General features: G+C 49.7%; 44 protein-coding genes and 1 pseudogene (1 of these 45 only partly in view). 25 read left to right on the top strand and 20 right to left on the bottom strand.

Annotated features, from left to right (window positions below; all coding sequences use genetic code 11):
* Positions 1-261 (top strand): hypothetical protein (locus tag P0G09_RS13705; protein ID WP_275252931.1); only part of this gene is annotated, 261 nt, incomplete at its 5' end.
* A gap of 451 nt (positions 262-712) precedes the next feature.
* Here the strand turns inward: P0G09_RS13705 and P0G09_RS13700 are convergent.
* Entirely contained in the window at positions 713-1,117 is a 405-nt protein-coding gene (locus P0G09_RS13700; protein ID WP_275252930.1) for a hypothetical protein, read from the bottom strand.
* Position 1,118: 1 nt separating this feature from the next.
* Here P0G09_RS13700 and P0G09_RS13695 point away from each other — a divergent pair, with 1 nt between their 5' ends.
* The 5 genes from P0G09_RS13695 (at position 1,119) to P0G09_RS13675 (ending at position 9,780) form a co-directional block, all read left to right on the top strand.
* The gene (locus P0G09_RS13695; protein ID WP_117530303.1) at positions 1,119-1,475 is read left to right on the top strand and encodes a TnpV protein; all 357 of its coding nucleotides are present in this window, start codon (positions 1,119-1,121) and stop codon (positions 1,473-1,475) included.
* Positions 1,476-1,843: 368 nt separating this feature from the next.
* Entirely contained in the window at positions 1,844-7,615 is a 5,772-nt protein-coding gene (locus P0G09_RS13690; RefSeq protein WP_275252935.1) for a DEAD/DEAH box helicase family protein, read from the top strand.
* A 1-nt stretch (position 7,616) separates the two neighbouring features.
* Complete coding sequence (mobC, locus tag P0G09_RS13685; RefSeq protein WP_275252928.1) at positions 7,617-7,946, top strand: plasmid mobilization relaxosome protein MobC; 330 nt, start codon at positions 7,617-7,619, stop codon at positions 7,944-7,946.
* A gap of 110 nt (positions 7,947-8,056) precedes the next feature.
* A complete protein-coding gene (locus tag P0G09_RS13680; RefSeq protein ID WP_005924630.1) occupies positions 8,057-8,335 on the top strand; it encodes a hypothetical protein in 279 nt (92 codons plus the stop codon).
* Between the two features lie 62 nt (positions 8,336-8,397).
* Positions 8,398-9,780, top strand: a complete 1,383-nt coding sequence (locus P0G09_RS13675) for a relaxase/mobilization nuclease domain-containing protein (protein ID WP_097839618.1) — start codon at positions 8,398-8,400, stop codon at positions 9,778-9,780.
* Positions 9,781-9,836: 56 nt separating this feature from the next.
* Here the strand turns inward: P0G09_RS13675 and P0G09_RS13670 are convergent, their stop codons facing one another.
* Positions 9,837-10,031 (bottom strand): DUF3873 family protein, encoded by a 195-nt coding sequence (locus tag P0G09_RS13670; RefSeq protein ID WP_005924624.1) that lies wholly within the window; start codon positions 10,029-10,031, stop codon positions 9,837-9,839.
* Positions 10,032-10,349: 318 nt separating this feature from the next.
* Between P0G09_RS13670 and P0G09_RS13665 the strand changes: the two genes are divergently transcribed.
* Together P0G09_RS13665 and P0G09_RS13660 are read left to right on the top strand one after the other, a co-directional pair.
* Positions 10,350-10,514, top strand: a complete 165-nt coding sequence (locus P0G09_RS13665; RefSeq protein WP_170126654.1) for a hypothetical protein — start codon at positions 10,350-10,352, stop codon at positions 10,512-10,514.
* 190 nt (positions 10,515-10,704) lie between these two features.
* On the top strand, positions 10,705-10,962 hold the full coding sequence (locus P0G09_RS13660; RefSeq protein ID WP_097775136.1) for a DUF6061 family protein: 258 nt from the start codon (positions 10,705-10,707) through the stop codon (positions 10,960-10,962).
* Positions 10,963-11,048: 86 nt separating this feature from the next.
* Here P0G09_RS13660 and P0G09_RS13655 read toward each other — a convergent pair whose 3' ends face one another.
* Together P0G09_RS13655 and P0G09_RS13650 are read right to left on the bottom strand one after the other, a co-directional pair.
* On the bottom strand, positions 11,049-11,459 hold the full coding sequence (locus P0G09_RS13655; RefSeq protein ID WP_242700168.1) for a hypothetical protein: 411 nt from the start codon (positions 11,457-11,459) through the stop codon (positions 11,049-11,051).
* A 157-nt stretch (positions 11,460-11,616) separates the two neighbouring features.
* Positions 11,617-12,150 (bottom strand): annotated as a pseudogene (locus P0G09_RS13650) (Bro-N domain-containing protein); the annotation flags it as partial.
* A 220-nt stretch (positions 12,151-12,370) separates the two neighbouring features.
* On the opposite strand from P0G09_RS13650, the gene P0G09_RS13645 reads away from it, so the two are divergent.
* Complete coding sequence (locus P0G09_RS13645) at positions 12,371-13,258, top strand: MATE family efflux transporter (protein ID WP_342760536.1); 888 nt, start codon at positions 12,371-12,373, stop codon at positions 13,256-13,258.
* A 99-nt stretch (positions 13,259-13,357) separates the two neighbouring features.
* On the opposite strand, the gene P0G09_RS13640 is transcribed toward P0G09_RS13645, so the two are convergent.
* From P0G09_RS13640 to P0G09_RS13590, 11 genes are all read right to left on the bottom strand, one after another.
* Positions 13,358-17,185 carry a GLUG motif-containing protein gene (locus P0G09_RS13640; protein WP_227612051.1) on the bottom strand — a complete coding sequence of 1,276 codons (3,828 nt, stop codon included), beginning with the start codon at positions 17,183-17,185 and terminating at the stop codon, positions 13,358-13,360.
* Entirely contained in the window at positions 17,157-19,622 is a 2,466-nt protein-coding gene (locus P0G09_RS13635) for an MMPL family transporter (RefSeq protein WP_055189758.1), read from the bottom strand. Before P0G09_RS13635 ends, P0G09_RS13640 begins: the two co-directional genes overlap by 29 nt.
* Positions 19,623-19,647: 25 nt before the next feature.
* On the bottom strand, positions 19,648-19,983 hold the full coding sequence (locus P0G09_RS13630; RefSeq protein ID WP_055189757.1) for a hypothetical protein: 336 nt from the start codon (positions 19,981-19,983) through the stop codon (positions 19,648-19,650).
* Positions 19,984-20,168: 185 nt separating this feature from the next.
* A complete protein-coding gene (locus P0G09_RS13625; RefSeq protein WP_005921183.1) occupies positions 20,169-20,600 on the bottom strand; it encodes a hypothetical protein in 432 nt (143 codons plus the stop codon).
* Positions 20,590-21,654, bottom strand: coding sequence for an FUSC family protein (locus tag P0G09_RS13620; RefSeq protein WP_275252926.1), 1,065 nt, complete (start codon positions 21,652-21,654; stop codon positions 20,590-20,592). The genes P0G09_RS13625 and P0G09_RS13620 overlap by 11 nt, the downstream gene beginning before the upstream one ends.
* A gap of 33 nt (positions 21,655-21,687) precedes the next feature.
* Positions 21,688-22,731 carry a HAMP domain-containing sensor histidine kinase gene (locus P0G09_RS13615; RefSeq protein WP_005929825.1) on the bottom strand — a complete coding sequence of 348 codons (1,044 nt, stop codon included), beginning with the start codon at positions 22,729-22,731 and terminating at the stop codon, positions 21,688-21,690.
* Complete coding sequence (locus P0G09_RS13610; RefSeq protein WP_129873037.1) at positions 22,731-23,441, bottom strand: response regulator transcription factor; 711 nt, start codon at positions 23,439-23,441, stop codon at positions 22,731-22,733. The genes P0G09_RS13615 and P0G09_RS13610 overlap by 1 nt, the downstream gene beginning before the upstream one ends.
* The gene (locus P0G09_RS13605) at positions 23,420-24,853 is read right to left on the bottom strand and encodes a phospholipase D family protein (protein WP_275252925.1); all 1,434 of its coding nucleotides are present in this window, start codon (positions 24,851-24,853) and stop codon (positions 23,420-23,422) included. The genes P0G09_RS13610 and P0G09_RS13605 overlap by 22 nt, the downstream gene beginning before the upstream one ends.
* Positions 24,854-25,063: 210 nt before the next feature.
* Positions 25,064-26,623 carry a cardiolipin synthase gene (gene cls / locus P0G09_RS13600; RefSeq protein ID WP_005921174.1) on the bottom strand — a complete coding sequence of 520 codons (1,560 nt, stop codon included), beginning with the start codon at positions 26,621-26,623 and terminating at the stop codon, positions 25,064-25,066.
* Positions 26,624-27,004: 381 nt separating this feature from the next.
* A complete protein-coding gene (locus tag P0G09_RS13595) occupies positions 27,005-27,208 on the bottom strand; it encodes a helix-turn-helix transcriptional regulator (RefSeq protein WP_223388097.1) in 204 nt (67 codons plus the stop codon).
* 19 nt (positions 27,209-27,227) lie between these two features.
* Positions 27,228-28,055, bottom strand: coding sequence for a S24 family peptidase (locus tag P0G09_RS13590; protein WP_275252924.1), 828 nt, complete (start codon positions 28,053-28,055; stop codon positions 27,228-27,230).
* A 208-nt stretch (positions 28,056-28,263) separates the two neighbouring features.
* On the opposite strand from P0G09_RS13590, the gene P0G09_RS13585 reads away from it, so the two are divergent.
* From P0G09_RS13585 to P0G09_RS13570, 4 genes are all read left to right on the top strand, one after another.
* Positions 28,264-28,461 (top strand): hypothetical protein, encoded by a 198-nt coding sequence (locus P0G09_RS13585; protein ID WP_081027658.1) that lies wholly within the window; start codon positions 28,264-28,266, stop codon positions 28,459-28,461.
* A 43-nt stretch (positions 28,462-28,504) separates the two neighbouring features.
* Positions 28,505-28,786 (top strand): hypothetical protein, encoded by a 282-nt coding sequence (locus P0G09_RS13580; RefSeq protein WP_055189751.1) that lies wholly within the window; start codon positions 28,505-28,507, stop codon positions 28,784-28,786.
* Positions 28,786-29,493, top strand: a complete 708-nt coding sequence (locus tag P0G09_RS13575) for an ImmA/IrrE family metallo-endopeptidase (RefSeq protein ID WP_275252923.1) — start codon at positions 28,786-28,788, stop codon at positions 29,491-29,493. The genes P0G09_RS13580 and P0G09_RS13575 overlap by 1 nt, the downstream gene beginning before the upstream one ends.
* Positions 29,494-30,019: 526 nt before the next feature.
* Entirely contained in the window at positions 30,020-30,307 is a 288-nt protein-coding gene (locus P0G09_RS13570; RefSeq protein ID WP_005928332.1) for a helix-turn-helix transcriptional regulator, read from the top strand.
* A gap of 56 nt (positions 30,308-30,363) precedes the next feature.
* Here the strand turns inward: P0G09_RS13570 and P0G09_RS13565 are convergent, their stop codons facing one another.
* Positions 30,364-31,761 (bottom strand): ATP-binding protein, encoded by a 1,398-nt coding sequence (locus P0G09_RS13565; protein WP_275252922.1) that lies wholly within the window; start codon positions 31,759-31,761, stop codon positions 30,364-30,366.
* 651 nt (positions 31,762-32,412) lie between these two features.
* Here P0G09_RS13565 and P0G09_RS13560 point away from each other — a divergent pair.
* The 5 genes from P0G09_RS13560 to P0G09_RS13540 all read left to right on the top strand — a co-directional run bounded on the left by P0G09_RS13560 (position 32,413) and on the right by P0G09_RS13540 (position 36,610).
* Complete coding sequence (locus P0G09_RS13560; protein WP_275252921.1) at positions 32,413-33,180, top strand: type II toxin-antitoxin system PemK/MazF family toxin; 768 nt, start codon at positions 32,413-32,415, stop codon at positions 33,178-33,180.
* Positions 33,177-33,962: a DUF6551 family protein gene (locus P0G09_RS13555; RefSeq protein WP_275252920.1), complete on the top strand. Its 786-nt coding sequence runs from the start codon at positions 33,177-33,179 to the stop codon at positions 33,960-33,962. The genes P0G09_RS13560 and P0G09_RS13555 overlap by 4 nt, the downstream gene beginning before the upstream one ends.
* 30 nt (positions 33,963-33,992) lie before the next feature.
* Positions 33,993-34,238 carry a helix-turn-helix domain-containing protein gene (locus P0G09_RS13550; protein WP_005933015.1) on the top strand — a complete coding sequence of 82 codons (246 nt, stop codon included), beginning with the start codon at positions 33,993-33,995 and terminating at the stop codon, positions 34,236-34,238.
* 90 nt (positions 34,239-34,328) lie between these two features.
* A complete protein-coding gene (locus P0G09_RS13545) occupies positions 34,329-35,219 on the top strand; it encodes a helix-turn-helix domain-containing protein (protein WP_005928318.1) in 891 nt (296 codons plus the stop codon).
* Complete coding sequence (locus P0G09_RS13540) at positions 35,219-36,610, top strand: site-specific integrase (protein ID WP_113992753.1); 1,392 nt, start codon at positions 35,219-35,221, stop codon at positions 36,608-36,610. Before P0G09_RS13545 ends, P0G09_RS13540 begins: the two co-directional genes overlap by 1 nt.
* Before the next feature lie 57 nt (positions 36,611-36,667).
* Here the strand turns inward: P0G09_RS13540 and P0G09_RS13535 are convergent, their stop codons facing one another.
* Together P0G09_RS13535 and P0G09_RS13530 are read right to left on the bottom strand one after the other, a co-directional pair.
* Positions 36,668-37,072 carry an AbrB/MazE/SpoVT family DNA-binding domain-containing protein gene (locus P0G09_RS13535; protein WP_015536742.1) on the bottom strand — a complete coding sequence of 135 codons (405 nt, stop codon included), beginning with the start codon at positions 37,070-37,072 and terminating at the stop codon, positions 36,668-36,670.
* A gap of 862 nt (positions 37,073-37,934) precedes the next feature.
* On the bottom strand, positions 37,935-39,320 hold the full coding sequence (locus tag P0G09_RS13530; RefSeq protein WP_275252919.1) for a glycosyl hydrolase family 28 protein: 1,386 nt from the start codon (positions 39,318-39,320) through the stop codon (positions 37,935-37,937).
* Positions 39,321-39,924: 604 nt separating this feature from the next.
* Between P0G09_RS13530 and P0G09_RS13525 the strand changes: the two genes are divergently transcribed.
* The 7 genes from P0G09_RS13525 (at position 39,925) to P0G09_RS13495 (ending at position 46,018) form a co-directional block, all read left to right on the top strand.
* Positions 39,925-40,563, top strand: coding sequence for a YitT family protein (locus P0G09_RS13525; RefSeq protein WP_275252918.1), 639 nt, complete (start codon positions 39,925-39,927; stop codon positions 40,561-40,563).
* Between the two features lie 296 nt (positions 40,564-40,859).
* Positions 40,860-41,066 carry a hypothetical protein gene (locus P0G09_RS13520; RefSeq protein WP_275252917.1) on the top strand — a complete coding sequence of 69 codons (207 nt, stop codon included), beginning with the start codon at positions 40,860-40,862 and terminating at the stop codon, positions 41,064-41,066.
* A gap of 123 nt (positions 41,067-41,189) precedes the next feature.
* Positions 41,190-41,345, top strand: a complete 156-nt coding sequence (locus P0G09_RS13515; RefSeq protein WP_275252916.1) for a hypothetical protein — start codon at positions 41,190-41,192, stop codon at positions 41,343-41,345.
* Between the two features lie 523 nt (positions 41,346-41,868).
* The gene (gene metG / locus P0G09_RS13510) at positions 41,869-43,869 is read left to right on the top strand and encodes a methionine--tRNA ligase (RefSeq protein WP_005933006.1); all 2,001 of its coding nucleotides are present in this window, start codon (positions 41,869-41,871) and stop codon (positions 43,867-43,869) included.
* A 3-nt stretch (positions 43,870-43,872) separates the two neighbouring features.
* Positions 43,873-44,832, top strand: coding sequence for a DMT family transporter (locus P0G09_RS13505; protein WP_154276517.1), 960 nt, complete (start codon positions 43,873-43,875; stop codon positions 44,830-44,832).
* A gap of 1 nt (position 44,833) precedes the next feature.
* Complete coding sequence (locus P0G09_RS13500) at positions 44,834-45,655, top strand: TatD family hydrolase (protein WP_275252915.1); 822 nt, start codon at positions 44,834-44,836, stop codon at positions 45,653-45,655.
* A gap of 129 nt (positions 45,656-45,784) precedes the next feature.
* The gene (locus P0G09_RS13495) at positions 45,785-46,018 is read left to right on the top strand and encodes a hypothetical protein (protein WP_005933001.1); all 234 of its coding nucleotides are present in this window, start codon (positions 45,785-45,787) and stop codon (positions 46,016-46,018) included.
* A gap of 80 nt (positions 46,019-46,098) precedes the next feature.
* On the opposite strand, the gene P0G09_RS13490 is transcribed toward P0G09_RS13495, so the two are convergent.
* Complete coding sequence (locus P0G09_RS13490; protein ID WP_275252914.1) at positions 46,099-46,560, bottom strand: GNAT family N-acetyltransferase; 462 nt, start codon at positions 46,558-46,560, stop codon at positions 46,099-46,101.
* A 78-nt stretch (positions 46,561-46,638) separates the two neighbouring features.
* Positions 46,639-47,110, bottom strand: the 3' portion of a protein-coding gene (locus P0G09_RS13485) for an ATP-binding cassette domain-containing protein (RefSeq protein WP_035394259.1). The gene runs 347 nt beyond the window's last position; the window shows 472 of its 819 coding nt (coding positions 348-819); the start codon falls outside the window, past its right edge; its stop codon occupies positions 46,639-46,641.

Genomic DNA, 47,110 nt, shown 5'->3' with positions numbered 1-47,110 from the left:
CATATGAAAAACAACAGCCCGCAAAAGCACGCTTTCATTTCTTGTCTCATCTTGGTAACAGGAATATTGCTCGTGGTAATAGGCGCAATGACAACAAAGGAGTACAAAATCAACCTGTGCCTGTTAACCGGTGCAATAGTTGTTATTGGCGGCATTGTATATCATCTCATTATGATGAAATGTCCTTATTGTGGCTGCTCGCTTGTTGGTTATAGACCAATCCCTAAAGAGTGCCCAAAGTGTCATAAAAAGTTTGAATAATAATCGATCTTTATTACATCCCTTGCGGGCAACCCTAAAACGGTTGCTCGCTATTTTTATACCCTAAAATCTGAAGAAGGAGGCCAAAATGCCAAGCAAAACCGAAGAATACCTTGCCCTCGCCCAGCGCACGGCCAACGGCTTGACCCGGTACTGGGAAAGCTGGACGGACTACCTGACAACCGCATCCCGGCTGTACAAGTATCCCTTTGCAGACCAGTTGATGATCTACGCTCAGCGACCCGATGCCACAGCCTGCGCCGATTACGACGTCTGGAACAACCGCATGAACCGGTATGTCCGGCGCGGCTCCAAGGGTATCGCTCTGCTAGACGAATCCAGCGGATTTCCCCGCCTGCACTACGTTTTCGATGTGTCGGACACCGGGGTGCGCCGTAATTCCCGTGACCCCGACCTGTGGCAGTACAACGATGACCTGAAACAGCCGGTTTCAGAAATGCTCGCCGCCACCTACGGCATCAGCGGAGAGCGTGTCAGCCAGCAGCTTGCGGACGTTGCGGGGAAACTGGTGGCAGATTACTGGGACAACAACGGCGAGGACATCCGTGCCATCGTTGACGGTTCGCTCCTGATGGATTATGATGAAGCCGGGGTGGAGATGCAGTTCAAGTCCGCCGCCGCCATCAGCGTCACCTATACGCTGCTGGAACGCTGTGGTCTTGAGCCTGCCGGGTGGTTCGACAAGGACGATTTTCAGGCGATCTACAATTTCTCCACCCCGGATAGTGTTTACGCCCTCGGCGCAGCCGTCAGCGACATGAGCCGGGAGGTGCTGCGCAACATCGAGCGCACCGTAAAAACAACCATTCGCCGCCGCAATGCAGAAAGGAGCCAATATGAATACGAACAGCAGGAACGTGACCTACTCGACCGTCGGGGATTACCTTCTCCCGAACCTGACCCTGAACCAGCCCCGGAAGCCGCTGGGCAAGTACGGCAGGCTGCGCCGGACGTATCTGATGAACCATCGCCCGGTGCTGTACCACACGATGCTTCTGAACGGGAGTCTGTACCCGCACCTGATGGAGGTGGAGCAGACGGCAGAGAGCCGGATGCGGCAGAGCATGGAGCAACTTCTGAAGCAGAACCCGGCCCCGGACAAAGCGCAGAACCAACTGATGTGGGTGCAGCACATGAACAGCCTGAAAGCGCAGGCAGAGGAACTGGTGATGACGGAGCTGATTTACAGCTAAGTTTTCTGGATGCGCCCATCCCCACCGAAGCCCAGCAAATTGAAAAAATCGACCGAGCGGAGAGCGAAAAAACGCCCTCCGCTTTTGTTTTGTCGCAGGCTGAAATTGAGAACGAGCTGCGGCGGCATGGTTCAGGGTTTGCCGGCGGCAAACAGCGCATTATGGCGCTGTACCAGACCCAGCCTGACCGCAAACTCCGTGCCAAAGCACTGGCAAAGGAGTACGGCATCGGTGGGCATTCCCACGATTTTCTGGATGGCAGCAGCGGTTTTGTAAATCATGATGGAAAAGGACTTGAATTTGACCACTACCCGGATCATCAAAAAGTTACGTTAAGCTGGACACAGGTCGAGAAATACATCGACCTGATGATTCAGTCTGACCGCTACCTGACCGATAAGGAAAAAGAGCATCGTGCCGCCGTGCAGGAAGCGGAACGACAGCTCCCAATGCTGGATGGTGATGCCGCTGCCGAATACAATGCTCTGAAAGAGCAGTACCCCAATACCCTGATTGGCTTTGAACTGGGCGGATATTTTCTGTTCTATGACAAAGATGCAATCACTGTAAAGGAAGTTTTTCGTTCTAATTTGCTGTCACAGGAAAATGCGCTGGGAAAAGTCAAAGTGACCGGCTTTTTGCGCAGAGAGTGGGTAGCAAAATCGCAGAAGCTGTGGGCCGAGGGCAACAGCATCTATCTAGCCGGACAGGGCGGAGATGGTACCCACCATCAGACAAAATATCTGCGAGAGGAAGATTATCTGCCGATCGGCATCATCATCAAGCTAGATGGCCGGGATTTCCGTGTGGATCACGTCAACTTCATGTTCAAATCCGTCAGCTTGCAGGACATGGACTTGACCAACAGCGGACAGCCCATCTTCCGGGTTGAACGGTTGCCCAATATCCGGGAACTGTATGAACAGCAGCAGGATGAAATTATTGACGTTTCTCCTGAAAAGGCTGTTGATTACAAGGTCGGTGACGAAGTTGTTGTTGACCTTCCCACCCGAACCATCGAAGGCAAAATCGGCTATGTTGGCGAAACCGATGTGCGCATCGACACCAGCGCGCATGGGCAGTCGTGGGATAACGAGGTACTCAACAAGCAGCAATTCGAGGACGGTCTGCGGCGGGATGAACCTACACCTGATGAGGAACTGGACAAGTTGCCTATCTCTGTGGAGGTCAATGGCGAGTGGCAGACCTTTCCGGATGCTGCTGCCGCAGACGAAGCCCTGAACGCTGAACCGATACCGGAAGCCGCAGGAAATTTTCACATCACGGATGATAATTTGGGTGTCGGAGGCCCCAAGCAGAAATTCGCCCGCAATATTGAAGCCATCCAGACCTTGCGCACTTTGGAGCAGGAGCATCGCGGTGCCACCGCCGAGGAGCAGCAGGTGCTTTCGCAGTATGTAGGCTGGGGCGGTCTTGCAGATGTCTTTGACCCCAACAAGGAAAACTGGTCTGCCGAGTACACCCAACTGAAAGGGTTGCTCACCGAAGAGGAGTATGCCGCCGCCCGCGCTTCCACTCTGAATGCACACTATACCTCTCCGGTGGTAATTCGCGCCATCTATGATGCTGTGGAAAAGATGGGCTTCCAGTCTGGAAATATCTTGGAGCCTTCCATGGGTATTGGCAACTTTTTCGGTATGCTGCCCTCTGGCATGGCTGACAGCCGTCTGTATGGTGTGGAACTGGACAGTATCACGGGCCGGATTGCCCAAAAGCTGTACCCGGAGGCCAACATCAAGGTGGCCGGATTTGAAACCACGGATAGGCGGGATTTCTACGATTTAGCGGTCGGCAACGTACCGTTTGGCAATTACAAAGTCAACGATAAAGCGTACAACAAGCTGGGGCTTTCTATCCACAACTACTTTTTCGCCAAGACTATCGACCAAGTGCGACCGGGCGGCATCGTGGCGTTCGTCACCAGCCGCTATACTATGGACAGCAAGGACAGCACCGCCCGTAAGCACATGGCAGAACGGGCCGATTTGCTGGGTGCTATCCGTCTGCCGAATAATGCGTTCCGTGCTAACGCTGGTACGGATGTTGTCAGCGACATTATTTTCCTGCAAAAACGTGACCGCCCTGCGGACATCGAACCTGCATGGGTGCAGTTGGGCAAGACCGAGGATGGCTTTGCCATCAACCAGTATTTCGTAGACCACCCGGAGATGGTGCTGGGCGAGCTGACCACCGAAAGCACCCAATACGGACGGGAGGACCTGACCGTTGCACCCATCGAGGGCACCAGCCTTGCAGACCAGCTTGCCGAGGCGGTACAGCACATCGAGGGCAATTACACTGCGGTGAAGATTGCTGCCCCGGACGTCGCAGATGCGGAAGCACAGCGCAAAACGCTGCCCGCAGACCCGACTGTGAAGAATTTTAGCTATACGGTTGTTGATGGCGAGATCTACTACCGAGAGAACTCTATCATGACGCAGATCGAACTGTCCGACAACGCCAAAGGCCGTGTAGCTGGTATGGTGGAGTTGCGGCAGATCGTCAACGAACTGATTCAGCAGCAGTTGAACGACTACCCGGACGAGGACATTAAGGCATCGCAGGCCAAGTTGAATGCCGCCTATGATGCCTTTACCGCAAAATACGGCCTGATTAACGACAAGAAAAACGCACGTCTGTTCGATGATGACAGTTCCTACTATCTGCTCTGCTCACTGGAGAATCTGGACGAGAATAAAAATCTCAAGTCCAAGGCAGATATGTTCACCAAGCGGACGATTCGGCCAGAGCGTGTTGTCACCAGCGTGGATACCCCCAGCGAAGCGTTGGCGGTGTCCATCGGGGAACACGGCAAAGTAGACCTGCCTTATATGGCAGAACTGCTGGGCACTCCCGGCAACTATGAGCGCATCACCACCGAACTCTCCGGCGTGATTTTCAAAGATCCTGCCGCCGATGCAGACGACCCGGAAGCAGGCTGGCAGACTGCGGACGAATACCTTTCGGGTAATGTACGCGATAAGCTGCGGATGGCACAGCTTGCTGCGGAAAGTCACCCGGAGTTCAAGGTTAATGTGGACGCACTGACCAAGGCACAGCCCAAAGATCTGGAGGCATCTGAAATTGATGTGCGTTTGGGTGCCACTTGGCTTGCCCCTTCCATCGTGCAGCAGTTTATGATGGAAACTTTTCAGCCGCCCTATCGTATCCGCTACAACAATGCCATCACCGTTCGCTACTCCCCTTACACTTCCGAATGGCGAATCAGCAATAAATCTGCTACTGGCTTTGGTGACATTATGGCCACTGAAACCTACGGTACCCGCCGAGCCAACGCTTACAAGATTTTGGAGGATACCTTGAATTTGCGTGACAGCCGCGTCTATGATACCATCGTGGAGGATGGGAAAGAAAAGCGTGTGCTGAATCAAAACGAAACCACCCTCGCCCAGCAGAAACAGCAGGCCATCAAGGATGCTTTCGCTGGCTGGGTCTGGAAAGATCCGCAGCGGCGGACGCTGCTGGTGAAGAGGTACAATGAGCTTTTTAACAGCACCCGACCCCGTGAGTATGACGGAAGTCATATTCATTTTGTGGGCATGAACCCGGAGATCAATTTGCGAGAGCATCAGCGCAATGCGGTTGCCCATGTGCTGTATGGGTACAACACCCTTTTGGCGCACGAAGTCGGTGCCGGCAAGAGTTTTGAGATGGCGGCTTCCGCTATGGAACTGAAACGTCTGGGCTTGTGCCAGAAAAGTCTTTTTGTCGTGCCAAACCATTTGACGGAACAATGGGCCAGCGAGTTTTTACGCCTGTACCCCAATGCGAAGCTGCTGGTTACCAGCAAGAAAGATTTTGAACCCGGTAATCGAAAAAAATTCTGTGCGAGAATTGCGACCGGCGACTACGATGCAGTTATCATCGGGCACAGCCAGTTTGAAAAGATACCCTTGTCCGCAGAACGACAGGAGCGTCTGATTCAGGAACAGATGGATGAAATCGAGGAGGCCATCGAAGAAGCGAAAGCGCAGGTTGGCGAGCATTTCACGGTAAAGCAACTGGAAAAGCTGCGCAAGTCTTTGAAACAGAAATTGGAAAAGCTGCAAGGCACAGACCGTAAAGATGATGTGGTTACGTTTGAACAATTGGGCGTAGACAGGTTGTTTGTGGACGAGAGCCAAGCGTTTAAGAACCTCTACTTGTACACGAAAATGCGTAATGTCGCAGGTTTGAGCACAAGCGAGGCGCAAAAATCCAGCGATATGTTCGGCAAGTGCCGCTATCTGGATGAAATCACCGGAGGCCGTGGCGTGATTTTTGCAACGGGTACACCCCTGAGCAACAGTATGACCGAGATGTACACCCTCATGCGCTACCTCCAGTACAACACCTTGCAGCAGAAAGGGTTGACCCATTTTGATGCGTGGGCTTCTACTTTTGGTGAAACTACTACTGCCATCGAACTTGCCCCAGAAGGCACCGGATACCGTGCGCGCACTCGTTTTGCAAAGTTCTTCAACTTGCCTGAACTGATGGCGATGTTCAAAGAAGCAGCAGATATCAAGACCAGCGACCAGCTTCATCTCCCGGTGCCTGATGCAAAATTTGAGACGGTGGTGGTCAAGCCTTCGGAAATCCAACAGGATATGGTGCAGGCATTGAGCGAACGTGCAGCCGAAGTCCACAGCGGTTCTGTTGACCCTTCTGTGGATAATATGTTGAAAATTACGTCGGATGGCCGCAAAATCGGTCTTGATCAGCGGCTGATGAATTCCGCTCTGCCCGATGACCCCAACAGCAAGCTGAACGCCTGCGTCAACAACGTCCTGCGCATCTGGAACGACACCAAGGAGCAGAAGCTGACCCAGCTGATTTTCTGCGATATGTCTACTCCCAAGGGGGACGGTTCGTTCAACGTCTATGATGATATTCGCACCAAGCTGCTCAACGCCGGTGTGCCCGAACAGGAGATCGAGTTCATCCACAACGCAGATACAGAGAACAAGAAAGCAGAACTTTTCTCCAAGGTACGCAGCGGACAGGTGCGTGTGCTGCTGGGCAGCACTGCAAAGATGGGAGCTGGCACCAACGTCCAGACGCTGCTTGTGGCGGTGCATCATCTGGATGTAGGCTGGCGTCCGTCTGATATGACCCAGCGCAACGGTAGAATTATCAGGCAGGGCAATAAAAACAAGCAGGTTTACGTCTATAATTACGTTACCGAATCGACCTTTGATGCCTACTTGTACCAAACCTTGGAGAATAAGCAGAAGTTCATTTCTCAGATTATGACGAGCAAATCTCCCATGCGCTCCTGCGATGATATTGATGAACAGGCTCTGTCTTACGCAGAAATCAAGGCTCTGTGTGCAGGCGACCCTCGCATCCGGGAAAAGATGGACTTGGACGTGCAGGTAGCAAAATTGAAGGTGCTCCGCGGAGACTTCCAGAATCAGAAATATCGTCTGGAGGATAAGCTGCTCAAAACTTTCCCGGAGGAGATCCAGAAACAGAAAAACCGCATTGCTGCTTTACAACAGGATTCACAGATTGCAGCAGCACACCCACAGGACAAAGAAAACTTCTGCGGCATGACTATCAAGGGCATGGTGTACGATGACAAAAAGGCTGCGGGCGAACGGCTGCTGCTGGCTCGGCAGGAGATGCCCAATGCTGATATGATGCTGCTGGGCACCTACCGTGGCTTTGAACTGAACATTCGATTCGACAGCTTCAAAAATGAGCATCAGGCAGTACTCCGGGCAGAGTTGAGTTACCCGGTGTCGCTGGGCGATGATGCGCGCGGCAATATCACTCGTCTGGACAATGCCATCGACAATTTCGCTGACCGTATTGCAGATGCCGAAAATGCTCTGCAAAACCTTGAACAGCAGAAGCAGGCCGCAGAGGTCGAAGTGGCAAAGCCCTTTGCACAGGAGGAAGAACTGGCCGAAAAGTCTGCCCGCCTTGCTGAATTGAACGCCTTGCTGAACATCGACCGTGACCGCAGTTCCTCGCAGGATGCTCCCGAAGAAACCGAGGAAACCGAAACACCTGCAACTCGTCCGTCTGTGCTGGCTGCACTGGGGGAAAAGACCAATCAGCCGGAGCCTGTCAAACCGTTCAAGAGTTATCTGGATAAGGAGGGGCGATAATGTGAAAAAGCGGGAACACCGTCTATTTATTCGTGTGACCGATGCAGAACGAAACCGCATTTTAGATAAGATGTATGGAATGGGCATCCACAGTCTGAGTGCCTATATCCGCAAAATGGCACTGGATGGCTACTGCCTGAACCTCGACCTTCCACAGCTGCGCCGAATGGCTTATCTGCTTCAGAATTGCAGTAACAATCTGAATCAGGTCGCCAAACGCGCTAACGAAAACGGCAAGATCTACTCTGCCGACCTTGCTGATCTGCGCACCCGGCTGGACGAACTGATTTCCATTGGCAAGCAGATTCTGACTAAACTGGCAAATCTCTAAGAAAATTCCCGCAGTTGGAGGACTGCGGGTGTACATATAATGCTTGACATCCTTGCAGTGCAATAGTCGATACCTTTATAATAAGAGCGAACAGAAAGGAAGTGCCTGATATGATGTCTATCCTGAAGAAAATTGTTCTTTTCCCGGTTTCTCTCTTTGTGGCTTTTCTGGCTCTGATGGCGAAGTGGCTGCTCACGTTGTCCAGCTATGTGGTTGCTCCGCTGATGCTCTACATCTTCGGCTGCGGCATCTACACTGCCTACCGCCAGACTTGGGATCAGTTCTTTATCCTGCTGGTAGCTGAGTTCATCTGCTTCGTTCTCTTTTTCGGTGCAACAGCCATCACCGAGGACATCGGACGTTTCAGTGAGTGGCTTGCCGAACTGTAAGAAATAGTTTTAATCGTTTGCCGCCTTCGGGCGGCATTTTTCTTTTATGGGGGTGATTCAGGATGGCCGCGACACGGCTGATCGCGTTGCACAAAAACAAGGGCAAGTCGGTTGCGGCTTGTCTGAAAAGCCGCACAGACTATGTGCAGAATCCAGATAAGACCGAACAAGGTGAACTGGTAAGCTGCTACGAGTGTAGCCCTCTGACAGTCGATGAAGAATTTATGCTTTCCAAGCGGCAGTATGAACTTGCTACCGGGCGCAGACAGAAAAGCGACATCATCGCCTATCAAATTCGACAGTCTTTCAAACCCGGTGAGATCACCGCCGAGGAAGCCAACAAGGTGGGCTATGAACTTGCCATGCGGTTTACCAAGGGCAAATACGCTTTTATCGTTGCCACCCACACAGACCGTCACCACATCCATAACCATGTGATTTTCAACTCCACCGCATTGGACGGTTCAAAAAAGTTCCGGGATTTTTTCTTTTCGGCACTGGCCGTTCAGCGGTTGAGCGACTTGATTTCTCTGGAGCATCAGCTCTCTGTTATTGAAATAAAGCCCTACCGGGAACGGCAGAAACGTACCCTCTATCCACCCAAAGAAAGCAATCGTGATAGGCTGTGTGGCATCATCGACAGCATCCTTGCAGAAAAGCCCAAGGATTACGAAGATTTTCTGCAAAAACTGGAACAACAGGGTTATGAGGTCAAGCGTGGAAAATACACTTCCGTCAAGGGCGCACGGCAGAAGCGGTTCATCCGCTTCAAAACGCTGGGGGCTGGGTACAGTGAGGATGAACTGCAAGCGGTGATTGCGGGAAAAACCGAACACCGTCCGCGTCAGACACAGCCGTTCCAAGAGCCGCCGTTCCAATTGCTGGTTGACATTCAGGCAAAGCTCTCCGAGGGCAAAAGCGAAGGCTATGCACGATGGGCGAAAAAATATAATCTGAAAGAAATGTCCAAGACGCTGATTTTCTTGCAGGAGCACAAAATTGGCAGCGCAGATGAACTGAATGAACGCACAGCGGCGGCAACAGAAAAATACCACCAGCTGGGAGATTCCATCAAAGCCGCCGAAACACGGATGGCGGAAATTGCTGTGCTGAAAACGCACATCGTCAATTACGCCAAGACCCACCCAGTCTACGATGCCTACCGGAAAGCGGGATATAGCAAAAAGTTTCTGGATACTCACCGGGAAGAAATCACACTGCACAAAGCAGCCAAGGCCGCTTTCGATGAAACTGGCTTAAAAAAGCTGCCGAAGGTCAAAGCACTGAATGCAGAGTATTCCGATCTTCTGACCCAAAAGAAAACAGCCTACCCGGACTATCGCAAGGCACGAGAAGAAATGCAGGAGTTGGTAAAGGCACAGAAAAATATTGAATTGTTCTTCGCAGAAGAAAAAGACGCACAGGAAAAGCAGCAGACACGATAAACGAAAGTCGCCGAGGATTCTAACCCTTTCATGGGGCGGAATCCTCGGCGACTTTTTTAGTTTATGTAGCAGCGGTCCTGCGTTACGAGCCAATCTTCACACAGCCGTTGGGCTTCATCTGTTGAGCGGCACACGCAATTGAACAGCTTGCCGTGCAGGGAACAGTAGGTGTAACGGATTTTGGGCACACCGTTCTCATCCCGAAACTTTGTGTAGCGTTCCTCACCGGGCATCAGATATAGCTGCTCCATTTCTGCATCGTCCTTTCCGTTTTCATGCGTCAGGCACACAACGCACCTATTCTACCACGAACATCGGAGTTATGCCATTGACGCTTGCACCAAAAAGCGACTCGGATTTTTGGAGAGAGTTTGTATTGACACATTCAAAAGCGTTCGGAAGGAACGCGTAGCCTGCACCGGAACGGTGCAGATCAGAAAGGGTTTGGGATTTCCCAACAAGCATTTTGCAACGCAAAATTTGCATTTGTGCGCACGAATGCACTGCTTGCCACAACAATGCGTCCTTTTTGTCCGCAATTTGTAATTTTCAGATTGGAGAAAAAAGCCATGGCAAAGACGAAGGCTGAAGAAAAAGCTCTCAACCTTGATCAGATTTTGTTTAACTGCCGGGATTATCTGCGCGCTGCGCGCAACTCCGGCTCGTTCTTTGAAAAGCGTGATATCCCCCGCAGTACAGCCCCGAAGTTCTCAAAAAGGTCATGGAACAGGTAGAGAACTTTGAGGAGAACAATTAAGCATTTTCTCGTTTTAATGTGGGATTAGATTGCTGTAGACCTTAATACAAAAAGATAGATAATGAAAATCTGGTGTCTGCTGGTACCAAAAAGCAGTTTGGCATCCTGAAAGACCTGATGAACCGCTCCGACGTGGATATCATCGTCAATGCCTGTGATGCAAGGTAGTGCGGTTAGGTGACTTAAGAGAGAAAAAAGAGACCTCATCTCGTAAAAAAGTCAATGCGGTCGTCTGCTTCTGTATTGAAATACAGTGGACGACCGCGTTGATCTTTGATGAGCAAGTACTGCCATGCCCCACACAGCGGGCAAAACTGGACGCGCTGCTGTATAATAATCCTTTGGAGTACGCCCAGCTTGTGCTGATTGGTGAGATTGAGCACTATCTCTCACTTGGTTGTGACCACGGTAGAATGGAAGACTAACCTTTAATTAAAATATCCAAAGCAGACAAAACAGCCATCTACTTGCGACTTGCAAATAGAGGGCTGTCTATTATTAACTACGCATTTTAACAATGATTTTTCTTTTCAACAATCATTCCGATAATAAACGAAAGTAGGAAAACGAGTAGCCAAATCAAAACTCCGTAGTGTGCCTTGAGCTGCCATACTTTTCCTATATACATATCCGGCGTGATTTTTGTGGCGTTTATTTTGATAATAAAATCGCCCAACACTTGTCCGATCAAAATTCCTGTCCAGTTTCCAGCTGTTGTGATAAGAGCTGCTCTATACATTTCCAGAAAACAGAAAGCAACAGATGCAACCCATAAACACAAATAATAATGGGCTGCTGTCCATTCAAACAAGTAGACTTCATGAAACACTGTTTGAGAAAGAAGATAGCACACCACATATGCTAAAAATACGATCAGCAAAAATCCGAGACAAGTTTTCTTTTTTGATGCTGTGTTCTTCATACGGCTTTTGAATCCTATTCCAATGTGTACCAACATCTTTGTGTTTCATTATAAAACAGCTTGGCTGCTTACTTCGATACTATTTCGACAGTTGGCATCTTGCCTTCCAATCCGAGTTCGTCATCTTCTGCAACTCTATAATTGGTAACATTTATTGAATAGCGTACTCCTTACCCTTTTGCACTCCGCGCTTCTTCCATTCATCCGTCAGCTCATTTCGGATGCGGATTGCCAAAAGCCGCTGATGAATCCATTCTTCGGAGTAGCCTTTCTTCAAATAGGTATCAAGCGCGCGGTCGATGGCCTGCTCCGGGTCGATGGTTTCCTCGATGCGTTCCTTGCCTACCATTGCCAGCCATGCCTTGAACGGCTCAGCCTTTTTGGAAGGAATCGACTGAATGATACGTAAAAGCTGCTCCGTATTGGCAACATCCGTAAGACGACGTTTGCCATCTGCTGCCTTCATTTTCAACTGACTACAATTTGTAGTCAGTTCACTGCCTTCGTTTTTCAGTCTAACTTTCAGAACGCTCCAATATTTAGCAGCACTTCGACTATCCTTTTGCTCGGTTAAAACCGCAACCACATCCACAATAGAAAAATACCATTCTTCCTTTTCTGCATCCCATGCAGTACGGATTTTCTGATCTTCAAAAAGCTGGATAGAGCTGTTATCGTTCACTTCTGCCATAGAGGGTTCCTCGCTTTCGTTGTCTAAGTCTATTTTACATGATTTCGGGCGGAAACGCCACCCGGTCTAAGCGTTTGGGATTCAAAAATCCGAACAATATTTTGTGCAGATTTACCGTTCCTGCATCTGCTCCTTTCCCGGTGTTGTCCGTAGGATGCCGTCCACATTCTGCTTGATGATGTCATATTCCTACATCGTGTTTGGCTTTGCCACGGTCAACATGGCCTCCCTGGCTTTTGAGAAGATCTTCCAGTCCGTGGGCCGGATGAAAGTGACCATGGTAGCCCTCATCGTGGGCTGTGTGGGCAACATTATCCTGGACCCGCTGCTCATCTTTGGCATCGGGCCGTTCCCTGCCATGGGCATTGCAGGCGCGGCGCTGGCCACCGGTATCGGCCAGGCACTGAGCACTGGTATCTACCTCGTGGTGTATGCTTCCACGGAGCTGCCCGTCCGGCTGCGCCGCGCCTGCCTGAAGCTGGACAAAGAGCTGGACACCCGGCTCTACTCCATCGGCATCCCGGCCATCCTCAACCTGGCGCTTCCCTCTCTGCTGGACACGTTCCTCAACAGCCTGCTGGCCGCGTTCTCAGGCAGCTATGTGGTGGTGCTGGGCATCTACTACAAACTACAGACATTCCTCTACCTGCCCGCCAACGGCATCGTGCAGGGAATGCGTCCCCTCATCAGCTACAACTACGGTGCCGGGGAGCACAAACGGGTACGCCGGCTCTACCAGATCACCCTCATCCTGAGCGCCGCCATCATGGCAGCGGGCACCCTTGGCTGTCTGGTGGCCTCGGAGCCTCTCATGCGGCTCTTTACCTCTACCCCGGAGACGGTGGAAGCCGGAAAAGTTGCTCTGCGGATCATCTGCCTGGGCTTTGTGGTCTCCGCCATCTCCACCACCTCTTCCGGCGCGCTGGAGGGTCTGGGCAAGGGCACGCAGTCGTTGGTGATCTCCCTGTGCCGCTACATCGTCTTCATCATGCTGCTGGCCTGGGTGCTCTGCCGACAGTTTGGCCCTGTGGGCGTCTGGAACGCGTTCTGGGCCACGGAAGTGCTCTCCGCCATCGTTTCCCTTATCGTCTACAAAAAGAGCGTCTGACACGTTTTCCGTATACGCAAAAAAGGCTCCGGGCCTGCACTCCCCTTTCACAGGGAGGCAAGCCCGGAGCCTTTTCCGTTTCAGCCCAAGGGCTGGTTTTTATTTGGTGTGCTGCTCGGTGCTCTGGTCGTCCGATTCAATCGGCGTATCCAGTTCCTCCACGGGGGCAGCGTTCTTTTTGGCCTTACGGGCCTTACGCTTGTGGATCAGCTTCCGTGCGAGGAATGCTGCCACCAGCAGCGCGGCTACCGTGCCGCCGCAGAGCTCCCAGAGCGGGATGCCCTTGGGCACAAAGGCCATGACGATCTCGGTCCCGGCAGCCGTAAAGGTGATGTAGCTGCCAAAGGTATCGGTAGGCACTTTGATCCATTTGCCATCCTGCTGGACATAGACGCTGCCCTGCTTGCCCTGCGGCAGATAGCGGATAGTGTGGGTCTCCTGCCCGTCGTCCGAGAAGTCCAGCAGCCACTGCTCGGTGGCATTGGCCACGCCGGACGGCGTCTGGGAGGTAACGCTCAGGGCATTGGAGCCGCCAAACAGGCCATCCACATAGAAGATCGGACGGCCGTTGATGCGGACATCAATGCTCTTCAGTGCCGGGGTGTAAGAGGTGTACAGCGCCGTGACCACGGTGTCCAGATGGAGGTCATCCAGCACCGGGGTGTTCCACTCGGCAAGGTAACCGTCTTTCTGGGGCAGTTCGGGGTAATCCGCCTCGGTAAACGATGCACCGTAAGTAAAGGTGCGCTGGTCCACGATGTGGCCGTCGGCCATAAAGGTCAGCGTCAGCTTCTGGAAGCCCTTGGGCGCGCCCTCCAGTGCCCGCATGGTATCGTAATCAATGGGCTCTGCCTGACCGGCACGGCTGATGCGGTCAACGCCGCGCAGGGTATCGGAGACAAACAGGTTCCCCGTGAACGTACCATCCTGGCCGCCGGAAATGGCGCCCCAATACTGACCGTCGGTGTTGCTGCTGCTCGTGGAGAGGGCCACTTCGGAGTCATCCCCGTCATCGTCCGGCTCATGGATCTCCACCATGGCGCGGTTATCCTTGATGATGCAGCTGTTGCCGGTCAGGACACTGTCCGCGCCCTGGCCCACGATGCCGCCAATGTACTTGCTGCCAGTCAGCTCACACTTGGCCCAGTTGGAGATCAGCTTTGCGGAGGAATGGCCTGCAATGCCGCCCACCTTGTTGTTGCCATCCACTTTGCCGTAAGCTTCGCAGCCCGTGATGTAGCCCAGATCCATCTCGCCGCAGATGCCGCCTGCCGCCTTTTTCTTGGAGGTAACGGTGCCCTCGTTGACACAGTTCATCACCACCGCGCTGATGGTGTACTCGGTGCGCAGGAGCGAACGGTTCTCATCCTTATCGTCGTCTTCGGGGTCAAGGGTGTTTTCCACCGCCATGGTACCCGCGATGCCGCCCACATTCATGTCGGCTTCCACGGTGCCGCGGTTGGTGCAGCCCTCGATCTTGCCCTCGTTCTGAGCCGTCAGGTTCTCGGACTCATCTTCAAAGATGTTCTTGCTGCCGGGGTCGCTGATCTCTTCCACAGCATCCAGCAGCAGGTTGGAGACCACATTGATCTGGTCGTTGATGGAGCGGAGGTTGCTGGTGAGGGTGTTGCTGGCCGAGAGCATATCCCGGTTGAGGGTGCTCATCTGGTCGGTCATGTTCGTCACAGCGTCAAACAGTTCATCCTTGGTCGCGGTCATCTCGGAAGAGGGGCGCGGCACATGGATGGGATCCTGCTCCGCCAGCCAGTGGACGATATCCGCCGCCTGGCTGGTCATGCTGGTCAGGCCGCTCATGCCCTCCGCCATGATGCCGAGGCTGGCGGACATGTGGCCCAGCGTTGCGCTGGTGAGGGCGGAATCCGTCTTGAGGATATCCAGAGACTTGTCAAAATCATCCGCAGCCTTGCCCAGATCCTGTGCGGCATCGCTCAGGGAATCCAGACCCGCCTGAATGGAGGCATTGCCGGAACTGATGTTGCCGGTGTTGAAGCCCAGCTTATCCAGAATATCTTCCAGATTGCCCAGCTGGTCGCCCACATTGCCAAGCGCGCCGGACATGCTGGTAAGGGCAGAAGCCATCTGGGGATTGCCCTGCTCCGAAACGAGGTTGGCGGTGTTGCCCAGCAGCGCGCCGATCTGCGTGGCCCGGCCTGCCATATTGCCCACGGCGCGGGTGACCTGCTTGCCGGCGGAAGCCAGCTGGCCGTCATCGGCCAGCAGCGTGGCGCTCCGCAGCAGACCCAGGCCGGTGGTCAGCAGCTTCATCTGGCCGCTCATGCCGGAGCCCAACGAGAGGATGCTCATGGCGGAATTCGCCACCTGCAGCAGGGAGATGGCTGTTTTGATGTGATCGTCCACCGCGTCACCGGACACGCTGGAATAGCCGCCCAGAATGGTGCTGATGGCGCTGCTCAGGCCGCTGTCATCCTTGCCCGGCAGCGAGGCGATCAGGTCGTCCAGGCCCTTGCTGATCTGCTCCAGACCCTGCTTGCTGGAATCCAGCGCGTCGCTGGCCTTGTGCGCGCCGGAAGAAGCCTTGGCCAGTGCCGTGGAGGCGGTCAGCATCTCGGCCGCCATCTCCGCGGTGACCCACTTGAGCTGGCCCACGGCGGTGGTCATCTTATCCAGTGCGTCGACACCCGTGTCCATCACGGGCTCCAGCCGGGTAAATGTATCGGAGATGAGGTCTCCCGTGCGGTCCACCTCGTCCGCCACTTCGTCAAAGTAATCGCCTCCCTGCTCCTGCAGACGGCGGGCTGCCTGCACGGCAGTGTCCATCTGAGAGTTCAGGGTGTTGAGGTCGGTATTGAGGAGGCTGGTGCTGCCGTCCATGTCATCGGCCGCGCCGTTGACCATGGTGTGCAGCGTGTCCAGCTCGGTGCGCAGACGGTTGATGGTGCTCTGGTCCAGGTCCAGCTCCACATAGGGCTCTGCCTGGCCGGCAATGCCGCCCACGTCCTTGCGGCCCTGTACCAGGCCCTGGTTGACACAGCCGGAGATCAGGCCATCGGTCCGGCCCACGATGCCGCCCACGTTATAGCCTACATGGGCATAGCCCACGTCGCCCGCGTTGGCACTGCTGAGGATCAGGCCGGAGGAGCGGCCTGCAATGCCGCCGGTATCCGAGGAGACATTGGAGATGTTATTGCTCAGGTCATCGCCCATATCCTTCTTGACCAGCTCCAGCAGGGTGGCCGGGAGGCCCTCCATATCGAGGGCGGACTCCTGATACTCGGAGTTGACGGCGCCCACATTGGTGCAGCCGGTGATGACACCGAGGTTGTAGCCCACGATGCCGCCGGTGGCATACGCACCGCTGACCATGGCACGGGAAGTGCTGTGGTCGATGGTTCCGCTCGTCTCATTGCGGCCCACCAGACCGCCCGCCTCCTCCTCGCCGTGGACAGCACCGGAGAACGTGCAGTTGATGATGGTGCCGTAGTTGGTGCCCACCAGACCGCCTGCGGTCTTCTGGGTACCAGCGGGATTGACCACACCCTTGATGGTAAGGTCCTGAATGGAACCGCCCTCTTCCAGGATGCCGAAGAAGCCGGCTGGAGAATAAGCCCCCACGAGGCTGACATCCGAGATGGTGTGGCCGTTGCCCTTGAACGCGCCGCTGAACGACGCAACGGGGGCCCACTCCGTATCCTCCAGCGAGAGGTCTTCCTGCAGGATCACGGTCTTGCCTTTGGACCACTGATCAAAGCCGCATTTGTCGGCAAAGGCCAGCAGGTCCGAAACACTGTTGATGTAAATGGTATCCGTCGGCGCGGTGTCGGCCGCAAATACCGGCAGCGCCGCCGAAGCCGCCAGCACCAGTGCCAGCAGCGCAGCGGTCAGGCGGTGCAGCAGCCGGGTGCTGCCCGCCGCAGACTCATTCGTCCGCATGGGAGTCGTTTTCATCCTGCACCTCCTGTGAGATTTTACCAGAAAGAACGGTAAGATGTACGTTTCCATCCACAACGGCGTTCATGGTACCGGCCACGGAGCCGTTCACCTCGCCCTGCACCATGCCATTGACACGCACCCGGCCGCTGGCCGTGTTGGTGTGCAGCACCACATGATGCATGGAGAACGAAGTTTTATCCACCAGCTTGCCACCCACCAGCAGGATCTGCGGCAGGACGAACAGCACCAGGAAGATGGAGATGATGGTACCGCGGCCCAGGCACTGGCCGATGCCCACGATGCAGGCATCGGACGTCATCTGACCGATAAGGGTACCGGCCACCGTCATGATGGTGCCGGAAGTGAGGATGGTGGGGAACGCAAAGTTCAGCGTCTCGATCATGGCTGTCTTATGGTCCATCTTATCCCGCAGCTCGTTGTAGCGGGTTGCAATAACGATGGCGTAATCGATGTTTGCACCCATCTGGATGGAGCTGACGATCAGGTAGCCCATGAAGTACAGCGGCGTGTGGATAAAAGCGGGGACGGAGAAGTTGACCCAGATCGCGCCCTCGATGACGAGGATCAGTAGGATGGGCATTGCCACCGACTGGAACGTGAACAGCAGGACGATCAGCACGATCAGCACGGAGACCACGCTGACCACGATGTTGTCGATGGCAAACGACTTCTGGAAGTCGTACTCGTTGGTGGCGTCGCCCGCCAGATAGATGTCGCCGTCCGGGTAATACTTCCGGGCGATGGTGCGCATCTGGTCCGTGAACTCATACATTTCATCCCCGCTCTGGAGGCTGGGGTTCAGGTAGACCAGAATACGGTTGTAATCCGCACCCTGCAGCTGGGCCTTTGCGCTCAGCATCTGGGTCTGGGCATCATGCAGGTCGTTGATCTGATCCTGGTCCAGGCTGACAATGCCGGAATCGACCTCGTCACAGACGTAGAGGAACATATCAATGAGCGGCACACTGTAGTTGGAGAAGTTGCCAATGACCTGGCCGTACTCATCATTTTCCAACGCGTAGCCTGTGTAGACCACTTGGGCCAGCTCGTAATCCAGGCCCGCCATCTCAGAGAACTGGCGGGAAGTGAGCCGGTCTTCCAGCATGTAGCCGTCCATGGCCTCAATGTTGGAAAGGCCGCGGGTGTGGTCCACCTCATCGTGGCTTTCCAGTTCTTTGATCATGGCTGCTTCCACCCGGTAATCGTCGTTCTTTGGTACGACGAGAGCCACCAGGTTGGACTTGGTAAAGTTTTCGTCGATCATGTTATCGGCGATCTGCGTCTCATTCAACACTGGCGTCTTGATCGGGCCGTAGCCATAGGCGTAGGGGCACTGTGTCTGGAAATGGTAGGCAAACACCAGCACCACTGCAAAGACGATGGGAACGATCTTGCGGGTTTTGTAAGCATAGCGGCCCACGAACGAGATCTTGGGCACAAAGTTGCGGTGCTTGGTCTTGCTCATGTAAGGGCCAAACAGCATCAGCAGGCCGGGCATGACCACGAAGACCGACAGCATGGAGAACAGGATGGCCTTGATGAGGCAGATGGCCATATCCGGGCCGATCTTGAACTGCATGAACAGCATGGCCACCAGACCGCCGATGGTGGTCAGGGAGCTGGAACTGATCTCCGGGATACTCTTGGCCAGCGACTCGATGACCGCCTCTTTCAAGGGCAGGGTCTCGTGTTCTTCTTTAAAATGGTTGCAGAAGATGATGGCGTAGTCCAGCGAAAGGGCCAGCTGCAGAATGTTCGTGACCGAGTTGGAAACGAACGAGATGGTGCCCAGCAGGAAGTTGGTGCCCATGTTGAGGATCATGCCCACCACGAAAGTGAGCAGCAGCACGGGAACTTCCGCATAGGTCTGGGAGGTGAAGATCAGCACCACCACAATGATGATGGCAACATACACCATGATGACATTGACTTCACGCTCAATCGTCTCCTCCTGCGTATTGCCCAGCGAGGTGGAAACGTAGATATCGTAGTCTTTCAGGTACTCCTTGACGCTTTCCAGCGTTTCCAGGCACTGGTCGTCGTCCTCGGGGTAATCGAATGTGATGGAGTACAGCGCCGATACATTATTATAATGGGCGGTGGTATCATCGTACTCGATCATCTGGATGCCCCTGAGGCCCGCCAGCTCGTCGTTCAGCTGGTCTGCCTCGTCCGGCGTGATGTTTGCCACCATGACATCGGCAGAACCGTAGGTGGTAAACTCTTTTTCCATAATGTCCAGGCCCATGCGGGTCTCGCTGGTCTTGGGCAGATAGGTGGTCAGGTCGCTTTCCACCTTGACCCAGCTGCGGGAGAAGATGGTGAAGATGGTTCCCAGAATGACGATGAGGAACACAAGGTTGCGCCGCTCAACAATTTGCAGCGCGAGCTTGTGCATAAAATCGTTTTTGGGCTGTTCCTGCTCGGTCATCGTGTTCCCTCCTCTCGGCATTGCATTACTGGAGTTTTGCAAGGATTTCCTCAGCCGTCATACCGCTGGCCAGCAGCTTCTTCAGCACATCTTCTGCTTCGCCTTTCTTTGCTTCTTCCATTGCCTTTGCTTCGGCGGCAGCTTTTTTGTTTTCGGCTTTAGTAAGTTCCTTGGTGGCGGCTTTCAATTCTGCTTTCTTGGCTTTCAGCTGCGTCTTCAGATCATCGAGATTTGCAGTCAGCGCAGCAACCTCAGATTCGATTTTTTCCTTTTCGGCGGTCTTTTCTGCAACGACGGCTGCATAATCAACGTTGGCATTTACAATACGGGTCTTATTCTTGCTTCCCTTGGGTCTTGCCATAATAATTTCCTCCCATACAGTGAAATAATTTGATACTTACAAGTATATTCCAAATAGTCAGAATTGCAATAGGTAACCTGAGCTGTTTTCAACTGCTACTGTGCCACATCAGAAGGTAGGGCTTCATAATGGCAAGATACTTATCGCATGCAGAACTTTCGTGCATATGCTTCTTGAGAATCCATCTAGTGAATACCGACACCCTCCATGATCTTTTCTATCCAATTTGTGGAAGAATCATTTTTCTCACTAAATGACCCCAAATAATGTGACGAACTCTCAACCTCTATTATTACACCATCCGGCATTCTGTATTTTTCTAAACTGAGATTCAAACCTTTAAGTGGGATTGTTCTAGCCAGTTGAGGAATAGAAACTGTATGGAGAATATCAATTTTTGATAAACCTCTATACGTTTCTGTCTTTTCGGCTTCACTTAGCAACCGTTCTGCATACTGATTTGAAATAACCTGTATGCGAAATTGTTCTTTTTCATCCTCGGTCATCTCAAGTGGAACGCCGTGCAATGTATCTACAATATAGGACGAAATTTTAGCGAAGTGCTCGTCAAAATCAGTGGTATTCAAATTTTCTTCCTGATTCACTTCACTCTGCATGTACGGTCACCTCACTTTCCTTTTTTTTAGGCATAAACCAATAAAATATAACACAAAATGCTAAAGCAAACACAACACCAAAAACATTTTGACTCACTCTAAGACTAACCGCTCCTTGTAGTCCATATGTCTTTGCAGCAATGGCTAAAGCACCAAATGTGTTAAATACTGCCTGCCAGCCATATTGTGCTGAAAATCCTACACCGATTCCACCAAGAATTCCTATATATGCATAGATTGACGAAGGAAGCAGAAAATATAATACTGTAAAACATATAACACCTGCAATATTTCCGACAATCCTTTTACGGACTCTGTAGTGCATATCTTCCATAGACGGCAAAATCACGGACATGGCCGCAATACCAGCCCACATTGCACGTGGCATATTACAAAGTTCTGCAATGCAAAGGACAATCGGTACGCATAAAATCTGACATAGCTGCCATTTTGTTCTGGAAGAAGTGATATCAAATTCTTGTATCAGATCTTTCAGATTTCTTTTATAAGTTCTGTTTTTATGATTTCGATAAAATACGAAACAGGTAAGTGCTGCACCTAAAGCCATTCCGACTAATCGCATCTGATAGCTTTTTCCCGTAACATCATAACCATATAGCAGCAGATACCCAAGAACCAATGTAGATTGATTAAACATGGATGGATTATGGCATCCGAACAGAATCAACACAGCCAGTGCCGCAATATTTAACAGCATTCCCAATACCGGTGAAAACTGATTTGCTAAATGCGGACATACAGTCATAATTACAAAGAACAAAGCCAAAAGCATCGTAGATTGTCCGGTGTGGATCCCCAGATCCGCATTCCTAAACACCATGAGACATAATAAGACTACTACACCTACAATGCTGTTCTCATTTCCAAATAGGATGCTGAAAATACTAACAAAGAAAAAACAAAATGCCATTGTAGCAGCTATCTTCACCAGATATACCCACATATGATATAGTTTTTCTTTTAGTGTTTCACTCTTTTTCAACAGGTTTTTAGAACCTGCCTGATTTAACTGCAACTCCTGATAAAATGTCATATAAATCCTCCCATCTTCTAATTTATCTTAAAACTAGATAATCTCATCTTTCTGCTTTGGCAGCTCTATAACAAATCTGCATCCACCATATTCACGGTTTTCTGCTTTGATTGTTCCTCCGGCACTATCTACAATCCGTTTTACAAGTGCAAGACCTAGGCCATTTCCTTCTGCTTTATGAGATCCATCTACCTGATAGAACTTGTCAAATATTCTGGATTTTACATCATCCTCTATTCCTGGTCCTTCATCTTCCAGAATGAACTTAACAGAATCCTGTTCTTGTTTCAGAAACATCGTAATTGTCCCCTTTGAAGGGCTGAACTTAATCGCATTATCTAAAAGATTTATCCAGATATGCATAAAAAGTCCTTCATTCGCAGTATATTTAACTTCCTCCAATTCTACCTGAAAACCAATTTCTTTTTCTGTCCATTTTGTTTCCAATGAAAGAACTGCCTGGCGGATCTGTTCATCCAGACGATATTCTGTTTTTTTCATTGGTATATTCTGATTCTCTAACTTGGATAACAGCAAAATATTACCAACCAATCCGGAAAGTCTTTGGGTGTTAAATAAGATTTTTTCTACATATTCCTCTTGATCCGGAGACAGTTCTTCTCCCTGAAGCAGCATTGTATATCCTTCAATGGCATTAATCGGGGTCTTAAACTCATGAGAAACATCAGATACAAAATCCATCTGCAGCACCTCTGTTGCACGAAGTTCTTTTGTCATAACGTTAAAACTTTGATAAGATTCTCCAACTTCTGCTATACGGCTGTTCGTTTCCAAATGCTGTTCAAAATCTCCCCGAGAAACTTCCTTCATTGCTTTACTAAGTCTTGTAATTGGTTCCAGTAACTTTGCATTAATAAAGGAAGTGATCAGCCCTGCAATCAATGTATTGAAAATCAAAAGCCAGCCAAGCACAGGTATGCTGCCCGGCAGATTAAAAAAATGATTCAAAAAAGCAAATAATAAAGCAGATATGACTGTTGAAAATACAAGTGCCAGCCAGATTGCACCAGTCAGACAGGATCGGATCCGCAATCCTTTTTCTTTCTTTTGTTCCATTATTTTTTCACCACCTTGTATCCAATTCCACGCATTGTTACGATTTCAAAATCAGGGTTATCTTTAAAACGCTCTCTGATTCTTCCTATATGTACCTCTATCGTATGTGGGTCTGCCTCCGTCTCGTATCCCCATACTTCATCCATCAACTGTTGTTTTGTAAATATTCTGCCTGGCGAAGCTGCAAGCTTATATAAAAGCAGGAATTCTTTTTTAGGCAAAGCAAGACTTTCCTTATCAGTTGTAACCGTCATTGCATCGTAATCAAACTCTGTTGAGCCGATCACAATTTTGTGTTCATTCAGTATCTGTGCACGGCGAAGCAGTGCTCCGACTCTTAAAACCATTTCATTCACATTTACCGGTTTTACCATATAATCGTCACTTCCCGAAAGAAATCCCTGGCGCATATCATCAAAGGAACCTTTCGCAGTGATCATAAGTACAGGTATCTGATATCCTGCTGAACGGAGTTCCGACACCAGTTCATAACCATCCATAACCGGCATCATAATATCAGAAATGATCAGATCAATATATTCCTTAACCAATACTTCTAATGCCTGTGCTCCATCCGATGCACTTTTGACTTGATATCCATTCTTCTCAAGCACTTTTTGGAATAGCTGGCTTAATTCTTTATCATCTTCTACAATCAATATTTGAAACACGTTTTCCTTCCTCCTTATTAAAACAGATACCTTGCCCATCCAAGCAGATGCTGTACCAAAAATATTTTTCTCTGACGTTTCTTTGTTAATTCGATTGGCTCTACATGATATGGATCACGATAGGTTCCATCTTCCAATACCTGGCGGGACACTCTTTCATATTCCATCATGCCCTCTTCCAACTGTTTATTAATATCTTTACTGCGAATTACAAGCATCAGTTCCGTATCCAGATATGCACTTCTCATGTCCATATTAAAGGAACCGATTACAGACAGATCATCGTCAATCAGAATACTTTTTCCGTGGTATGAATAACCGCCTTCATATTCCCAGATATTAATTCCTGTACTTAAGATTCTATTTCTGTTTTTCGCATAATCGGCAGCCCCAAATGGATTCCCATTATTCGCAACTGAATTTGTCATGATAGAAAAATCTGAAACGTTCTCTGCAATCTCCTCCCATGTATTATACATCATATCATTACAGATAATATATGGCGTGTGGATCTTCACACGATTTTTTGCATTTTTCATCAATTCTCCCAACTGATACCACACTACTGGTTCTTTGGAACCTGTGTGAATAGGATTTGACACTAATGCAATCTTTTCTGTCTCAAAAGTTTCGTCCGTGTAATCGGTATCGCAGATTCTTTCCTTATTCTCTTCAAAATATTTCTGATAGCCGTTCTGCAGCTCTAAAACTGCGTTCTTTACAGATTTTCTATTTGCCAGTTTTTTATTGTCATGAAAATAATCACTGTCTTCTTGTTCCCATATCGTTTCAAAATACTCTAACAACTGGTTAACTGAATTTTCTTTCTCAGGTTCATCGCAAACCACTAACACGTCTCTGTCATAGTTTTTATGTCCCGGAAAATCACCCAGGAAATAATTGTATGTATTTCTTCCCCCAAGAATATATCTCTTTCCATCTGCAATCAAATATTTATCATGCATTCTACCCATTATTTTCCACGGTTTCAACGGATTGGCCTTATTATACAGTTTAATTTCAACATTCTCATGGGAAGATAATCCATAGAAATACGGATTTCCTTCCATATCAATCCAGCTCTCCATTCCATCTACTAACAGACGAATATGTACACCTCTGTCTGCCGCATCATGCAGTGCTCCTAAGATCAATTTTCCACTTTCATCGGATTGAAATGCAAAAGTAGAAAGAATAATTTCCTTTTTTGCATTCTTGATCAAACGCACTCTTTGTAAAAGCGCTTCTGGATTCTTTTCTATGATTACTGCCCGTTCTGTATTTTCACTGCATTCGTTCCATGACCCATTTTTTGTTTCTTTTTTGGTTGTATTGGACACTTCCAGCTGCTTTTTATATGCAACGCAGATTCCGAGCAATTCATAAAAAGCCACACATAAAAAAACTGCCAGTATAACAAGAAGGATTTTACATATTTTATGCTTTTTCATTGTACATCACTTGATTCCTTTTTATTTCTTATTCTTATTCATTAGCAATACAATACAATAGAAAACTCAATTTAACCTCAACAAGGTTTGTTTTTTCATCCATGCAAAATCTTCTTTGTACAACAGACTGTTAGATATAGCAAAAACGGCCTTTCAAAAACAGTTAACTTCTAAATCAACTGTTTTTTGAAAGGTCGTTTCATCAGATTCTTATAGCAATCCAGCAAATAATCTCATAAATAATTGTCCCAGTCGCAAATATGCACTTCGTCCGGTTTGATATTGGTCTGTCACATCACGACATTCTCCCATCGTTCTTATCAGATCATTTTTTATTTCCACAACTGCCTGACAATCTGCCATAAAACAGCCGTTTTCAAAATGGTGATATAAACTTCGATAATCCAAATTAATTGTTCCACAAGTTGCCATACAGTCATCTGCCACACTCATTTTTGCATGACAGAAACCAGGAGTCCACTCATAAACACGAACACCATGTTTAACTAATCCATGATAAAAAGAACGAGTTACATTATAAATGAATTTTTTATCAGGGATACCAGGTGTGATAATTCTTACGTCTACCCCTCGCTTAGCAGCCAGACATAACGCATGCGTCATTTCATCTGTTATGATTAGATATGGAGTCATAAACCAACAATATTTTTCAGCTTTATTTATCATACTGATATAAACTTCTTCTCCGACCTGCTCATTATCCATAGGACTGTCTGCATAAGGCTGAACAAAACCTGTTTGCTGTGCTTTATAATCGTAATGAATAATGTATTTACTAAAATCAGTATCATTCGTAGCTTTTTCACTAACAGCATTCCACATTTCTAAAAATGTCACTGTAAGCGACTGAACAGCATCTCCTTCTAAACGAATACCTGTATCTTTCCACTGTCCATACGGGTGTGTGTAATTAAAATATTCGTTTGCTAGATTATATCCACCTGTAAATCCGACTTTTCCATCAATAACTGTTATTTTTCTATGATCACGATTGTTCAAAAACAGATTTAAACCTGGCATAAACGGATTGAATACACGGCAATGAATTCCTATTGTCTCCATTTTTTTCACAAAATCTGTGTTAATAAAGCCTATAGAACCCATATCATCGTAGAATACTCTAACTTCCACACCTGCTTTTACTCGCTCTTCCAGAACATCTTGAATCTTATGCCATGCTTCAGCGTCTTCTATCGCATGATATTCCATAAAGATAAACTTTTGTGCTTTCTCCAAATCCTTAAGCTGTGCCTCTAATCCTTTCACTGCTTCATCAAAATACACAATATCCGTATTCTGATAGATTGGATACTGCGAATTTCTTTGTATGTAACTTGCTATATTTCCTGCTTTCGGAATTGTTTCTTTTATTCTGCTCAAACACTCCTGACTGTCCGGAAGCATTGGTAACAATTTGCTATCAATTTCTGCATACCGCTCACGCATTTTATGTGTGCCACCATTCAAACCAATCAACAAATACAGGCCTACACCCATAATTGGGAAAATTAGAATTAAGATGACCCAAGGCATTTTCATAGAGGATGTCTTATTTGATGCGTACAATCCCAAAACCAAGATCCCACTCAAAATCCTTGTAAATAAATTTATGACTTCTGCATATTCATTCAAGCGTGTTACGATAGTAATAATAAAAATCACTTCCAGAAGAATGCAGATTATGGAAAAACACAGCCGTTTTACCCCATTTTTTGTTTTTGCTTTGCCCTCTAAAGTATCTTGTTTCATATATATTCCGCCTTCCTACTTGCTCAGTTTTCTCCCTAAATTTCGTGGAACATACCAATTTTGTCTTTTATTCTCTGCATTTCATTACACCGGACTGGATAAGTTTGGTGCGGATGTCCTCATACAGTGAAATAATTTGATACTTACAAGTATATTCCAAATAGTCAGAATTGCAATAGGTAACCTGAGCTGTTTTCAACTGCCAAGGCAAATCTTATTCGGTATGCCCGAAGATCGCCGCAAATGTATTCCTTCAATGGTAACAATCATGGAGATTAGTGTTTATCTGGAGATTACCAAAGGATAAATAGAAGCAGTATTAAAGCCGTTCACCACGCAGATTTTCCAGCGTGGCGAACGGCTTTTTTGCTGCCCCTATATTTACAGGTATGAGGAATCGAAGAAGTCTTTTAATGTAATTCCTAAACCCTGACAAATTCTTTCAATCGTCTCTACGCTTAACTGCCCTCCCCGACGGGCAGTTGTTTGAATCGTGGAATACGATATCCCGCATTTTTTTGTCAACACACATAGATTCATATCACGCTCTTGCATCAAATCCTGAACACGCTTGATCGTATCCACGAAAACTCCTCCCATCTTTTTAGTTCAAAACTTTTCCGACAACCTCGAATCTTTGCTCTGGAGATATAAGGATCGGCGAATATTTGGTGTTAAGAGAAACCAAAACCGGTTGGTTATGCACCACGCCATAGTTGTCGGTAAAGAACTCTGCTTGGGACTTATCTGGGGTATGTTCATCGTATTTTTTCAGATATCCGCAGTCATCATATACGAATATCCCGATATCTCCGCATTCAAGTTCTTCGCAGCGCTTTACCCATACGATCTGTCCGCTATGATAACGTGGCTCCATACTATCACCGCTAACGTATATCCCGAACTCGGCACCAGCCGGAACGCTGCTGGCAGGCACTTGTATCTGCTGGAACATTTCACCCTCAAGAAAAGCTCCTAGACCTGCCGATACTGGCAACTCTGATACAGGCATCATTATGTAGTCGATTTCCGCGGGCTCTTCTGTGCCTGGCTGGTAGCGCCGGGATGCAATCAAGTCCATTTCGTACTCAGCGACTTTTTTTTGCCCGATGGCATTTAGAAGGGCGGGTTTCTGAAAGGTCTTTGTAAAGTAGGAAGGTCCTTCCTTGATGTTCAATGCGTGGCAGATTGCAACCAGTTGGTAGATGCTGGGAGTGGTGTATCCTTTTTCCCATTTGCTGATTCCTTTATCACTGACATCGACGCCATAGTTGTAGAGAAGTTCGGAGAAAGCTACAAGTGAATAGCCATTCTTTTTTCGTACAGCTGCGAGAATCAGACCTACCTCATTACTATCCCTTGCGGCGACTGCATCATAGCACACCGTGGATGGGGCTATGTGCATTTTGGTAAGAGCAGTTTTCTTTTTCATGGCAAGAACACTCCTTTGTGATCCGGTAGCTCTATTATAGTATAGAAAACATAAGAAATCAACAAGAAATCTCCAAAATAGCGGCAAATGCGTAATTGGCATCTCCATAAAGCAGGTATATAATCGAATCAAATCCACGAATAACAGCTTTTTGGTGTTGATTCTGGACCGAAATCATATTTGTTCGGTGTTTTTAAGAGGTGATATTATGAGAAAAGAAAACGTAAGATGCCCGATGTGCGGAACCATGAACTATGATGTAGATCTTGATGCAACCGATGGCTGGACAAAATGCCGTCTGTGCAAAGCGGTAACCTGCTCTATGGATGAGTGGAAAAAGCATACAGTGTCCGTTCCTCTGTTAAACGAAAAACAGTTCGTGGCACGCAGTATGACTCGCAAGTAATGCACGCTGCATTCTGATAAATCTGCAAAAAGGAGGATTTCTGATGTGTGGTGATTACAACCTTCGCCGTGAGAAAAGATACGTCGAAGTGGATGTTCGTTTTACTCCTGACGGTAAGATCCGTCCTCTTGCCATAAACTATGACAAGACTCGCACTTATGGAATTGACCGTGTTTTGGCAGTCAGGCATGGCACATCGCGCCTTGGCGGAAAAGGTCACTGCTTCACCTGTCTAATCTGCGGGCAGAAGCGAAATCTTTGGCTTGAGCAGGGCAAGTGGTTCGTGGAAGCCTACTGCTCTGTGCCGGAAAGCCGTGCTTCGTAATGGCAAGGTACTTATCCCGCGCAGACCTTTCGCGCATAGCGGGTAAGTATATCGACCAGTACTATACCCGCTTCGGGATCAGCAAAGATGCCCCGGAACCCATTGACCCTGAACGGCTTGCAAGCGCTGTTCTTGGGCTGAATGTGAAAATGCTGCCGCTATGTAGCGATGGTAGCATCCTCGGACTGACCGTTTTTCAAAGATGCGGTTTTACAGTAACTTTAGGGGATGGTACAAAGCTTGTAGAGATATTCATGCCGAAGGACGTTGTGATCGATTCTGCCCTTGCGGCAGACGGCTGCACCGGATGCCGAAATTTCACGATAGCGCATGAGGCTGCACACCAGATTTTAGCTAATCTGTTCCCGAACGACTATGGAAAAGCAGTCAAGTGCCGTGGGCACATTGCCTATCGGGAACGAAACGGACAACCCTCATGGGAAGAATGGCAGGCAAACACCCTTGCAGCAGAGCTGCTGATGCCGACATTTCTGGTCAACGCCGAAATAGAACGGGCAGCGCTGTGCCTGCCGAATGGAATCCTATACAAATCCGCATCTGACCCGAACTATGAAAAAATTCTGGAGATGGCTGTGCGGATGGGAGTATCGTGGTCTGCTATCAGGATCAGACTACAGCAGATGCAGGTCATAAAAGGCAAACCCATCCACTGCCATCCATTGGACATCATCCGATTTGGAGAATAAACATGATTCAGTTAAAGAACCGTCCCTTTGCCGGTAAAGCACCGACTACTACACAGCAGGCAGAATTTAGCATAGGCTGGAGATTTTGCCCTGTTTGTGGAAATAAGTTATACCAAAAAATCGAGGGGTGTTCAGGTATACTACAAGTGAAGTGCAATAGATGCAAAGAAACCCTGAGACTTGATCTGGCATTTAGATGCCGGTGATTTTCCAGTCATTTTAACAAATACGGGTGCATTGCACCCTGAATATGGACTGTTCGCTCCGAGCAACGGGCCATTGCCGCAAGGCAATGTATGAAACGTGCTCCAAATAGCCGGGCAACAGCTGATTGAGAGATTTTCTTTGAAGATCTCTCAGTTGGTTGTTGTCCGGCTATTTTTTTAGCCTTCAGGAAGCCTGCTCCCGTAAAAAGGAGCAGGCTTTATGTTTGTCCGTTTTTCGTGGATGCCCCAAGCGGCTAGATATCCGTAGCAACTCCGAGTTTTCGACTTCTCACGCTTTATCGAAAATTTGGAGGTCACACATGAGTTTTGATCCGAATGCTATTGGTAACCGTATTTTTACTTTGCGTACAAATGCGAAGTTATCGCAGGAAAAACTTGCTGAAAAACTTGGTGTTTCCCATCGCCACCTCGGCGATCTTGAAAGGGGAAGCTCCAATGGCTCTGTAAAAATCCTGATCGATATTGCAGAATACTTCCATGTCAGTATGGATTATCTTCTTTTGGGCCGAGATCCTTCTAGGGATCAGTTTCAAAATGAACTGCAAGCCGCTATAGATCATCTTGAAAAAATCAAAGGTCTTTTATAATCACTTCAACAAGAAACGCTCCTGCCGGTTTTACACCGACAAGAGCGTTTCTTGTGTTATTCAAAAATATCGGCAAGGGTAAGCAGCTGTACTTCTCCGCGTTCCTGTGCCTGAAGTAGTCCGTCCGTAAATCCGCCTTTCGAGAAAATGTAGTAGTGGTAGTTTGTTCCTTTCCCAAAGACTGCTGCATATTCCAGAATCAGTTCCAGTTCGTCCAAACCGATTTTTTCATTGCGATATTTGCAGGAGCCGATGATATAGTCATTGCCCTCAACCGGCCTACCGACAATATCGATTTGTATCTGCTTCTTTTTTTGAGGGTCGGTTCCCCACCACTGCCCAATCTCACTCAACTCGATAGGAAGATCATTCGCATAATAGAGCAAGTAGTCTTGGCACATCTTCTCAAAAATCAGACCCATATAGTCTGGAAAATACTGCTTCACCGCATGGGGGTAGGTCTTTGCGATCCGCCCCGAATCAATGGCACTTGCATTGACCGGCACAAAACGGTACCAAAAACGAAAAAAATTGTCTGCCAGAAGATAGATCGTTTTTTTGCCCGGTTTCTCAGTGATCGGCGTTTCCTTTTTGACGATTCCAAGGTCTATCAACGTTTTGAGGTACTTCGCCACCACAGAGTTTTCTTCACCAACTTTCGTGGTGATATCATTCAGGCGAGAAGCCCCCTCTGCAATTGCCTTGATGATTGCATTATAAATTGCTGGCTCACGCAGCTCCTGCTTTAACAGGTTGGCCGGTTCCTCATAGAGGTAGCTGGAACGGTCAAACAAGTTTTCCATCAGTGCTTCATCTACGCTGTCCCGAACATCCAATTTGTTGATATAATGCGGAACGCCGCCTGTGATGCCATAAATCAGGGCGTTATCTTCCTCGGACAGATTCGGATGGAACACCGCTGTTTCCTTGTAATCCAGCGGCATGATCTTGAATTGCGCTGTTCTGCGCCCATACAGAGGGCTTTCTTTGCCCAAAACCTGACTTTCCATAAAACTCATGGACGAGCCACACAGGATCAGGTACATTTGGGACTCTGTCCATTTATGGTCGATGATGTGCTGAAGCATTGCGGAAATAGCGGGTTTAGCCTTTGCAAGATAAGGATACTCATCAATTACAAATACGATCCGCTGCTCCTTGGAGAGAGCTGTCAGTTCGTCCAATGCTGCATCGTAGGTTGTAAATTCCGGAGATGATTCTGCATTGGGTCGTTCAAAACTCATGATTGCCTTGGACAAGGCTTCCAGATTTTCTTTTCCGGTCGTATTCAAGGCAGAGAAGAAAATGGTCGGTTTATCCTTGCAGAATTCATTGATCAGCGCAGTTTTTCCAACACGGCGTCTGCCGTAAATGACAACGCATTCAAACTTTCCATTCTCATATCGTTTGTTTAACTTCCGAAGTTCCTCATCGCGGCAGTAAAATCGGCTCATTTTGTTCCCTCCCCAAAGTGTATTTATCGAATTTATATACTCGTAAGTTAGTTTCTTACGAGTATAATACTTCATTTCTTACATAAAGTCAAGAAATATATTTTTGACGGCTCATCGAGAAACAGGAACTATACTTCCTATTTTCCTCAAAAATTGTGAACTCTGAGTTCCTGTTCATTTCGTTCCGCATCGGTTACAATACAGCCATAGCTTCGGAAAGCGTTCAAAGCAGCCCTCAAGCTATCCCGCCCCTTGAAAATTGAACACGCATTCTTCAGTCACGTTCCTGTGATGATGAGCCACGTCCGTAACAAATGCGATGATCTCCCACTGAGGGAATGAGCGGTAGGTTGACGGTAAATGGATGACAGCTTCTCCATAGCTAAGAGCCATCACAGAATAATGATACTTCTGCCTTCGGGCAGCTCGGTGAGAACCACGGAGAGGTGAGAACCCTATGGATTCGGTACGCTGCCGGACGGCTGAAAGATTTCCCACACGAAAACTGAGTTTTCGTTTTCCGGGGATGTCGGGGACAAATACGGAAAGGTATAGAACTATAAATCACAGCATTTTTGCTGTTTGAGATAGTAGGGTGGGCTGTGCGAGCAGCCCACTGTTACATATACGGATAGAAAGGAGAAATCCAAATTGGCAACACGAGGCAAAAAAGAGAAAAAGTATCCGCCTATGCCCGCAAACTGGATGTACAAGCGCGGGGATGTCTACATGATGGATCTGAATCCTTACAGCGGTTCCGAACAAGGCGGCATCCGACCTGCCATTGTTGTCCAGAACGATGACGGTAATTTTTATTCCAATGTTCTTCTGGTCGTTCCGCTGACAACACAGATCAAAAAGCGAAATATGCCGACGCATTTTATTCTGCACAATCGCTTTTTGAGTGCGCCATCTATGGCGATTTGCGAAAGTCCGCGCCCCGCAGATAAATCCAGAGTGTTAAGCTACCTTGGGCACCTGTCCAAATATGAAATGCGGCAAGTGTCAGTGTGTCTGCAATACAGCTTTGGCTTCATTGGGTATAAGTCATTCCGAAAATACCTTACGGCTCCTCCGCAGGAGGATGTTCTCGCCGCTGCAAAAGAGCTGCTCTCCCAGCAGTTTCAGAATCTTCGTGTGCTGAACAGTCAGCCCCCTGCTCTCACCAAGCACACAAAAGGCGATTTACATAGCATTGAGCAGATATCGGAAATGATGCTCTCCACCCCAACAGAATCTTCTGTTGAGTTCATGGTCGCAGAACTGGATGATGCACTTCAATCGCTTATGTTCCGCTGGAATATCTGTTATGAACGGTATTCCAGTTTTCACTTATCCGATAACGAAAAGAAGAAAATCGGTTTGATTATCCAATCAGGAATTGATTTTCTGCAAAAGAAGAAGGAGGTTCCTTTATGATGAACGCAGTTGTAAAACCTTACCATGAGATGTGCCTGAACAGCAGCGAACTGATCGTGCCGCGCGACACTTATCAGCGTGCTCTTCACCCCGCTCGTGTTGCCCGCATCGCAAAAGAATTTGACGAGCGGGTTGCCAATGAGCCGAAGATCAGCTTCCGGGATGGTCACTACTATGTGATGGACGGACAGAACACCATCGCTGCACGGAAATTTCTGAACGGCGGCGAAGATTTGCAGATTCGCTGCAAGGTTTATTTTGGTATGACAGAACGAGAAGAAGCCCTCCTGTTTGCACAGCAGACAGGCATTTCGGAACGGCTGAGTGCAGGACAGAAGCTCCGTGCCCTGATTTTTGCAGGGGAGCCTGCTGCCGTTGCATTCCAGCAGGCCACCGAATTGGCTGGCGTTCATCTTTCTTTTGAAGAAGGCCGGGGCAAGCAGCGGATCAGCTGCATCGCAACCGCCTATCACGAATTCATCCGGCTTGGTCCTGAACTGTATATCGAATCCCTTGATGTTTTGCTGAATGCGTGGGACGGAGAACCTGATTCCATGAGTTCTGCAAATCTGCTCGGCATCTGCCGCTTTGTAGAACTGTACCACTCCGAATACAGTAAAAGCCGTCTGATTGCCAAACTGCGGCAGGTCGATGCATTCACGATTTTTCGCCTTGCACGAACCGCAGGCGTAAGACTTCCCGGCAAGACGAAGTACCTTCAGCAGGTCTATACTATTTATAATGGTGGCAGCCGCCGGGCTGCATTGCCGCTCAAGTTTTAACTTTAAGTATATTTAACGAGGTATTATCCAATGATTATCCATGAAGAACCTTCGCCCAACTCGGTTTCCTCCCCTGTTTCCACAGCAAAGGACAGCCGCTGCTATACCGTAGAAGACCTGATGGAAATGCTGCTCCTGAGCCGTCCCACTGTCTACCGTCTACTGAAGCAGAACGAATTCCGCTGGTTCAAGGTAAGCGGCGCTTACCGTATTTCCAAAGCCAGCTTTGAAGCATGGCTCAATGATGGCACTGTTGAACGCAATCCTGCTGTTTGACATCCTCAACATTTCACGCGAAATCTGCTATTCTTTAGCCGGGATGAGAAATCCCGGCTAAACTTTTACATAGATAGAGAGGTGTCTTTCATGGATGATATGCGGAATACTTCGGCTCCCTTATACGGAAAAGCTGAACCTGCCACTACCAAAACCACCATGTCGGTTCGTGAGATGCGGCAGCTTCTCGGCCTTGGCAAAACAGACAGCTATTGGCTGCTTCATAAGAATCTCTTTGAAGTCATTCTGATAAACGACAAAAGGCGTATCGTTATTTCCAGCTTTGAGAAATGGTATGCCAATCAGGTCAAATATCATAAGGTCAATGGTTCGCCACCGGGCGAGGAACTTTGCAAACGGTCCTATTCCGTTCCTGACGCCGCCGAGATATTGAAGGTGAAACCCGAAACGATCTATACACTCATCCGACAGGGCAAGTTGAAAACAGAAACGGCAGACTTCTGTATGAGAATTCCCAAAGAGGACTTTGAGCGGTGGTACCGATCACAAAGTCGCTACCGCACAGCAGCCGACCGTGAGCGTGACCGGGAGATTGAAGCGCAAACCATCTCCATCCCGGAAATGGCAAAACTACTCGGTATCCCACGCAAGAATGTTTATGGGATTCTTGATTGCAAAAAATACCGAGATTGTTTCGTCATTGAGCGCGTGGCCGACAGGCCGCGCATTACCAAAAAAAGTTTTAAGGCATGGCTTAAAAGCCAATCTACATACCAACTTCAAAAACCGAAAAAAGAAACGCATGAGGAGCCGCCGCTAAAACTGCAATGTCCCAAGAATGGGAAATACTACAGTTTTCAGGAAATTCAGGCTTTTTACGGAATCAGCCGCCCAACACTTGACTCGTGGGTTCTCAAAGAAGGAATTCCAACGATGAAGTTGGGAAGGGTAAAACGCATCCAAAAAGATGCTTTCGATGAAGTTCTGAAGTCCAAACGTAAAGTAGAGGAGGATGTATAATGGCTAGCATTGTCAAACGCAATAACCGATACTGCGTTGTCTATACCTACAAACACACTAATGGAACGCTAAAGCAGAAATGGGAAACCTTTACCGACCTTGCAGATGCCAAAAACCGTAAGAAAGAGGTCGAATACAAAGAATCCGTCGGTACCTTTGTGGCACCCCAGTGCCGAACTCTAAAAGACCTGCTTAAAGAATACGTCACCCTGTACGGAAGAACCAAATGGGCACTTTCAACCTATCAATCAAACACTGCACTGATTTCAAACTACATAGAACCGCTTATCGGCTCAATGAAGCTGCAAGATCTCACCACCCGCGTAATTGAGGGATATTATCAGCGGCTGCTTAAATACGAAGCCGTTGACCCTATGTGTGGAAAGCGTCAGCATCAATACGTTTCTCCCGGCACGGTTCGTTCGGTTCACAAAATTTTGAGAAGTGCCTTTGAGCAGGCTGTAAAGTGGGAACTTATGGAAAAGAATCCCTGTATTTATGCCACCTTGCCCAAATACACTGCAAAGAAGCGTGATATCTGGACTGCCGAGACCCTGTTCCATGCCTTAGAAGTCTGTGATGATCCACGGCTCCGGCTTTGCATCAACCTCTCCTTCTCTTGTTCCCTGCGCTTAGGGGAATTGCTCGGTCTGACATGGGATTGTGTGGATATCTCCCCCGAAAGCATTGAAGCCGGGCGAGCCTCCATTTACATAAATAAGGAATTGCAGCGTGTAGATATTGCTTCGCTGAACGCCTTGGAAAATAAAAATGTCATCACTCGTTTTCCCTCGCTGAGTTCCCGCTGCACCACGGTCCAGGTTCTGAAAAGCCCTAAAACAGACAGCAGTATCCGAACCATTTTTCTCCCCAAAACAGTTGCTGAAATGCTTGTCCACTATAAAGCCGAGCAGGACATGACAAAGGACGCACTGGGTGCAGAGTATGCAGACTATAATCTCGTGGTTGCCGGCCCGCTGGGAATGCCGACCGAACAATCCACCATTAACGGTGCATTGAAGCAGCTGATTGAGGAAAACGATCTCCCCAAAGTGGTTTTCCACAGCTTCCGACACTCCAGCATTACATACAAGCTCAAGCTGAACGGCGGCGATATCAAAGCCGTGCAGGGCGATTCCGGTCATGCACAGGCTTCGATGGTCACCGAGCAGTACGCACACATTCTGGATGATGATCGGCGTTTGAACGCACAACGATTCGACGATTTCTTCTATCAGCATCATGGTGCAGAGCCTGAAGCCCTCCCTCGCGCAGAGCAATCCACTCCCAAAGCCAGTCCAGTCGATACAGATGCGGCAGCAGCTCTTGCTAAACTGCTGGCTGACCCCTCTATGGCTACACTCATTAAAAATCTTGCAAAGAACCTATAAGCCTCTATACATAAACAGCGGCAGTTTTCCGTATATGGAAAACTGCCGCTATCTGTTTTAGGATGATCCCGTTTCTTTGTGTTTTTTCGCCTTAGCTTCCTCTATGTCCATCTTCAGCTGATGTGTAAGCTGTTTTACATAATCGAGTGAAACTTCATAGCCTTCTGCGATTTTTTCTGCCGGCATCCCATCAAGGATACGGGAGATCACAATGTTCTGAGTGGCTTGTTTTCTCGACTCTGCAATCATTTCCTCAATAGAGGGGCAATGTTTATTATGCATCCAATTCAAGTAATCCAAGCGTTCAGCTTCTATCCGCGATAGAAGCCTGACTGCATAGAAATTGTCATCTACCTCGAAGCGAACTTCCTCTCCGGGTTTGACTTCAAGTTTTTCCAGAACCGCATCTGGGAGTTTTACAGTTCCATCTTCACCGACTACAATATTAAATTTCTTTTCCATCGCACACTCCTAAAATCACGCAAAGTTCCTTGCATCCAGTGCCTTTACTCCCGTAAGAATACCATAAGCCCCTTCCTTTTACAAGACAATGCGCATTTCCATTCGCACTGTTACATAGACCAGAGTTTTCTCGCAGAAAGCTCTGGTCTTTTTCTATTGAAAACATTTGTCCATCACACCAGCTACGGCTGTATGGTCTGGTTCACGAATGCTAAACAAGCAAATATCCGTAGGGAAACGTACACTTCCCAGCTAATGAAAGGTGGGCATTTTACAATGAACCTTCCACTTTTCATTAGCTCTGCTAATTTTCTGCTAATGAAAAGCCTTTTACTCGTTTTATTTCGGGGTTTGTGTTCTTTACTCAGATTGACAGCGCAACAAAAAATCAATTGATAAAACGTTACTTGTTTTACCTACTTTTGCCTAGGATTTATGGCTTCAGCCCCTACTCCTAAGCGAAAGGCCGGCGGTTCGAATCCGCCTGAGGACACTATTTCAAAAAATGCGAAGGTCATTTTTCTATGTGAAAGATGGCCTTCGCATTTTTCATTTTGAACCGATCACCAAAATTAGCCAGCGAATGCCATTAGCAGAATTTTCAGTTCCAGCTAATAAAATCAGGTTCCCAGCTAATGAAGCCCCATAAGGCACCCTTTGAACTCTGTTTTCCGGCTCTCTGCTAAAATTGGCAAACGCTTTCTTGTAAATCCATGTAAATACAAGATAAACTGTGTAAATCTATTTTTCACAGTCCAGCTGTAAATAATTTTTTTCCGTCTTTTTGGAAAAGCATGCTGCTTTGTCCCATAAATACCCTCCTTGCTGCAAGTAATAAAACCATCTCTATATGGTGATATTCTCAGAATTTCATCTGTCTGCATATTCTGGCACCATTGACATAAATGTCATTTGCCAGTTCTGTAACAAGCCGCATATCCTGCCAGGTTTCACACTTATTCCCCATAAAAGTAATGTTATCAAAATGGACATCATGGACACGTACTTCTTCTGTCGGTGTCTGATACCCCCGGATCATGGAGACCGGGATATCTCCGTTCAGCACCTGGATATTATCAAAATAGATATCATTAATCTCTCCTTTGGCAAGCTGTTCCGTATATTTGCAAAGCAGAACCTTAATATCGAACAGTTTCTGTTCTGCCTGCTCTACTCTGATATTTTTATAATGTATATCATGAACATGGCCGCCATCTGCCTGATGGATGGAAATCGCCGCACCACCCATGTTTCCTTCATACTGGCAGTGTATAATATCACAATCCTCAAATACTAGGTCATGGATTTCGCTCTGGAGGGCATAACCAAGCTCTATGGCATTACCGGGTTCTGCATTCCAGATCACGTTATTGTGAACACGCACTTTTGTTACGTCACGTACCGTTGACGGATCTTCAAACAATCTTTGGGATTTGATGCAGATACTGTCGTCTGTGGAACGGATAAAGCAATTTCTTACCTCTACGTCCTGGCTTCTCGTAATATCAATACCGTCTCCCGTTACAATCCTCGACATAATATTCATATCATCAATCACAACATGGTCACACGCCGCAGGAACTACATGCCAGGAAGGACCGTCTACAGCAGTAAAGCCTTTTAAGAGTACATTATTACACCACTTGGCATAGATAAAGAAACGGTCTGCATTACTGTCCGGCAGATGCCAGCAGGCTCCGTTGATAATTCCGTTTCCTACAATGGAAATATTGTCACAATGGTCTGCGTATACACAACCTGATACAACAGCACCTTCCTCTATGTAAACCGTATCATTGGACTTTAAGGTAAGAACTCCTACATTATATACCTTGCCCTTTTCAAAGCAGATGGTGGTATCTGCCGGCTTCTCAATCCTGTGCGAGCAAAGCACAAACAATGCATCATGAAGACCACCATCTGTCTCTACAGTAAACTTTCTCGGTTCATCAAGATGGATATGGACTGTTTCTCCTTTTACAAAAGGAACTATGCCAAAGCTGGACGGACGGATTTCAAGTTTTTCATATGGTGTATGGATTGAAATCTCCAGATCATACGCTTCGTTATCTACTACTACAACATAGTCAAACGAATCTGTATGGTATACCACACGCTCTGTTCCATTGCAGGTAACACTGTATTTTGTTGATTTTTCCAATTCATCTACAGATTTTAAAATAAATCTCGGTTCCTTGACCGGGTCCGGATTAGGATAATAAATCAAATCATTTTCAAAATCCTTCATATCTCTTTTCTCCTCAAATGACACAAGCCTCGGAAGCTGACTTTTTTGCGTTCCAGTGAGAACACCATATCTGGAGTACGTTCAAAAAATCCTATATCACGCCGCCAGCTTGTGCCGCATTTGCAGTGGAACAGACCAATGAACTGCTGCTTCCTTTTGGTCTAGCCATAATAGTCCCTCCATCTAGTATTGGAATTTAGCTAATATAAGTATATTCTTTCTGTCTCGAAATGGCAATGCTTTCTTGGACAACAAGAGCGGAGCCTTTTGCAAGGCCCCGCTCTTATTCATAGAGAAAACCACAAGCTATGCTTGTGGAAGAAAAGAGCCGTAGCGTCGAAACGGTAGAAAAAGAACCTCCTTTTGCTATAATTAGAAACGGGTAACGCCAACCGCATACGAAAGCAAAAGGAGGTTCAATCCATATGGACGAGAAGAGTTTATCACATACGAGCTGGAATTGCAAATATCATATTGTGCTAGTACCAAAGTAAAGGGGTAAGGCGGATCCCCCGTATATCGTTGTATCTTTCCATAAATAGTTTGTCTCCCGCCCAAAGTAGGCGTATAATAGGGGAAAAGAAACGCTAAAGGAGAATCCCCTATGAACGGCACCGCATTGCGCAAACCGATTGCCCGGCGGGTGGTGGGCATGGTGGCGGGCATCGTCATCATCGCCCTTGGCATTGCGCTTTTCAAGCAGTCCCACCTCGGCAACGACTCCATCAGCGCCCTGAACATGCGGCTGGCGGAGCTGCTCGGCATCTCGCTGGGCACCCAGAACCTGTGCACGAACATCTTGTTTTTCCTGCTGGAATTCTGGTTCGGGCGCAAGTACATCGGCCTTGGCACCTTCGTCAACGGCATCTGCATCGGGTACACCGTCACGGCGTTCTATGACCCCATTCACGCCCACTTCGGCGACGCGCCGTCGCTGGCGGTGCAGTTGGCGTGGGTCATCGCGGCGGTGCTGGTCACGGCGCTGGGCGCTTCGCTCTACCAGACCGCCGACCTCGGCATCGCGCCCTACGATTACCTTTCCCTCGGTCTGCGGGACTACACACCCTGCCCGTACTTCGGGTGCCGCATCTTCACCGATGCGCTCAGCGCCCTGCTGTGCTGGCTGCTGGGTGGCCTTGTGGGCCTTGGCACCTTGATCTGTGCGTTCTGCCTTGGGCCCTTCATCCAGTTCTTCGATCGGACGTTCTCCCAGAAGGTGCTGCAATACAAACCGAACAATTGAGAAACCCCGCGGCGTCAAATCATACGCTGCGGGGGTCTTTTTTATTGCTGCCGTTAAGCAGAAAATGAAAATGAAGGAGATTTATCTTTCAAAACCGCCTGTGGACTGCTGCGGCGATGGGGAGCCATAACAAACCCATCAGACAGGCTTTGGAAGAAGTAAATAGGGATGTGAGAAATGCACCGTCACAGGTTGATGCCGATTCCAAGGATCACGAATAGGATCGCCAGACAGATGCAGCTTAACATTTATCTGGAGATGGCCAAAGGATAAAATAGAAGCAGTATGCACATATCTTGGATGATGATCGGCGTCTGAATGCACAGCGTTTTGATGATTTCTTCTACCAGCATCATGGCGCAGAGCCTGAAATGCCCCATCAAACAGCGCAGTCCATCCCTGAAAACAGTGCGGTCGATGCCGACGCGGCAGCAGCACTTACCAAATTGCTGGCTAACCCCTCTATGGCCGAACTCATCAAAAATCTTGCAAAGAACTTATAAGCCCCTATACATACATAAACAGCGACAGCTTTCCGATTGGGAAAACTGCCGCTGTTTTACATTTTTCGCGTCTTGCACATCGGCTCCTGACATGATACACTTTTACAGAAAGGAGTGGTCAGCATGAAACAGGCGCATACGCTGCGGGAATACCAGTATTACGACAAAGATACCCTTTGCAGTATCATTGACGCAGATTTCACCACAAAGCAGGTTCGTTATCTGCTGAAAGAGCGCGTGATGACCGTGCTGCTGGCACAGAAGAAAAAGTTGTTTTGATTGAACCATAGGTGTAGGGTCAACCGCACACCTTCCAGCTATAGCAATTCCTGACCGTATCTTTTTGTTAATAACCATCTCGTTTATATACACAAACCGAGTCAAAAGCCGTTTTACAGAACACTTTACCAGGAGAGTTGACAAACCCGCCGTTTTTGCGTATTATAATAGGAACAAGGGGGTCGTGTGCCCCTTTGGCAAAAAGCGAACAGCCTTGACGAGGAGAGTACGCCCCGCCTGCGCCTGACAGAAAGCCCGAAGGATGGAACCGGGCAGGTGAGCACGGGGTGGAAGATGGCCTCTGAGCTGTGGGGGTGAAGCGGCACGCCGCCAAGCCCCCGCCGGGTGCGCCCGTTACCGCGCGGAGGCCGGGTTCATCCCGGCACGCAAGGCCATGCCCGTAAGGGCGCGGCGAAGCAAGGTGGTACCACGGAAGTTCAGCTCCTGTCCTTGTCCGGTGCATTCCGGCAGGACGGGAGCTTTTTTGTGACACAGCCACAACAGAAAGGAAGAATCATCCCCCATGAGCGAACACAACACATTCTACATCACAACCCCCATCTACTACCCCAGCGACAAGCTGCACATCGGCCACAGCTACACCACCGTGGCCTGCGATGCGCTGGCCCGCTTCAAGCGGATGCAGGGCAAGGAAGTCATGTTCCTGACCGGCACCGATGAGCATGGCCAGAAGATTCAGGACAAGGCCGCCGATGCAGGCGTGACCCCCAAGGAGTATGTTGACCGGATCGTTGCCACCGTCAAGGATCTGTGGAAGTTGCTGGATGTCAGCTATGACCGCTTCATCCGCACCACCGATGACTACCATGTGGAGACCTGCCAGAAGATCTTCACCCAGCTGTATGAGCAGGGCGATATCTACAAGGGCGAGTACATCGGCCACTACTGCAAGCCCTGCGAGAGCTTCTGGACCGACAGCCAGCTGGTGGACGGCAAGTGCCCCGACTGCGGCCGCGAGGTCTATGATGCCCACGAGGAGGCCTACTTCTTCAAGACCGGCAAGTATGCCGACCGCCTGCTGAAGTACTACGAGGAGAATCCCCAGTTCATCCAGCCCGAGAGCCGGAAGAACGAGATGATCGCCTTTATCAAGCAGGGCCTGCAGGACACCTGTGTTTCCCGCACCTCTGTCAAGTGGGGCATCCCCGTACCCTTTGACCCCAAGCACACCATGTATGTCTGGGTCGATGCGCTGAGCAACTATATCTCCGCGCTGGGCTACGGCAACGAGACCTACCACGATTACAACAAGTTCTGGCCTGCTGACCTGCACATGGTGGGCAAGGAGATCCTGCGCTTCCACACCATCCTGTGGCCCGCCATGCTCATGGCTCTGGATCTGCCGCTGCCCAAGCGCGTGTTTGGCCACGGCTGGCTGCTGATGAACGGCGGCAAGATGTCCAAGTCCGTGGGCAACGTTGTGGACCCCGTGGTCCTGTGCGACCGCTACGGCGTGGACTCCATCCGCTACTTCCTGCTGCGTGAGATTCCCTTTGGCAACGACGGCATGTTCACCAACGAGGCCCTGATCAACCGCATCAACAGCGACCTGGCCAACGACCTGGGCAACCTGCTCAGCCGCACCGTTGCCATGTGCGAGAAGTACTTCGGCGGCACGGTCCACAAGGCCGCTGGCACCGAGGCCATCGACACGGAGCTGGAGACCATGGTCAATGAGCTGCTGGGCAAGGTCACTGCCGACATGGACAACCTGACCATCCCCCAGGCCCTGATGGAGATCTTTGCCGTGATCCAGCGCGCCAACAAGTATATTGACGAGACCGCTCCCTGGGCTCTGGCCAAGGACGAGGCCAACAAGGCCCGTCTGGAGAGCGTGCTCTACCACCTGTGCGAGGCACTGCGTGTGGCAGGCATCCTGCTGAACGCTTACCTGCCCTCCACCGCTCCCAAGATGATGGATCAGCTGGGCCTGTCCACTGCCGACATCGACCTGAGCAAGGCTGCTTACGGCGTGCAGGAGACCTACACTGTCCACAAGGGCGATGCCCTGTTCCCCCGCATTGACGTGGCCAAGGAGATTGCCCACCTGAAGGAAGAGGACGAGAAGCGCAAGGCCGCTGCCGAGGCTGCCAACAAGGCCAAGGCCGAAGCCGAAAAGGCTGCTGCCGCCCCCGCCGCTGAGGAGAGCACCGTTGATTTTACCCACGAGGAAGAGATCGACTTTGACACCTTCTGCAAGGTGGAGCTGCGCGTGGCTGAGGTGCGTGCCTGCGAGAACCTGAAGGAGAGCAAGAAGCTGCTCCACCTGACCGTGTTTGACGGCGAGCGTGAGCGCTGCATCCTGTCCGGCATTGCCAAGTGGTTCAAGCCGGAGGATCTGATCGGCAAAAAGATCGGCATCGTCTGCAATCTGGCCCCCCGTCCCATGCTGAAGGGCAAGTATGTCAGCGAGGGCATGATCTTTGCTGCCGACACCGCTGACGGCGGCTGCTCCATCGCCTTCTACGGCGACAACACCCCCGTTGGCAGTCGCATCCACTGAGCCATGGAGACACAGCTGAGCCGCGCCGAAAAGCTGGACCGGCTTTTCGGCACACCGGCCTTTGCCGTTGTCATTGCCATTCTCTGCAACGCCATGTGGGGTTCGGCCTTTCCTTTCATCAAGCTGGGCTACCGGCTCTTTGCCATCGACACCGCTGACACAGCCTCCATTCTCTGCTTTGCAGGGGTGCGGTTCATGCTGGGCAGTGTACTGGTACTGGGCGGCAGCCTGCTGCTGGAGGGCAGGCTCCCCGCCATGCCCAAGGGGAAGATCCTGGCCGAATGCTGTGCATTGGGCCTGTGGCAGACCACAGCGCAGTATGCCTTTTTCTACAGCGCTGTTGCCCTGCTCACCGGTGCCTTTGGGGGCATCCTGAACAGCACCCAGAGCTTTCTGGGGGTCATCTTTGCCCATTTCCTTTACGGCAGGGCTGACCGCATGACCCCGGCCAAGGCGCTGGGCTGCGGCATCGGCTTTGCGGGCGTTCTCATCGCCACGTTGGGCAACCACGGCGGCGGCAGCGCCCGGGGCGTAGCCTACATGCTCATTGCCACCGTCCTCTTCACGCTGGCAGGCCCCTGGAACAAATCCGTCACCCGCCGGGCAGACAGCTTTGCCGTCTGCTTTGTGAACCTGTTCGTGGGCGGTGCAGCCCTGTTCCTGCTGGGCGCTGTTCTGGGCGGACGGCTGGAACACTGGTCTGTGCTCAGCGTGCTGGACCTGCTGGCGCTGGCCTTCATCTGCGGCGCGGGCTACATCGTCTGGGCCCTGCTGATGAAGAACAACCCCGTCAGCCGGATCGCCATCTTCGGGTTCGTGAACCCGGTGGTGAATGTCCTGCTCAGCGCCCTCATCAATGGGGAGCCGCTGTTCCGGTGGCAGTATCTGGGGGCGCTGGTGCTGGTCTGCATCGGCATCTGGCTGGTAAACAAGGCCCCCGCCAAAAAGGAGCGTGCCCGGTAATATGGAATACCCCATCTTTGATACCCACGCCCATTACAGCGCCCGTGCCTTTGACGCGGACCGCTTTGCCCTGCTGGACAGCCTGCCCGGCAAAGGGGTGGTGGGCGTGTGCGAGCAGGCCACCCATTCGGGCGATGCGCCCAAGGTGCTGGAGCTGGCCCACAAATATTCCTGGGTGTACGCCGCCGTCGGCATCCATCCGGAGAGCCTGCTGGCCCCGGAGGATTGCGGTGAGGAAGGCCCCGCCCCTACTGTTTCGGTATACGGCGGCGACTGGGCCGCAGAGATGCGTGCCCTTGCCCCCTATTACGAGGACCCCAAGGTGGTGGCTGTGGGGGAGTGCGGACTGGATTACCACTGGCCCGTGCCCAAGGACGCCCAGCTGGCGCTGTTTGAGGCCGAGATCCGGCTGGCACTGGAACTGGACAAGCCCATCATCGTGCACGACCGCAGCGCCCACGCCGATGTCTACGCCCTGCTGAAAAAGTACCGGCCCAAGGGCATCGTCCACTGCTATTCCGGCAGCGCCGATGACGCGCTCTGGCTGGCAGAGCAGGGGCTCTACATCGGCTTTGGCGGGGCCTGCACCTTCAAGGGGGCCAAGCGTGCCGCCAAGGCCATTGCCGCCCTGCCGCTGGAATGCATTGTCCTGGAAACCGACTGCCCCTATATGGCCCCGGAGCCTGTCCGCGGCACCCGCTGCGACAGCTCCCTCATCCGCTATGTGGGCGAGTATATCGCCAGCGTCAAGGGTGAGGAACCGGAGCAGGTGTTCCGGCAGACGGTGGAGAATGCCTGCCAGGTGTATAACCTCTCCGTCTGAAACCGGCAGCAGCCGGGCACAGAGGGCAGGCTATCCTTCTATACAATCTATCCGTTATCTACAAAAGCATTACGCTTCTGTATAAATCAAGTAACAAACTACAAATTGTCAAATAAGGAGATATCACTTATGAAAGCTCGTATTCCGCAGCACCGTGAATTCATCATCAACTTCCCCGACACTGTTGACAACGCCAAGGCCAACGAGGGCTGGGCAAAGCTGCAGCAGATCGTGGAGGACTACAAGAAGGACCACAATGGTGCTTCCGTCTACGCACCCAGCTTCATCGAGGACTGCGAGCCTGCCGTCAAGAAACTGCAGGAAGAGTATGGTTTCGAGTACACCGTTGAGTATGTGAAGTAAGTTCTGAGTTTTCAGTATATTGCATGAAAAAGAGCAGAGCGTCTGGCCAGCTGGCTGGAGCGCTCTGCTCTTTTTGTTGCTTATTTCAGTTCCATATTGATGGACTTTTCCGTAAAGCCGTAGTTCCGGTACATCTCATACGCCATTTTATTTTTAGCGTTCACCTGCAGTTCAATGGTGTCGCATCCTTTTTCTGCTTTGAGTTGCTTCACCTTATCAAAGAACTGGTGTCCGATTCCCTTGCCCCTGTACGCTTCCTCCACCGCCATGGTACTGACGAACAAAATATCTTTCGTCACCTGTGCCGGGCTTTCCACATGCCGCTTGAACACTTCCAGAACACCAACAACGATGCCGTCCGTCTCGGCAACATACCAGCTGTCTCCTTTCAGGAGTTCGCCAAACAGTTCCTTTGTGATCAATGGGCTGGCCGGCTTGTAGACATCCGGCCGCCAATCCACGTGCATCTGCTGGACCTGATCCATAATAGCAGAAAAGCGGTCATAATCCTGCATCTGCGGGGTACGGATCGTAATTTTCATTTCGTTTTCTCCTTGTTGTATCAAAAATACCCTGTCTGACACGGTTTCGGGTCCAGACAGGGCATTTTGAGTTTCTTTTCAGTTGCCCGCTTCCACCTTGCTCAGCAGGATACGGTCATTGTCCAGGGCCTTGCCGGCATTCTCGCGGAACTTTTCCAGCAGGTCGTCCACGGTCATCTTACTGCGCTCCTCGCCCTTGACATCGAACACGATGCGGCCGCCGTCCATCATCAGGGTGCGGTTGCCCAGCTCGAGGGCCTGATGCATGTTGTGGGTGACCATCAGGCAGGTGATCTTTTTCTCGGCCACGATGCTCTTGGTCAGCTCCAGCACCTTCTCCGCCGTAGCAGGGTCGAGGGCGGCAGTGTGCTCGTCCAGCAGCAGGAGCTTGGGGGTAACGAGGGTGGCCATGAGCAGGGTCAGCGCCTGCCGCTGGCCGCCCGAGAGCAGACCCACCGGCTGCTTCATCCGGTCCTCAAGGCCCATGTTCAGCAGGGCAAGTTTTTCCCGGAACAGCTCCTTATCCTTGCGGGAGATGCGGGAGAAGATA

Source organism: Faecalibacterium sp. DFI.5.82, from assembly GCF_029076575.1.
GTDB lineage: Bacteria > Bacillota > Clostridia > Oscillospirales > Ruminococcaceae > Faecalibacterium > Faecalibacterium duncaniae.
This window is presented reverse-complemented; position numbering and strand designations above follow the sequence as displayed.

Excerpts from the sequence above, each read along its gene's own strand:
- P0G09_RS13505 (WP_154276517.1), top strand. The coding sequence starts at position 43,873 with ATGGAGACACAGCTGAGCCGCGCCGAAAAGCTGGACCGGCTTTTCGGC.
- P0G09_RS13490 (WP_275252914.1), bottom strand. The coding sequence starts at position 46,560 with ATGAAAATTACGATCCGTACCCCGCAGATGCAGGATTATGACCGCTTT.
- P0G09_RS13640 (WP_227612051.1), bottom strand. The coding sequence starts at position 17,185 with ATGAAAACGACTCCCATGCGGACGAATGAGTCTGCGGCGGGCAGCACC.
- P0G09_RS13565 (WP_275252922.1), bottom strand. The coding sequence starts at position 31,761 with ATGAGCCGATTTTACTGCCGCGATGAGGAACTTCGGAAGTTAAACAAA.
- P0G09_RS13580 (WP_055189751.1), top strand. The coding sequence starts at position 28,505 with ATGTGTGGTGATTACAACCTTCGCCGTGAGAAAAGATACGTCGAAGTG.
- P0G09_RS13625 (WP_005921183.1), bottom strand. The coding sequence starts at position 20,600 with ATGCAGAGTGAAGTGAATCAGGAAGAAAATTTGAATACCACTGATTTT.
- P0G09_RS13695 (WP_117530303.1), top strand. The coding sequence starts at position 1,119 with ATGAATACGAACAGCAGGAACGTGACCTACTCGACCGTCGGGGATTAC.
- P0G09_RS13575 (WP_275252923.1), top strand. The coding sequence starts at position 28,786 with ATGGCAAGGTACTTATCCCGCGCAGACCTTTCGCGCATAGCGGGTAAG.
- P0G09_RS13550 (WP_005933015.1), top strand. The coding sequence starts at position 33,993 with ATGATTATCCATGAAGAACCTTCGCCCAACTCGGTTTCCTCCCCTGTT.
- P0G09_RS13500 (WP_275252915.1), top strand. The coding sequence starts at position 44,834 with ATGGAATACCCCATCTTTGATACCCACGCCCATTACAGCGCCCGTGCC.
- P0G09_RS13530 (WP_275252919.1), bottom strand. The coding sequence starts at position 39,320 with ATGAAGGATTTTGAAAATGATTTGATTTATTATCCTAATCCGGACCCG.
- P0G09_RS13515 (WP_275252916.1), top strand. The coding sequence starts at position 41,190 with ATGAAACAGGCGCATACGCTGCGGGAATACCAGTATTACGACAAAGAT.
- P0G09_RS13525 (WP_275252918.1), top strand. The coding sequence starts at position 39,925 with ATGAACGGCACCGCATTGCGCAAACCGATTGCCCGGCGGGTGGTGGGC.
- P0G09_RS13570 (WP_005928332.1), top strand. The coding sequence starts at position 30,020 with ATGAGTTTTGATCCGAATGCTATTGGTAACCGTATTTTTACTTTGCGT.
- P0G09_RS13635 (WP_055189758.1), bottom strand. The coding sequence starts at position 19,622 with ATGACCGAGCAGGAACAGCCCAAAAACGATTTTATGCACAAGCTCGCG.
- P0G09_RS13535 (WP_015536742.1), bottom strand. The coding sequence starts at position 37,072 with ATGGAAAAGAAATTTAATATTGTAGTCGGTGAAGATGGAACTGTAAAA.
- P0G09_RS13655 (WP_242700168.1), bottom strand. The coding sequence starts at position 11,459 with ATGAAGAACACAGCATCAAAAAAGAAAACTTGTCTCGGATTTTTGCTG.
- P0G09_RS13630 (WP_055189757.1), bottom strand. The coding sequence starts at position 19,983 with ATGGCAAGACCCAAGGGAAGCAAGAATAAGACCCGTATTGTAAATGCC.
- P0G09_RS13675 (WP_097839618.1), top strand. The coding sequence starts at position 8,398 with ATGGCCGCGACACGGCTGATCGCGTTGCACAAAAACAAGGGCAAGTCG.
- P0G09_RS13680 (WP_005924630.1), top strand. The coding sequence starts at position 8,057 with ATGATGTCTATCCTGAAGAAAATTGTTCTTTTCCCGGTTTCTCTCTTT.
- P0G09_RS13620 (WP_275252926.1), bottom strand. The coding sequence starts at position 21,654 with ATGACATTTTATCAGGAGTTGCAGTTAAATCAGGCAGGTTCTAAAAAC.
- metG (WP_005933006.1), top strand. The coding sequence starts at position 41,869 with ATGAGCGAACACAACACATTCTACATCACAACCCCCATCTACTACCCC.
- P0G09_RS13495 (WP_005933001.1), top strand. The coding sequence starts at position 45,785 with ATGAAAGCTCGTATTCCGCAGCACCGTGAATTCATCATCAACTTCCCC.
- P0G09_RS13645 (WP_342760536.1), top strand. The coding sequence starts at position 12,371 with ATGGCCTCCCTGGCTTTTGAGAAGATCTTCCAGTCCGTGGGCCGGATG.
- P0G09_RS13615 (WP_005929825.1), bottom strand. The coding sequence starts at position 22,731 with ATGGAACAAAAGAAAGAAAAAGGATTGCGGATCCGATCCTGTCTGACT.
- P0G09_RS13690 (WP_275252935.1), top strand. The coding sequence starts at position 1,844 with ATGATTCAGTCTGACCGCTACCTGACCGATAAGGAAAAAGAGCATCGT.
- P0G09_RS13555 (WP_275252920.1), top strand. The coding sequence starts at position 33,177 with ATGATGAACGCAGTTGTAAAACCTTACCATGAGATGTGCCTGAACAGC.
- P0G09_RS13670 (WP_005924624.1), bottom strand. The coding sequence starts at position 10,031 with ATGGAGCAGCTATATCTGATGCCCGGTGAGGAACGCTACACAAAGTTT.
- P0G09_RS13610 (WP_129873037.1), bottom strand. The coding sequence starts at position 23,441 with ATGGGCAAGGTATCTGTTTTAATAAGGAGGAAGGAAAACGTGTTTCAA.
- cls (WP_005921174.1), bottom strand. The coding sequence starts at position 26,623 with ATGAAACAAGATACTTTAGAGGGCAAAGCAAAAACAAAAAATGGGGTA.
- P0G09_RS13605 (WP_275252925.1), bottom strand. The coding sequence starts at position 24,853 with ATGAAAAAGCATAAAATATGTAAAATCCTTCTTGTTATACTGGCAGTT.
- P0G09_RS13545 (WP_005928318.1), top strand. The coding sequence starts at position 34,329 with ATGGATGATATGCGGAATACTTCGGCTCCCTTATACGGAAAAGCTGAA.
- P0G09_RS13590 (WP_275252924.1), bottom strand. The coding sequence starts at position 28,055 with ATGAAAAAGAAAACTGCTCTTACCAAAATGCACATAGCCCCATCCACG.
- P0G09_RS13665 (WP_170126654.1), top strand. The coding sequence starts at position 10,350 with ATGGCAAAGACGAAGGCTGAAGAAAAAGCTCTCAACCTTGATCAGATT.
- P0G09_RS13585 (WP_081027658.1), top strand. The coding sequence starts at position 28,264 with ATGAGAAAAGAAAACGTAAGATGCCCGATGTGCGGAACCATGAACTAT.
- P0G09_RS13540 (WP_113992753.1), top strand. The coding sequence starts at position 35,219 with ATGGCTAGCATTGTCAAACGCAATAACCGATACTGCGTTGTCTATACC.